Here is a 57671-nt window from a genome sequence, read left to right as displayed (position 1 = left end):
GTTATTTTTGCCTTTGGCCTAGCCTTGCTCATGAACGTGGGCAGTTACTGGTATTCTGACAAAATAGTGCTCTCCATGTACCGCGCGCGCGAGCTTGCGCCGGAAGAAGCCCCTTACCTGCACAAAATCGTGGACGAGCTTTCCCACAATGCGGGCATTCCCAAGCCGCGCATCTGCGTGGTGCCTGAAGAAGCTCCCAATGCTTTTGCCACGGGCCGCAACCCGGAGAATGCCGTTGTTGCCGTCACGGACGGCATCATGCGCCTGCTCTCGCCCGAAGAACTGCGCGGTGTGCTGGCGCACGAAATCGGGCACATTGTCAACCGCGACATTCTTATTCAGACCATTGCGGGCGTTATGGGTTCCGCCATTGTGACCCTTGCCAATATCTTTCAGTTTACGGCCATATTTGGCGGCAACCGGGACGAAGAAGGCGGCGGAACCAACCCCATTGCCGCCATTGCTCTGGCCCTGTTGGCGCCCATGGCTGCCGGGCTTATCCAGATGGCGATTTCACGCTCGCGCGAGTATCTGGCGGACGACACGGGCGCCGCGCTTTGCGGTCAGCCCCTGGCCCTTGCCGGTGCGCTGAACAAACTGGGCATGGCCAGCGGCCAGATCCCCATGCAGGAAGGCAACCCCAGCACGGAACAGATGTTCATTGTGACCCCCATGTACGCTCATGGCGGCATGGCAAGCCTCTTCAGCACCCATCCGCCCCTGGAAGAACGCATTCGCCGTCTGCGCGAAATGGCAGCTTCCGGGCGCTGAAAACCACAGCCCACGAGGTAGATGATGCACGCACGCCTTGTTTGCGCCGCCCTGCTGAGCCTTGCGCTGATAGCCTGTAACAAGACCCAGCCAACGCAGGACGCTACGCCCCTTCCTCCGGTCGAACCCTGCCCCTTTGTATACATCTACGCCCCTGGCAACTACATTGTAGATATTGCCAGCGGGTCACAGGTGATTCTTGACCCTGGCGTGCAGGAGTTCGACCTGTTCTGTTCGCCGGGCGAAGCACGGGCGGCTGTGAATGAAGCCGTGCGGCTCGGCGTCCTGACCGAGGGCGACTGGCGCATCTACCGCCTTGAAGGCTCCATGGAAGAGATTGGTCAGAGGCAGCGCAACAACCAGCATACCCTCACCCGCATGACCCAGATTGTGGACTGGGTTGCTGAAGGTTTCTAACTGCCGCATATGAATGAAATGCAAAAGCTCCGGACATGGAAAATGCCCGGAGCTTTTTTGCCTGCGCTGACAATATGGACTCAGTCTTTACGAAATACCATGGTCATCATATTGCCCCAGAATGGTGGCGAGGGCTCTTGTGGTTGCTGCCCCCTGTTTATGGCCTCCACAGCCCTGCTGACGGCCTGAATGTCGCAAGCGGGGTTTGCATATGGGGTTTCCTCATAAAAGAACGTCTGCCCCACTGTGCTGCACCCCAGCGCCGCGAACTCGCCTGCCAGCGACTGCGGCGTATAGCCCACGCAATCACATGGGGTCAAACTGAAGCGGAATCTGTTGCGGTACACCTGATGGCAAAATGCTTCCATGTTGGGTTGAGCGGTCACGTACACGTGGCCGCCAGATGCCAGCAGGGATGCCGCCTTGCTGAAAAAACTGCGCGGCGCATGCACATACTGCAATACGCCGCGAAAAATAATCAGGTCGAAACCGGGGGCTATGTCCAGATCCGGAAAATATCCCTCCTGAACAGGATACCGCTGCGCGGCCTTTAAAGCGGCTTCATGCCCAAATTCCACGCCGCTGCACTCGTGCCCGGCAGCCGCGAACCAGTCCAGAAACAGGCCATCTGCACAGCCCACATCTAGCACTTTGGCCCCTGGTTTCAGAAACTGCGCGATATACGCATAGTCCACTGCGTACATGCGCTGCCGCATGGCGCACTCCTCCTGCACTGCACTGTGTTCACGGTTTTGATAGTCCTGCCAGTAGGCCGACAAGCCCTCGGGGTTAAGGCGATGGTCGCAATAGTACCCGCCGCACGCGCACTTTTGCGCCATCACTCCCCCGCCAACCTCATAGACAGCCTGTCTCTGTCTGCTGCCACAGACAGGACAGGCGTCAACATTTTCCAGATAGCGCCGTTCAAAAAACTCTTCTTCCATAATTCCCTCCGCATAAACACTAAAACTCCTCTGCCATACCTGTCCAGCATGTCTGCATGAACTGGAGGCAGAAATTATAGTGTGCAGAAAGATCCTATCTGCATGCGCATGGAGGAAGTAATCGCATGGACATATTCTTACATGCCAGGCAAGTATCTGTGAAAAATGCAGGACGATACAGCAAAAGCCCCGCAACGCACAGGCAAAACCTGAAGCGTCGCGGGGCTTGATATGGTCAATGACAGTGAACAGTGAAGGGAAGCCCTAGGAACGGTAGTCAGAGTTCAGAGTCACATATTCATGACCAAGGTCGGAAGCCTGGAAATTGTAGAACCCTGAACCGCCGCCCAGATCGATCTCCACCTGCACGTCTTTGGCCTTGAGCAGTTCGGCCAGAGCGTCTTCCTTGTCTTCATTTACAGGGCAGCCCAGACGGAAGCGCTCAATGCCGCACAGTTTCATGCTCACCTTGGCGGGATCAAACGTTGCGCCGCTGTAGCCAACAGCCGTCACGATACGGCCCCAGTTGGCATCGCCGCCGTATATGGCTGTTTTCACGAGCTGCGAATGCCCCACGCTGCGCGCCACGGTGCGGGCATCGTCATCATTGGCGGCACCCGTCACGGTGATGTGGATAACCTTGCTGGCTCCTTCACCATCCATAACCAGCATATGCGACACCGTGCCCAGAATGTCGGTAAGCGCTTCTTCCAGCAGTGTCAGGTCAGCCGCACTTTCAGCGGCAACGCCAGACGCGCCGTTGGCAAGGCCCAGAATGGTGTCGTTGGTGGAGGTGTCGCCGTCAACGCTCACCCGGTTGAAGGTCTTTTCCACGGCACGGCCAAACATGGCCTGCCAGGGATCGCGCGCCACCTTGGCGTCTGTGAGTGCCACGCAGAGCATGGTTGCCATATTGGGGCAGATCATTCCCGCGCCCTTGGCCATCACGGTAAGGCGCACAGTGCCGCCTGCAAGCGTAACCTCGCGCATGGAAAATTTGGGAAAGGCATCCGTGGTCATGAAGGCACGTGTAAAGCCCTCCGCATCGCGGGTGCCGATATTCCTGGCCAGTTTGGGCACAGCCTCAAGCCACAGATCCATCTTGAGATGCGCGCCCACAACGCCAGTGGAAAGGGGCAAAATTTCATCGGCCTCAAGACCGGTAAGGCCAGCCACCATGGCCTGCGTGGCGCGGCAGTTGGCAAGGCCTTCGTCGCCGGTGCAGGCGTTGGCCTGACCGGAATTTGCCAGAACAGCACGCGCCGTGCCCCGGCTTGCCAGTATCTCCTGACACACCAGCACAGGAGCGGCCTTGAACAGATTCTGGGTGAACATGCCCGCCAGCACGGCGGTTTTGTCTGAAACAATAATGCCAAGGTCGTCCCGGCCAGCCTTTTTGAAATTGGCAGCCGCAGCCCCAGCCCTGAAACCCTTTGGCAGATCGTCCTGCATCACCTACTCCATCATATCGTTGACTGTGCCATGATGCCCCAGCAGAGTGCGAAGCCTCACGCAATATAGCAAATCCAAGTTTCCGTTACAGCAGAATGCCCTTTTCTGGCCCTGCCAACAACAGCAAATTTTAGTGCCCGCCACAAGCAAGGCGGGGGAGAAAGCACACCGCTTCCTCCCCCGCCGTATAAAGCCTTGAGCGGCTAGGCCGCCAGGCTCAGATTATGTGCGGCTCTTCTGGATTTCTTCGGCAATGGCCTGGGGCACGCGTTCGTAGTGATCGAACTGCATGGTGAAGGTGGCGCGGCCCTGAGTGCGCGAACGCAGGTCAGTGGCATAGCCGAACATGGCGGAAAGAGGCACCTGAGCGCGCACGCTCTGCGCGCCGCCAGCGCGGGCTTCCATGCTCTGCACGCGGCCACGGCGGCCATTGAGGTCGCCCATGACGTCGCCGAGGTATTCTTCAGGCGTCACCACTTCCACGTCCATGATGGGTTCGAGCAGCACAGGGGTAGCCTTGCGCATGCCGTCCTTGATGGCCATGGAGCCAGCCACGTAGAAGGCCTGTTCCGAGGAGTCGACTTCGTGGTACGAACCGAACACCAGGGTAACCTTCACGTCCACCACGGGGAAGCCAGCGAGCACGCCGGACTTCAGGGCATCATTGATACCCTTGTCCACAGCGGGGATGTATTCCTTGGGAATAACACCGCCGGTGATGGCGTTGACGAACTGGTAACCGTTGCCGGGGTTGGGCTCAACGTCAATGACAACGTGACCGTACTGACCGCGACCACCAGACTGCTTGGCGTACTTGAGGTCCGACTTGGCAGGCTTGGAGATGGTTTCACGGTAGGCAACCTGGGGCTTGCCGACGTTGGCGTTCACGCCGAATTCGCGGGTGAGGCGGTCAACGATGATTTCCAGATGCAGTTCGCCCATACCGGCGATCAGGGTCTGGTTGGTTTCGTCGTCGCCCTTCACGCGGAACGAGGGGTCTTCCTTGGCCAGCTTGTTCAGAGCGGCGGAAAGAGCGTCGCGGTCGGCCTTGGTCTTGGGCTCGATGGCAACTTCGATAACCGGATCAGGAATATTCAGCGATTCCAGAATGACTTCGCGCTTTTCATCGCACAGGGTGTCGCCGGTGGAGGCGTTTTTCAGACCCACCAGAGCCACGATGTCGCCAGCGCCAGCCCATTTCACGTCTTCACGCTTGTTGGCGTGCATCTTCAGGATGCGGCCAATGCGTTCGCGCTTCCCGGTGTTGGCGTTGTACACGGTCATGCCGGATTCAAGGAAACCGGAGTAAATACGGAAGAAGGACAAGTGCCCGATGAAGGGGTCGGAGAAAAGCTTGAACACCAGGCCAGCAAGGGGTTCCTTGTCGTCGCAATGGCATTCCACAATTTCTTCGGGCTTGCCGGCAATGTGGCCGGGCATGGGCGGGATGTCCACCGGAGAAGGCAGGTAGTCCACCACGGCGTCCAGCAGGGGCTGCACACCCATGTTGCGGAAGGCGGAGCCCAGCAGCACCGGCACGATGTTGCGGGCAATGGTGGCCTTGCGGATGCAGGTGATGATTTCTTCTTCGGTAAGGGTCTCGCCGCCGAGGTACTTTTCGAGCAGGGCTTCGTCTTCTTCGGCCACCGCTTCCAGCATCTCGTGATGCTTTTCTTCGTAAAGATCCTTCATGTCGGCAGGCACGTCTTCAACGCTGAATTCCGCGCCCTTGGAGCTCTTGTCAAAACGGATGGCATGCCCGCGCACCAGATCCACCACGCCTTCAAACTTGTCTTCGCTGCCGATGGGCAACTGCAGCGGCACGGCCTTGGCGCCAAGACGGTCGTGAATCATGTCCACGCAGCGGAAGAAGTTGGCGCCGATACGGTCCATCTTGTTCACAAAGCAGATGCGGGGAACATTGTAGCGGTCAGCCTGACGCCACACGGTTTCAGACTGGGGTTCCACGCCGGCAACGGCGTCGAACACGCACACGGCACCATCGAGCACGCGCAGCGAACGTTCCACTTCAATGGTGAAGTCAACGTGGCCGGGGGTGTCGATGATGTTAACGCGGCAGTCTTTCCAGAAGCAGGTGGTGGCGGCAGAAGTAATGGTGATGCCGCGTTCCTGTTCCTGCTCCATCCAGTCCATGGTGGAGGCGCCGTCGTGCGTTTCGCCGATCTTGTGGTTAACGCCGGTGTAGAAAAGAATGCGTTCGGTGGTGGTAGTCTTGCCTGCGTCAATATGGGCCATAATGCCGATATTGCGCTGTTTGTTTACAGCAACGGTGCGGGACACGGTGTTTCCTCCATACTGCGGATGCGGTGTGGTGCAAAGCCGACGCCGCTTCCTTGCGGACGCGGCGTCGGGCTGAATTCAGATAAAAAACGGAAGGCCCTCTTACCAGCGGTAGTGAGCGAAAGCCTTGTTCGCGTCGGCCATGCGGTGCGTGTCTTCACGCTTTTTCACCGCGCCGCCGCGACCGTTGAAAGCATCCAGCAGTTCGGCGGAAAGTTTGGCAGTCATGCCTTTTTCACCGCGCGAACGGGCATAGTTGATAAGCCAGCGGATCGACAGGGAAACCTGACGTTCCGGGCGCACTTCCATGGGCACCTGGTAGGTGGCGCCGCCGACGCGGCGGGCCTTGACTTCCATGTGGGGCTTCACGTTGTCCAGGGCCTTTTCAAAGGCGCGCATGGGTTCTTCGCCCGTCTTTTCAGCCAGGGTCTCAAGGGAGCTGTAGAAAATCTTTTCGGCTGCACCCTTCTTGCCGTCGAACATAAGCCTGTTCACAAACTTGGTGACAAGGCGGCTGGAGTACAACGGATCGGGCAGCACTTCCCTCTTGGGGATAGGACCTTTACGGGGCATGGGGTTTCTCCTTCATGCTTGTTTTGCGGCGGCACCAAACCCCGCGGCGACCGGCGCTCCCCAAGGGAAGCAGCCAGGCGGGCCGCATGGCACGCGCCGAAAGAATAAAACTACTTGGGACGCTTGGCGCCGTACTTGGAACGGCTCTTGCGACGATCGGCCACGCCGGACGTATCAAGGGTACCGCGCACGATGTGGTAACGGACACCGGGCAAGTCTTTTACACGACCGCCGCGGATGATGACCACGGAGTGTTCCTGAAGGTTGTGGCCTTCGCCGGGGATGTAGGCCGTAACTTCAATGCCGTTGGTCAGGCGCACACGGGCGACCTTACGCAGAGCCGAGTTAGGCTTTTTCGGGGTGGTGGTGTAAACGCGGGTGCAAACGCCACGGCGCTGCGGGCAAGCCTGCAGGGCGGGGGTCTTCTTGCGCTTCACCACGGCCTTCCGCTCGATGCGGATAAGCTGGTTAATCGTGGGCATTATTTCCCTCCATATGGGATATTGCGCTCAAAAATGAGCTTTTTGAACGACAGGACATAGCGTTTCCGCCGAAGCCTGTCAATAGGCTGTCCTCGGCGGGAACGCGCACAAAAAATTTATTTTTATACCAGAGCCTGTCAAAAAAACAAGCTGTTAGCGCACTGACGATCAACGCAACTTCATTTTAATGGGGCATGGAGCCTGAAAAAAAATGTATAACAAGTACGCCAAGCACTATCAGCGCGAGGCCGAGGCAGGCGGCAAGATCAAGCTTTTGTCCAAAAACCAGCAGCCCCAGAAGCGAAACCAGCACAATGCCAATGCCGCTCCAGATGCCGTATGATATGCCCATGGGCACCACATTGAGCACCTTGGAAAGCAGGTAGAATGAAATGCCATAGCCGAGCAGCGAAGCAAGGGTGGGCAAAAGGCGGCTCATGCCCTCTGAATGCTTGAGGCAGGCCGTGGCCCCCACCTCGACCAGAATGGCCGCTCCAAGCTGAACATATGCCATTGCGGCAGGAGTCATACCAACCTCTTTTGTATACCGGGGCAGCAAAGCCGCCCGCAGGAACGGCGGCGCGGACGACAGGCAACTGCCCGCCGTCCGCGCCGCGTATAAAAACAGCAACCCTGGAGGGTTACAGAAGATTACTCTTCGCTCAGGGCCTCGGCAAAGCGGGCGCGCAGGGCCTGCATTTTTTCCTTGGCGTCCAGCAGCTTTTCAGCGCGTTCGCGCTCGCGGGCCACCACATCCGCAGGGGCGCGGCTCACAAAGCTTTCGTTGCTCAGCTTCATGTTCACGCCCACCACGTCTTTTTCAAGCTTGGCGATTTCCTTGTCCAGGCGGGCAAGTTCGCCGTTGAGGTCCACAGCACCCTTGAGGGGCACAATAACCTGGCAGCCTTCCACCACCGCAGAGGCCGAAGCCTTGGGCGCGTGAACATCCGCACCAATGGTGAGGGTCTCAAGCCGCGCCAATGTGGTCATGCACTGGATGTTGGCCTGGAGCAGCTCGGCCTGGGCCGCGTCCACAGGGTGCAGCATGAGGCTGACCTTGTGGCTCGGGCTGATGCCAAGCTCGGCCTTGATGGTACGCACGGCCACGATGATGCCCTGAATCAGCTCCATGCGACCACCCTCGGCAGGCCGCAGGCAGGCCGGGCGCGCGGCGGGGTACAGCTCGCGGGCGATATCTGTGGCCTTTTCTCCAGCCGCCACGGGCAGCGCGGCCCATATTTCGGCGGTCACAAAGGGCACGATGGGGTGCAGCAAGACCAGCAGCTCGCGCAGGGCCAGCCACAGCACATACTGGGCCTCGGCCTTGCGTTTGGGGTCTTCAGACTGCATGTCGGGCTTGATAAGTTCAAGATACCAGTCGCAGAATTCATTCCACAGGAACTTGTAGCCCAACTGCGCCGCATCGTTGAAGCGGTAGTCGGCCAGGGCCTTGTCCATGTCCTGCTTGACCACTTCAAGCCGGTGCAGCAGCCACTGGTGGTGCAGACCGGGAACCGTCTCGGGAGCCACCGGAGCCGGGGCTTCTTCCGGCAGGTTCATGAGGGCGAAGCGGGCCGCGTTCCACAGCTTGTTCACAAAGTGGCGGTAGCCCTCGATGCGCTCCTCGGAAAGACGGATGTCGCGCCCCATGGCGGCAAAGGCCGTCAGGGTAAAGCGCAGGGCATCACAGCCGTATTTGTCGATCATTTCCAGCGGATCAATGACATTGCCCGTGGATTTGGACATCTTGCGGCCCGAGGCGTCGCGCACCAGGGCATGCAGGTACACGTCCTTGAACGGAACTTCGCCCATAAAGTGGATGCCCATCATCATCATGCGGGCCACCCAGAAGAACAGGATGTCAAAGCCCGTCACCAGCACCGAGGTGGGATACCAGCGGCGCAGATCCTTGGTGTCCTCAGGCCAGCCCATGGTGGAGAAGGGCCACAGCGCGGAGGAGAACCACGTGTCCAGCACGTCTTCTTCCTGCTTCAGCGCGCCGCCGCACTTGGGGCAGACTGCGGGGGCTTCTTCGGCCACCACCAGTTCGCCGCATGATTCGCAGTTCCACGCCGGAATGCGGTGCCCCCACCAGATCTGACGGCTGATGCACCAGTCGCGGATATTATCGAGCCAGTGGTAGTAGGTCTTGAGCCACGTTTCGGGAAAAATCTTGGTCATGCCGGGCACGGCATCGCGCGCGGCAGGGGCCATCTTGGTGGCTGCCACAAACCACTGCGTGGAAACGTGCGGTTCAACCACCGTATGGCAGCGGTAGCAATGGCCCACGGCGTGGTCGATTTCCTCAATGCCCTCAAGCTGCCCGGCGGCTTCGATATCGGCCACGATGCGGGTACGGCACTCTTCCTTGGAAAGGCCCGCATAGGCCCCGGCCTCGGCAGTCATGACGCCGTTTTCATCAATGGCCTTGAGAAAAACGAGGTCGTGCTTCTTGCCCAGCATCCAGTCGTTATGGTCGTGGCAGGGCGTCACCTTGAGCGCGCCTGTGCCGAATTCGCGGTCAACATAGGCATCGGCGATAATGGGGATCTCGCGCCCAAGCACGGGAACCACAGCCTTTTTGCCTATGAGGGCGGTGTAGCGCTCATCCTCGGGATGCACGCAAATGGCGGTGTCGCCGGGGATGGTCTCGGGCCGGGTGGTGGCAATGGTGATGTGCCCGCTGCCGTCGGCCAGCTGATAACGCACCTTCCACAACTTGCCCCGGCTCTGCTCGTGTTCCACTTCGTCATCGGCAAGAGCCGTGTGGCAGCGCGAGCACCAGTTGATGATGTAGTCGCCCTTGTAGATCAGCCCTTCATTGTAGAGCTGCACAAAAACCTTGCGCACGGCGGCGGAGAGGCCTTCATCCATGGTGAAGCGCAGACGCGTCCAGTCCACGGAATCGCCAAGGGCGCGCGCCTGATCGAGAATGCGGTGGCCGTATTCATCGCGCCATTCCCACACCCGGTCGATAAAGGCTTCGCGGCCCAGATCCTTGCGGCTCTTGCCTTCCTTGGCAAGGGCGCGTTCCACCACGTTCTGCGTGGCAATGCCCGCGTGGTCGGTGCCGGGCACCCAGAGCACGTTCTTGCCCTTCTGACGGGCGTGACGGCAGAGCACGTCAATAAGTGTATGGTTGAGCGCATGCCCTATGTGCAGCGCGCCCGTGACGTTGGGCGGCGGAATGACAATGGAATACGGCTCGCCGGGAGCGTCCGGATCGGGCGTAAAGGTTTTGTCATCTTCCCAGTGCTTGCGCCACCGGGCTTCAACGTCATGGGGCTCATAGCCCTTGGGTAGCGTATCCGCCATCTTGCTTTCTCCATGAAAGGCGGCGATAATGCGGTATATGTTTGCCGCACAGCCAATCTGCATTTTATGGGACGCGTCCCACATCTGGGGCCTCATGGCCTGGCGCGCTGTTCGCGCGCTGGGACTGCCCTGCCGCCTGGTTAAGGGACAAGAAATAGCCGAAGGCGCGTATTTAGGCAAGCCGGGGGGCGTCAGCCCCAATGACGGCCTGCATCAAGGCGGCGCGGGCGTAAGCCTGCTGCTGGTTCCCGGCGGCAACGCACGGCTCAAGGCCTCGGCCCTCGGCAAGAACGGGCGCGAGGCCGTTCGTCAGTGGGTGGAACGCGGCGGCAACTATCTGGGCTTTTGCGGCGGTTCCGGCCTAGCCCTGACCCACCCCAATCCCGACCACGGCCTGAATATCTGCCCATGGGCGCGGGCCGCCTATCCTGAGCGCCTGTACCATCTTATTTCCGGCCATGTGCGGGCGCACGTTGCCGCCGGGCATGAATTTTCGCCCCGCAGGCCTGCTGCGCGAACCAGCCCACCCGAGAACGGGCACAACGACACGGGCGCAACTGCCCCCCTTTGCCCCGGAGTTCGCCGCGCTGCCGCGCGGCAGCCCCAGAGCGGAGCATCGTCTGAAATATTTTCTCCCTCGCTGCCTGTCTGGTGGCCGGGGCGCTTTGCGCCTGAAAAGAACGACAACGTCACCGTACTGGCCTCCTACGGTTCGCCGGATGCGGATTTCTGGCTGGCGGACCTGCCCCTGCAAAGCCTGCCCGCCAAGGTTTTTTCTCACTGGCGCGACCTGTACGGTCTGAACCTCTCGGCAGATTTTCTCGAAGGTCAGCCCATGGCCGTGACTGGAGCTTACGGACAGGGGCGCTATGTGCTGAGCTACTCGCACCTTGAAACGCCGCACAGCCCCGATGCCAACGCGTGGCTGGCCCAGTTGCTGCGCAGCATGACAGGCCTTGAACCCGCGCGCGAGGATGTTCCCCTGTGGCAGTTGCGCCACCCATGCGCCGCCTGGCCCCAAGGCTCGGGCGGCCCCCTGCTGGACGCACTGCGCCACATGCGCGAGCTGCTTGACCTGGCTGTGGCCCACCATCTTTTTTTTGGGCGCACCCACTGGCTGTGGGGCTGGCGCACGGGCCTGCCCGGCGCCGCCTGCAACAACCTGCACGCGGCCCTGTGCACGGCGGCGAGCCTTGAACCGTCTGCGGCGGCGCTGGCCTACTGGCAGCAAGTGGCCCCGCGCTTTGCCAAGCTTGAAGGCCTGTTTGCCGCCGGAGCGGAAGATTATTTTCTGGCCTGCCGCCTTGCGGAAACCCTCTCCCCCACCATGCCGGACGCCATTGACAAGCGCGGCCTTGACCACCAACGCGAATCGCTGTTCGGGCACCCCATGAATGGCGGGGGCATTCTGTCCGAGCTGCTGGAAATGACCGAGGAGCTTGTTTACCTTTCCCAGACTTCCACGCCCTGCGATCTGGCCTGATTCCTCTGCGGCTGATCCGGCACGGCGGCATGCCCGCCGCTGCGCGCCGCAAACGCTGGACGCCGAGGCCGCAAGCCGTTATGAGGGCTTTTTTTGCCTCAACCTCCAATGCCCAAGGCTCACATGTACGCATTTGATCTCGGCTGCACCGCCTATCAGCAGGCCTTTGAAATACAAAAACATGCGCAGGCATACGTGCTTCAGGGCGGCGACGACATTCTGCTGCTTCTGGAGCATCCGCCCACCGTCACCCTTGGCAAAAACTCCGGTCAAGAAAATCTGCCTCCCAACCTCGCCAGCTTGTGGGGTTCGGCGGTGGATGTCGTGCACAGCACGCGCGGCGGCAATATTACCTGCCATTTTCCCGGTCAGCTGGTGGCCTACCCCATCATCAACCTGAAAAAACGCTCCGGCGGCGTCCGGGCCTATGTCAATGATGTTGAAGAAACCGCCATCCGCACGGTACGGCGCTTTGGCATTGAAGCGGCCCGCAAGTCGGGCTTTCCCGGCGTATGGGTGGGTGGCAGCAAGATTGCATCTCTGGGTATTGCCGTGCAGCGCCACGTGACCCTGCACGGTCTGGCCATGAATGTGGACAGGGATCTTTCCCTTTTCAACATCATCACCCCCTGCGGCCTTGACGGCGTGACCGCAACCTCGGTGCAGCGGGAGCAAGCTGGCGACCCGGCTGCTATGGACGCTGTGAAAGCCTGCTTTCTTGAAGCCTTTTGCGAAGTTTTCAGCCAACCGCTGCCGCCCCTGCAATCGGCGCAAGCCTGCGAAGCCCTGCTCGTGGGCCAACCGTAACGGGATGCAGGACGAATCAAATCACAAGCCCAACACCAGTTCTGGCCATTTGCGGATTCTGCCGCCGCAGGTGCCACAGCAAGGACGAAACAGATGACCCAACCCGATTCTTCCGACAATTCCGGTTCTGCCAGCGCCCCTCTGCGCAAGCCCGCATGGCTGCGCCGCCCGCTGGCCTCCGACAAACGCTTTTTCACCACTTCCGCCCTGCTGAACGAGCAGGGGCTTTCCACCGTCTGCAAGGAGGCCAACTGCCCCAACCGGCAGGAATGCTTTTCTTCCGGCACGGCCACATTTCTGATTTTGGGTGAAACCTGTACGCGTAACTGCCGCTTCTGCAATATCCACCCCGGCCAGACCAGCGCCCCCGACCCCACGGAACCGCAGCGCGTGGCTCAGGCCGCCGTGACGCTTGGGCTCAGGCATGTGGTTGTCACGTCTGTGACGCGCGACGACCTCGCGGATGGTGGCTCCGCCCAGTTTGCCTCAGTGATTACGGCGCTACGGCAAGCTCTCCCCGACAGCAGCGTTGAGGTGCTTATCCCCGATTTTCAGGGTAACGCCGATGCCCTGCGCACGGTCATGGACGCCAAACCGCATATCATCAACCACAATGTGGAAACGCACCCCGCGCTCTATGCGCAGGTGCGCCCACAGGCCGACTACGAACAAAGTCTGGAACTGCTGCGCCGCGTAAACGACTGCGGCATGACGGCCAAAAGCGGCCTCATGTTGGGGCTGGGGGAGACAGACGCGCAGGTGCTTGAGGTGATCAAGGATCTGCACACCGTGGGCTGCTCCATTGTGACCATCGGCCAGTATCTGCCGCCCACAAGCCAGCACCACAAGCTCGACCGCTATGTGACGCCGGAGCAGTTTGACGAGTACGCCGCCTACGGCAAATCACTGGGTTTGCGCCATGTGTTTTCCGGCCCGCTGGTGCGTAGCAGCTACCACGCAGCCAACTTTGCCTGATTGCGGGCCAGTGGCAGGTCAACTTTTATCTGCCGCAGCCGCACAACCATAAAAAAAGCGGGCTTTGCTCCCCGGATCACCGCCGGAGAACAAAGCCCGCTTTTCGTTCCTCAAATTTCAAGGCCCGGCTCAAACCATGCCCAAGATCTGAAAACCCCATACAAAACCTGTCAGGGTAAAAATGCTCAGTCCGTTGGCGACCACCGCCGTAAGGGCCGCTTCTTCCGGCACGGCGCTGTACACCTCGGCGATGACCGTCACTACCAGAGCCGTGGCCGTGGCGCTGATGATTACGCTGATTACGAGCCACAGGCCGGAAACCCCCAAGGCCGCCAGCATGACCCAGCACAGCAGCGGGTGCAGAACCAGCTTGCAGAGAATAAACCACGTTTGCCGCGCAAAGGCGTGTCCGTGCGCCTGCCGCGTCGCCACTACCAGCTTTTGCCGCAAATCCAGCCCCAGAGCCAACAGCATGCAGGGGGCCGCCGTGTAGCCCACAAGGCTCACCGCGCGGTCAAGGGGTGCCCACAGGCCAAGCCCGGAGGCAGAAAGCGCTATGCCAGCCAGTGTCGAAAGCAGAATGGGGTTGCCGAGGATGAAAACCTTCAGAAGCTTGCCTACAAACTTCAGGGGATTGCCGCCGTCCCAGGCCAGCGACCCGGCCAGCGCATCCAGACGGGACTGCCCGATTATCATGACCACATTGGGCGTGAGGGTACACAGACCGGCAATGAGCATGGCCGTGGCATTGCCGGGGAACAAATTGGACACGATGGGCAGGCCCACAAAGGCGGCATTGCAGGCGGAACAGGAAAGCCCGGCAATAACGCCCGGCCCCACGCCGCGCCGACAAAAAATCCTGTCGCCCACATAACCAAGGCAGTACACCACAAGCTGGGAGCCAAGAATGCCCCCCCAGAAAGCCCAGTGCCCAAGATCAGCCAGGCTGGCCCCGGCCAGCAGGTGCAGAATCAGCAACGGCAAAGCCAGCTTGAGTACATAAATGCCAAGAACAGGGCCAGCGTTTTCGGGCAAGACATCGCGACTGCGCAAAAGAACACCCGCGCCAATAATCAGAAATACGGGCATGACGGCAAACAGCGCTTGAAACATAATCAACCTTTTCCATTCGGATGCGTTTTTCACCCACCGGCATACCCGGCTGGCGACGGCGAAACTATGGCGCGGCTTGTCCACCTTGTCCAGTAAAAACTGTTTGGTCGTTCAAACAGTTTTTAAAATGTACAATTACAGAATATTACAAAAATCATATCATCTGCTTCAAACAATTGCCAACCCTTTGCCAAAGGTTCGACACCGCCAGTTTTTCAGCTCCCTCCTCTCAACCCCGCATGCAGACCATAAAAAAGCCCTCCGTCAATGACGAAGGGCTTTAGCAAACATTCAGCCGTCAAATACAGCCGAAAGAATCTGTCTTACTTCTTGGCCTTGGCAGCCTTGTCGTCCTTGGGCGTTTCGGCCTTGGGGGCGGCGGCTTCCGGAGCCTTTTCAGCTTCGGGCGTCACAGACTTGAAATCAAGCTTCTGCTTGTTCACAAGTTCCAGCACTTCATTGGTCACGTCGCTCTTGGAATCAAAAGCGGCGACAGCTTCACTGCTGATGATGACGGCATAGCCCTTTTCAGTGCGGTAGGTATTGATCACGCGCTGAATGGCATCATACAGCAGGTTTACAACATTCTGCTGTTCCACCTGCATGCGCTGCTGGGCAGACATGTATACGGCCTGCAGCTCTTTCTGCGCTTCAGCGTCCTTGGGGTTGGCTTCCAGGCGCTGCTGGATGTCGTTAAGCCTGGTCTGCATGTCGCCCTGAAGGCTTTCAAGGAACTTCACGCCGGCCTTGCCAGGTTCGCTATCGCGCATCACGCGCGCCATATCCACCACCGCCACCTTGGGCTGGGCGTTATTGTCGCCCTGTTGGCAGGCAAAAAGCATGAAGCTCAGCAGCAGAGCCAGCGGCATAAAAAAACGGATTCGCATGGTTGTGACCACTCCTCTAATAAATGCCGGGCATAGAGTTGGGGCTCGGCGTTGAAGAACATGTACGTTGTTTTTATAGGCACCACAACCATTTTTCGCTGAAATTCCCTCTTGGGCGGCGCTTTGCGCGCCCCCGATGCAAGGTAAATCCGCATCAGCGCAGCGAGGCGTACTGGGCCTTCATTCGCTGCACCCGGGCAACGTAGAAACGGGTTTCACGGGCAGGCAGGCGTGTGGCAAGATCCCTGTAAAAAGCGTCAACCGTCATGGCGTTTATGGTGTCCACGGCTTCTTCCACGGTTTTGCCGTAGAGCCGCAAAAAACGGTTCGGGCCCATATTGTAGGCGGCAATTGCGCAATATTCCCTTGCCAGAGGATTGTGCACCCCGGAAAAATACCGGGTGAACAGGATGTGCAGATAGGTGGTGCCATAGCGGATGTTGGTTTCGGGCACGCGCAGGTCTTCAAACCCCACATCGCCCATGCGCCCGTAAAGGTATTTGTGCACCTCGTCGTTGGCAGTATCCGGCACTACCTGCATGAGGCCCATGGCCGACTTGTTGCTGACCAGGGTTGGCGAAAAGTCGCTTTCGCTGTGAATGATGGCGTACACAAGCTCGGTGCTCAAATTGTAGCGACGCGAAAAATTCTCCACCAGGTTCTGATACCGGCGGGCTCTGGCCTGCAGTTTTTCCATGTCGTTATCGTCAATATCGCCCACAAAGTTATCAAAAACAGCACCGTGGCGCAGCACTTCAATGGCAGCCCTGCGCACCACGCGAGGCGAATAGCCCGCCATCATGGCCATGGGCGTCACCCAGCGCAGTGGGAGGCCCGCCGCATCAAGGGCGTCGCCGTAATCACGGGGCTGATTGCTGACCAGAAGCGGAATGGAAACGCCGTCCAGAGCCAGCAGCGGGGCAAAATCGCCCTGCGCATCGCCGGAAAAGGCCAATGAGGGTTCGCCAGTATCAAGGATGACGCCGTCCGGGCCAAAGGAAACAATGCGCCTGACCAAAGCCTGATCTGTAGCCTTACCCGTAGCAGGGTCCGTAGCAGAGGATGTCCCCTGCGTTTTGTCAGCACCGGATACCGGGCGGGCAGATGTGCTGGCATCGGCAGCCAGACGCGTCTGCGGTCTACCCCCGGATGTCTGTTCAGAATGCGGTTCCACCGCCCCGCGCACGGCCCACTGGCGTATGCCGTCGCCCTGCGCCTGAATGGGAACGGGCATGTCTTCCGGACGCAGGCGGGCCACCATACTGCTGGCGCGGCGGCGCAGTTCCGGGCCTTCGCTCTGCGGCACAAAACCGGCCAGCAGACCGAGCACCAGCAAGGCGGCGGCAAGGCCGAGCGATATGAGCAATAGTGTGTTACGTTGTTTCATGGGCATCCCCGTGGGCGTCGGCACGGCCTTGGGCCTGCCGCCGTCTGACGGTTGTAGGGCTGATCTCATGCACCCTGCCCGCAGGCAGAATATAGCGTCGGAAATCCGACAGCCGAGAATCTTCCGCAACACTTCTTGCAATTCCTTTGCCAATTCTCCACACGTCCCTGACAAACCACTTTACAAAATGTGTACTTTAATTCAGAACAGACGGCCCCTTTTATGAGCTACCGTTGACCAGACCTTTTTTCCCACCTATACTTATTTCTGTGAAAAAAGGCTTGCACGCCATGCGCGCGAGCGCCATCGCGCGGGCCTCAAAAGAGCGCCCAACGTGGTCATTTCTCTGGGAATCAGGCGGTTCAGCCCGGGCAACAACGTCTTAATACGCGCATAGCCGCGCCGGTTCCCCACACTGCCAGCCAACCAGGCACCCCGGGGAAATGGAGCAAACCGTGTCCCAGCATTCGCCAGAATACATTCGCGAAGAAATCAAGCGACTCCTCAAATATGCGCCGCCCGAAATGCGCGCCGCAGCCATTGCCCTGCTGCCCGCCGCCAAGCGCTCTCTCAACACCGGCTATCACCCCTGCCTGCGCGGGGTGCCCATGCGCAGCTGGCGCTGCCTGCTCATGTTGCTCACCTCCATATCTGCCATGCAGAACGATACCGAAATGCTGCTGCGCGTTTCCAACGATCTGCTTGCCATTGCCGACCGCATGGCCCCTCCCGGGGAAGTGCTGCGGCAAAGCGCTGAAATTCTTGTCCACGCCCTATACGCCGATATGTACGTGTGCCGCCTGCGCAATGCCAATGGCGAATGGGTGGCGCGCTCGGCCAATCAGGTGGACGGCGGCAGCATTCCCATCGTGGCCCCAATGCTGGAGGAAGGCCTGCGCGAACACCCCGTGATGCGCGCCATTCTTGAAGGTCACGCCCGCTATGTGGTGTCAAACAACCTTCAGGCCCTGGCCATGGGCGGCGAATCCTTTGACTGCATCATCTACAAGGAAGGCTACCGTTCGCGCCTGGCCTTTGTGCTGCGTGAGCGCAGCAACAAGCCTCCCTTCGGCCTGGTAATGTTGTATACCAAACGTGAGTATGGCTTTGAAAGCTTTGACGAACGTTTTCTTTCAAAATGTGCCAGCATTGTTTCGCTCACTGTGGGCCGCCGCGTGGCCGTTGCCCGCGACACGCTGGAAAAAGCCGCCGGAGCCATGGCCCACTATGGCAACAACGCCCTGAACGTCATGCGCAATCAGGCGGAATATTGCGGCGAACTGGTGGAAGATCTGGACGCCAATCAGGCGCGCAGTCTGCGCCTTGCGCGCGAGCTGCTGGCCGAGTTTCCTGAAAATTCGCGCGGGCGCATGCTGGGCATGGAGCTGGAACGCGCGCTCGCCCGCAACGATCTCACCGAACTGGCCGGGCATCTTGGCGGCGTGCTTGAAGGTACGCGCCGCATGACGCGCATTATCAATTCGCTTAAAAAATCCGCAGACCGGCCACGCCTGATGCACTACGCCCTTGGGCACGATGTGCTGCGCCTTGAGGACGATGTAACCCGCGAGGATTAGTCATGCGAGCCGCCCGGCTTTTTCCCTTTCTTGAGACCATCAGGAACTATTCCGCCCAGGATTTCAAGGCGGACATGACGGCGGCCCTTACCGTGACGCCTATGGCTGTGCCTCAGGCCATGGCCTACGCCATTATTGCCGGGGTTCACCCGCAGTACGGCATCTACGCCTGCATGCTGCCCGTGGTGCTGGCCGCCCTGTGGGGATCATCCCGATTTATGGCCGCTGGCCCCACCAACGCCATCTCCATGATTATTTTTTCCACCCTAGCAACCATCAGCGTGGGCGGAGAACTGATCAGTACCATGCCCGAAGAATCGCGCATGGCCTATATTTTCGGCATGGCGCTCCTGTGCGGTCTTATCCAGCTGGGCATGGGGCTGGCACGGCTGGGCGATCTGGTCAATTTCATCTCTCACTCGGTCATGGTGGCCTTTTCCACCGGCGCAGCGCTGCTCATTGCCGCAGGGCAACTCTTCATGGCTATGGGCCTCACCGGCCCCAAGCCCTCGGGCTTTTTCAACCAGATGTTCGGCGCGCTGCACGGCCTGCCCTTTATCAATTACTGGAGCCTCGGCATTGCCGTTGGTACCATTGTTCTGACCGTGGCATTCAAGCGCCTGTCGCCGCGCTTTCCCGCATCACTGGCCGCGCTCGGCGTGATTACGCTCTTTGCCGCCGTGTTCAGCGTGGACGAAAGGGGCGTTCCGCTGGTTGGGGCCATCCCAAGCGTTGTGCCTCCCTTTTCCCTGCCGCCCTCCTTTGATCTGGACGCGGTGCGCGACCTGTTCATGCCCGCGCTGGCCATTGCCCTGCTGGGTACCGTGGAATCACTGGCCATTGGCAAACAACTGGCAAACATCAAGGGCGATGCGTTTGACGGCAGCCAGGAACTTATCGGTCAGGGCCTCGGCAATATCGCCGCTGGCCTTACCTCGGGCATCCCCGGCTGCGGTTCCTTTACCCGTAGCGCCCTTGTGGTCACATCCGGCGGCAGAACGCGCATGGGCACGGTTTTTTCGGGCATTCTCGCCCTGCCGCTGCTGTTTGTGCTGGCTCCGCTCATAAGCTGGCTGCCGCTGCCCGCCCTGAGCGGCATACTGCTGCTCATTTCCTTCAAGATGATAGACATTGACGCCATCCGCCTCTGCGTTGTGGCGACCAGCGTGGACAGGGCCGTGCTGCTCATCACCTTTTTGTCCACACTGCTGTTTGATCTTGAAAAAGCCATCTTCATCGGCGTGATGCTTTCCCTCACGCTGTTTATTTACAAGACCGCCCACCCGCGTGTGAACAGGCTCCACAAGGGCGACCCGTTGCTGCGCGAAGGCCCCGCCGAACTGCCGCAGGGCGTCACCGTGTACATGATTGAAGGAACCCTGTTTTTCGGGGCCATCCACGAGCTTGAACGCCTGCTGTATGCCGAGGACAGCGAGCCAACCCGACTTGTGGTGTTGCATCTTTCGCGCGTGTTCTGGATTGATGCGTCAGGGGCGCATGCGCTTTCGCAATTTATTGAACGCTGTTATGCCCGTAGCCTGCCGGTCATTCTGGTGGTGGGCAGCCCCTCTGTGCGTACCATCTTGCGGCGCACAGGCCTTCTGGATTATCTCAGCAACGGCTTTGTGGCCGACACCACGGGCGAAGGCCTGCGGCTGGCGGCAGCCATGCTGAACCGCTTTGCTTGCAGCGATGCCCAGTGCGCGACCGTAGACGCAGATGCAACCGAGGCGCAGCCAGAGCAAACCGTGCAGGCAGCCCCGCCTGCTTCCGCCAGCCCTGGTCCGGAGTATATGGCGCAGTCTGCCCGCGTGGCGCTGGATCTCCAAGGCAACGTGTTGCCTGCCGAACAAACCGCCCCTGCGGAAAATTCCACCGAACCGCCGCGCGAGATCAAGGAGCGCCCGTGACCAAGGTTTTTCAACTGCCCACCTGCCCCGCAAACCCGGATTCCTTGGCCTTTGGCCCCGAGCACCCCTGGCTGGCCCCGCTGGCCGGGTACAGCGATCTGCCCTTTCGCCTGCTCTGCCGCGAATACGGAGCAGCCGTGTGTGTTACCGAAATGGTCAGCGCCAAGGGGCTTGTTTATGAAAGCCCCGGCACCAACGAGCTGCTCATGACCCTGCCCGAAGATCAGCCGCTGGTGGTGCAGCTTTTCGGCGCGGAGGCATCCTTTCTGGGGCGAGCGGTGGAGCTGTTGCGTCAGTCCGGCTTTGGCTGGTTTGACCTGAACATGGGATGTTCTGTTTCCAAGGTTTTGCGCCAGAGTGCAGGCGCGGCCATGCTGGGCGACACGGAGAACGTGCTTGCCGTGGCCCGCGCCATGATCGAGGCCGCAGGCCGTGGACGCGTGGGCTTCAAACTGCGCCTGGGGCTGGACGACACCCGCCCGGTGCTGCCCGATCTGGCCTTGCGTCTTGAGGATGCGGGCGCTGGCTGGTTGACCCTGCACCCCCGCACAGCCCGTCAGGGTTTTGGCGGCACCGCGCAATGGGAAGCCATTGCCATGCTGGCCCAGCGCCTGACAATCCCCCTGCTTGCCAGCGGTGATCTCTTTAGCGCGGAAGACGGCGTGAACTGCCTTAAAAGCACCGGGGCCAGCGGTGTCATGTACGCCCGTGGGGCCATGCACAATCCCGCCATCTTTGCCGACCACGCAGCCCTGCTGGCCGGAAACACCCCGGTTCAGGCCGATGCCCCCCGCTTGCGGGCCATGATTTCCCGGCATCTGGAGCTTGCCCGCGCCCACTGCCCCGGCAAGGCCGCCCTGTGGAAAATGCGCTCCGTGGTGCCGCGTTACGTGCGCACTCTGCCCGGCGCGAGGGCCTTGCGTCAGGAGCTGTGCCGCTGTAATGATTGGGAAGAGCTTGACCAGTTACTGGATATTTTTCTGGGAAGCCCCGGCTAGCAAGGAACAAAGGCGCATATGGTTACGTTTGCTGCGCTTCTGCAATACAGTATTACATACAGATAATTTTTTTTATTGGTGGGTGGGATCAGACGAGGGACAGTGCCAGCACGACCCCACCCCTGAAATCCCCCCTTGAAGGAGAGCCGTAATGGATGTTTACCGCGCCAAGACAGCGGGCTTTTGCATGGGCGTAAGCCTGGCCCTGCAAAAACTTAACACTGCGCTGGAGCGCAAGGGGGGCACCCCCGAGACGACCCGCATCTGTACCCTTGGCCCCATCATCCACAATCCGCAGGTTCTGGCGGAGTATGAGTCGCGCGGCGTGGTCTGCGTCAAGGAAGCCGCGCAACTGCACCCCGGCGATGTGGCGGTTATCCGCGCCCACGGCATCACCCGGCAGGTTGAGGAGCAGGTCAAACAAAGCGGGGCCGACATTGTGGACGCCACCTGCCCCAAGGTAAAAAAAGCCCAGCTTTCCATCGGGCGGGCCACCGCTGATGGTGCAACCCTGCTGCTCTTTGGCGAGGCGGATCACCCAGAGGTGCGCGGGCTGGTTTCTTACGCCTGCGGCCCGGCCCATGTGTTCGGCACGGCGGCAGAGCTTGAATCCCTGCACCTCGCCGAGAACAAGGCCTATGTACTGGCTTCGCAGACAACTCAGGATCGTCAGATATTTCAGGAAATTGTGGAAGATCTGCGCACGCGCATTGCTGACCTTGTGGTGCTTTCCACCATTTGTGACGCCACCCGCGAGCGGCAGGAGGAGGCACGCAACATTGCCTCCTGTGTGGATGTCATGGTAATCATAGGCGGAAGGCAGAGCGGAAACACCCGCAGACTGGCTGATGTGGCCGCTTTGAACGGCATCGACACCTACCTTGTGGAGCGTGTCGAAGAACTGGCCGCAGAAAAATTTTCGCAAAAAAATCGTGCAGGTCTAACGGCTGGCGCATCTACGCCGAAAAGTCTTATTGACGCGGCTCATTTGTGGCTGCAGTCGCTTTAATCCCGTTTGCTCCTGAAGCGGTACTTTTCTGGAGGCAGCATGGCCCAGACCAATATTCTGCTGGAAGCCGGCACCAACGAGCTGGAAGTGGTGGAATTCTATCTTGAAGAATTCACCCCTCCTTCTGCCGATGCGCCGCAGTTGGACGAAAATGGCGAACCCGTTCCCGCCAAGCCCTATCGCGGCTACTATGGCGTCAACGTGGCCAAGGTACTTGAAATTATCCGCATGCCCAAGGTGACGGCGCTGCCCGAAGTGCAGCACCCGAGCGTGCTCGGTGCTTTCAACCTGCGTTCGCGCATTATTCCGCTGGTGGATCTGGCCATGTGGCTGGGCAAAACCCATCCTGCGGAAGAAGAACAGCCCAAAACCATTGTGACGGAGTTCAACAACGTCACCACGGCCTTCATGGTTTCCGGCGTCAACCGCATCCACCGCATCAGCTGGGAGCAGGTTGAACCGCCGAACAAGTACGTTGCCGCCGTATCCAACAATACGGTCATCGGCGTGGTCAAACTTGAAGACCGCATCATCTTTCTGCTCGACCTTGAAAAGGTGGTCGCCAACCTCAATCCCAAGCTGGGCCTGCGCCTTGACGATCTGGGTGAAGACTGGACGAATGAAGGCTACCGCGCCCTTGTGGCCGACGACTCCGCCCTTATCCGCGAAATGCAGCGCGACCTGCTGGAAAAGGCGGGCTTTACCGTTGAAGTTGTTTCCAACGGACGCGCGGCTTGGGATCGTCTGCTGGATTTCAAAAAGAGCGCCGAAGAAGGCAACCGCCCCATCACAGACTTTGTGCATGTGGTGGTTTCAGACATCGAAATGCCGGTCATGGACGGCCTCAATCTCACCTTGCGCATCAAGGAAGACTCCGTGCTCAAAAAACTGCCGGTCCTGCTCTTTTCCTCACTCATTACTGAAAAGCTGCGCCACAAGGGCGTAAGCGTGGGTGCGGACGACCAGATTTCCAAACCGGAAGTGACCCAGCTGGCCCACAGGGCCATGACCCTCATCAAGGCCAGGGAACAGGGCGAAGCCTAAACGCCTCAATCCGTTTTTGCCATTTTCAAGGGGACTCCTTTACACAAGGGGTCCCCTTTACATTTCCGGGCGGTCGCTGTTTGCAAAGGCGCTTGCCAGAGTGTAAACTCGGCCCAAGACCACCAAGGAGCTTTTATGGCAGTAGTGCTAGGCACGGCAGGGCATATAGATCACGGCAAAACATCGCTGGTACGGGCGCTTACAGGCATTGACTGCGACCGCCTGCAAGAAGAAAAACGCCGGGGAATCACCATTGAACTTGGCTTTGCCTGGGTTGATCTTCCCGGTGGCGAGCGGCTGGGCATCGTGGATGTGCCGGGGCACGAACGCTTTGTCAAAAACATGGTGGCTGGCGCGGCAGGCGTGGACTTTGTCATGCTGGTCATTGCCGCAGACGAAGGCATCATGCCCCAGACGCGGGAACATCTTGAAATCTGCTCCCTGCTGGGCATACGCACCGGCCTTGTGGCCCTCACCAAGACAGACATGGTGGACGCCGACTGGCTCGAAATGGTGCAGGAAGAAGTACACGGATTCCTGCAAGGCACTTTTCTTGAGAGTGCGCCGATCTTCCCCGTCTCCGCAACCACTGGCGAGGGCGTGGACACGCTGCGCGACCACCTTGCGCGCATGGCTGCCGAGCTGCCCGCCCAACGGCGCAGTGATATTTTTCGCCTGCCGGTGGATCGCGTATTCAGCATGAAGGGGCATGGCACCGTTGTGACAGGCACTGTCATTTCCGGCGCGTGCAACCTTGGCGATGAACTGCGCTTCATGCCGCCCGATCTGCCCACCCGCGCGCGGGGGCTGCAACGTCATGGCAAGGCCGCCGAGTCGGTGCAGCCGGGCCAGCGCTGCGCCGTCAATGTGCAGGGGCTGGATGTGGAAGAAATCGAGCGCGGCTTTGTGCTGGCCCGCCCCGGTGAACTATTCCCCTCCAACCGCTGGCTGGTCCGGCTCACCTGCCTTTCTTCCGCCCCAAGGGCCATGCGCCAAAGGGTGGAAATCCACTTTCACCACGGTACGCGCGAATGTGCAGCGCGGGTGGTCTTTCGCGACAGGGACAAGCTGGCCCCCGGCGAAACTGCTCTGGCGGAACTGCGTTTCAAGGAACCCATGGTGGGCGTATTTGGCGACCACTGCGTGTTGCGGGCCTATTCGCCCCTGCGCACGGTTGCTGGCGGGCTGCTGGTCAGCCCTCTGCCGCCCGAACTGCGCGCCAAAGATCCGGAACTGGCCGACAAGATGCGGCTGTTGCAGGAACTGCCCGAGCTGCGCGATGCGGCAGAAACCATTGGCGGGGGCAAAGCTGAAGCCAAGGCGCGCGATGAGGCCAGAGCTGCGCTTGTACGCGGCGCACTGACCCTGCGCGGCATCGAAGGTGCTGACGAAGCGCGGCTGCGCGCCCTGACGGGCCTTGCCCGATCCGCTGTGGAGGCGGCGCTGCAACTGCTTTCCACCCGTGGTGATGCCATCTGCTGGGACAAGGAAAACCGCTGCTGGATCGGCAGAATTCCCTTTGAAAAGCTGCTGGCCGCCAGCCTTGAGCGCGGTGCTGACCTGCACCGCCGCGAGCCGCTCAAACCCGGATTCACCCGTGGAGCCATTTGCACGGGCTGGAGCCGCAACCTGCCCCCCAAGCTGGTGCAAAAAGTGCTGGATCAGGCCCTCAAGCAGGGCGATCTGGTCATCGAGGGCGAGGGGCTGCGTTTGCAATCGCATACGGTAAGCCTGGCCGCCGATCAGGCAGGCCTGCGCCAGAAGCTGCTGGACGCGCATGCCAGCGCAGGGCTGACCCCGCCCAACGCCAAGGACGTGCTTGAGGAGCTTGGCGTTTCCCCCAAGGAGGCCGCGCCGGTGCTGCGCCTGCTCTGCGAGGCTGGCGAACTGGTCAAGATCAAGGACGGCCTGTATTACCACGGACCGGCCCTGGCCGATATTCTTGAACGTGTGCGCGGCTGGTTCACCACCCATGACAATCTTGATGTGAGCGGCCTGAAAGAACTTCTGGGGCTTTCGCGCAAATATCTGATCGCCCTGCTGGAATATATGGATAATGAACGTATAACCGTGCGCGTGGGCGATCAGCGCCGCTTTCGCGGGCGTTAGGGGCTGTTTCTAAAAACAAGAATTGTCCTTGCATTCTTGCCTTGAATGCTCATATATCTCAGTAATGCTCATTTGCTCATAACTCTTCACTAAGGAGCCCGGATATGTCTGAAAAAATTCTGGTAGTTGGTGGTGTTGCCCTGGGGCCCAAGGCGGCTTGCCGCTGCAAGCGCCTCATGCCCGATGCGGAAGTGATGCTTGTGGACGAAAACGTCTTCATTTCCTACGGCGGTTGCGGCATCCCCTACTACGTGTCCGGTGAAATACAGAATCTCGACGATCTGCGCTCCACACCCTATCATACTGTGCGCGACACCGAATTTTTCCGCGATATGAAGGGCATCACCGTACGCACCCAGACGCGCGCCCTGGCCATTGACCGCGCAGCCAAAACCCTGCTCGTCAAGGACGTTGTTTCCGGCAAGGAAGAAAAACTGCCTTATGACAAGCTGGTGCTCGCTACCGGCGCAAGCCCGCGCGTTCCCCCCATTGACGGCAAGGATCTGAAAAACGTGCTTTCCCTGACCCGCCTTGAAGCCGCCGGTGCCATCCGTGCTGCTTGCCAGGAGGGCAAGGTGAGCGAGGCGGTCATTGTGGGCGGCGGCTTCATCGGCCTTGAGGCTGCCGTGGCCCTGGCCGACATGTGGGGCGTGAAAGTCAGCGTTGTGGAAATGATGGATCAGATTTTGCCCGGCGTGCTTTCCCAGCCTCTTTCGCTCATGGCCGCCAACGACTGCCTGACCCACAAGGTTGACGTGTTCACTTCTGAAAAAGTGCTGCGCCTTGAAGGCGAAAACGGCACCGTCACCAAGGTGGTCACGGACAAGCGCGAAATCCCCGCCCAACTGGTGATCTTTGCTGCGGGCTTTATCCCCAACGGGCAACTTGCCAAGGATGCCGGGCTGGAAGTGGCCCCCTTTGGCGCGGTGGTGGTGGACGAGCACATGCGCACCACCGACCCCTCCATCTATGCGGGCGGCGACTGCGTGGCCATCAAGAACATTATCACCGGCAAGGTCGGCTACCTGCCCCTGGGCAGCATGGCCAACCGTCAGGGCCGTATCATCGGCACCAACCTTGCTGGTGGCAATGCCAGATTCCCCGGCTTCGTGGGTTCCTGGGCCGTCAAACTCTTTGGTCTTTCCTTCTGCGGCGTGGGCCTTACGGTTGAACGTGCCCGCAAGGAAGGCTTTGACGCCATGAGCGTCAGCGTAGAGCAGCTCGACCACGCCCACTTCTACCCCGAAAAATCCATGATGAGCCTTGAGCTGGTGGTGGACAAGGCCACCTGCCGGGTGCTGGGCATTCAGGGCGCCTGCGCCGACCCGGATTCGCTCAAGGCCCGCATTGATGCGGTGGCTGCGGCCCTGCAATACTCCAAGCCCACGGTGGAAGACATCTCCAACCTTGAAATCGCTTACGCCCCGCCCTTTGCCTCGGCAATGGACGTGGTCAACGTGGTTGCCAACGTTGCCGACAACGCCCTCTCCGGGCGCTTCACCCCCGTGACCGCCGACCAGTTCATGGACTTGTGGAAGAAACGCAACGAAAATCATGTGTTCTTTATTGATTCCCGCCCTGCGGCGGCAGGTAAGGCTGTGCAGGAAAAGCATCCCGACTGGCACGCCATGCCGCTGGAAGAAATCGCCGCCAGAATCAGCGAAGTGCCCAAGGACCGCCCTGTTGCCATTATCTGCAATACGGGTCTGCGCGCCTATGACAGCCTGCTGGTGCTGGCCCGCAACGGCGTGACCAACGTGGTCAACTCCACAGGCGGCATGCAGGCGGTCATCAAGATGGGCCTCTCGCTGTAATATGCCCGTCAGAGATGAACGAACCTGAACGCTTTGGGGGGAGGAATCCTGCAAAAGGGTTCCTCCCCCGCTTCCAGCGGGCACTGGTTTTCTCCACCCTGCGGACGCTGCCAAAATCAGTTCCGACACTGCCGCAGGGCGATTAACGCTGGAGGCGCAGCTAGGGGTCAGCCCGCAATCACCCAAAATCTGTAACATTGAATCAGGGACAAGCCGCAGGTTTTCTGCCCTGAAACATTTGTAACATTTTTTTCATTTGCTCTGCGCATTCCAACGTGCTGTCATCATAGGTTTTCCCATCAGGCATGCCCCAAACCACCTTGCCAGATTTTACAATTCATCACTATTTTCCATATGTTGCGCCTGTCACATTTTTTTTTGTTGCGCCCACGATTAAACTGTTCAAACAAACAATTTTATGGTAAGCGCAAAAACGCGCATTCCGTCGGGGCAGACGAGGGTGTGCAGCAAGGCTCCAAAACAAGTGATACCAAGCTTTTTTGGTGGACGCGAAAAGGCGGATTGGGTAGGGTTTTTCTACCACGATTCCACTCCCAGCCTCAATTTTGTGTTCACTTCACGGCACTAGCCGTTGCCCGTCCCTGCCAAGTGCGGGGCCTTATCTCAGGGGCCGATCCGACCCACGCTGATTTTGTAAAAACATTGCGCGCCTGTGGGCGCCAAGGAGGAACAGATGGCTCATATGAAAACTATGGACGGCAACAACGCCACCGCGCACATTGCCTACGCTCTGTCGGAAACGGCAGCCATTTACCCCATCACCCCCTCGTCCGTCATGGGCGAAGTCATGGACCAGTTGGCCGCCAAGGGCACAAAAAACCTGCTCGGCCAGATCGTGAATGTGCGCGAAATGCAGTCCGAAGCCGGCGCCGCTGGCGCTGTGCACGGCATGCTTTCCGCCGGCGCCCTCACCTCCACCTACACGGCTTCCCAGGGTCTGCTGCTCATGATCCCCAACATGTACAAAATCGCCGGTGAACTGCTTCCCGGCGTTTTCCATGTTTCGGCTCGCGCCCTGGCCTCCCATGCCCTGTCCATCTTTGGCGACCACCAGGACGTGATGGCCGCCCGTCAGACGGGCTTCTGCTTCCTGGCTTCCTCTTCCGTGCAGGAATGCATGGACCTGGCCCTCGTTGCGCACCTTTCCGCCATCGATTCCAGCCTGCCCTTCTGCCACTTCTTTGACGGTTTCCGTACCTCCCACGAAGTGCAGAAGATCGAAACCATTGACTACGAAGATATCCGCCCCCTGGTGAACTGGGAAAAGGTGGCCGAATTCCGCGCCACCGCCATGAACCCCGAGCATCCGCACATTCGCGGCACCGCCCAGAACCCCGATATTTACTTCCAGAACCGCGAAGCTTCCAATCTCTACTACGACGCCGTGCCCGGCATCGTGCTTGAGAACATGAAGAAGGTCGAGTCCATCACTGGCCGCAAATACCGCCTCTTTGACTACGTGGGCCACCCCGAAGCCGACCGCGTGATCGTTTCCATGGGTTCTTCCTGTGAAGTCATTGAAGAAACCGTGAAGTACCTCAACGCACAGGGCCAGCGCGTGGGCCTCGTGAAGGTGCACCTGTTCCGCCCCTTCTCCACCGAGCATCTGCTGCGCGCCCTGCCTTCCAGCGTTACCTGCATCACCGTGCTTGACCGCACCAAGGAAAGCGGCGCTCTTGGCGATCCGCTGTATCAGGACGTGTGCACCGCCTTCCTCGAAAAGGGCGAAGCTCCCACCCTGGTGGGCGGCCGCTACGGTCTGGGTTCCAAGGACTTCACCCCCGGCATGGCCAAGGCCGTGTACGACAACATGTTGGCCCTTCAGCCCAAGAACCACTTCACCGTGGGCATCAACGACGACGTCACCTACACGTCGCTTGACGTGGAAGAAGAAATCGATACCGTGCCCGCTGGCACCGTGCAGTGCAAGTTCTTCGGCCTCGGCGCTGACGGCACCGTGGGCGCCAACAAGCAGGCCATCAAGATCATCGGCGACAACACCGATCTCTACGCTCAGGCCTACTTTGCTTACGACTCCAAGAAGTCCGGCGGCTTCACCGTGTCGCACCTGCGCTTCGGCAAGGAACAGATCACCTCTTCCTACCTGATCACCAAGGCCGACTACGTTGCCTGTCACAAAGCCGCCTACGTGACCCAGTACGACATTCTTGAAGGCATCAAGGAAGGCGGCACCTTCGTACTGAACTCCAACTGGTCGCTTGCCGACATGGAAAAGCACCTGCCCGCCTCCATGAAGCGCGTCATCGCCCGCAAGAAGCTGAAGTTCTACAACGTGGACGCCGTCAAGGTTGCCCAGGAAGTGGGCCTCGGCGGCCGCATCAACATGATCATGCAGACCGCCTTCTTCAAGCTTGCCAACGTACTTGACTTTGAAAAGGCCGTGGGCCTGCTCAAGGAATCCATCAAGAAAACCTACGGCAGCAAGGGCGACAAGATCGTCAACATGAACATTGCCGCCGTGGACAAGGGCATGGACGCTCTGGAAGAAGTGAAATACCCCGCTTCCTGGGCCACTGCCACCGAAGGCGCCGCTGCCTGCCACTGCGATGACGACGAATACATCAGCGCCGTTGTGCGTCCCATTCTGGCCCAGCAGGGCGACAAGCTGCCCGTCTCCGCCATGGATCCGGCTGGCTTCATGCCCCTCGGCACCGCCGCTTGCGAAAAGCGCGGCTGCGCCATCGACGTGCCCGAATGGCAGGTTGAAAACTGCATCCAGTGCTGCCAGTGCTCCTTTGTGTGCCCCCACGCCGCCATCCGCCCGGTGCTCGCCACCGAGGAAGAACTGGCCGGCGCGCCCGCGTCCTTTGTGACCAAGGACGCCATTGGCAAAGAACTGAAGGGCATGAAGTTCCGCATCCAGGTGTACACCGAAGACTGCCTGGGCTGCGGCTCCTGCGCCGAAGTGTGCCCCGCCAAGGTCAAGGCCCTCGTCATGAAGCCCCTTGACACCCAGATGCCCACCCAGAAGGAAAATCTGGCCTTCGCCGAAGCCAACATCACGCTCAAGGACGAGCTCATGGCTCGCGACACCGTCAAGGGTTCGCAGCTCCAGCAGCCCCTGCACGAGTTCTCCGGCGCCTGCGCCGGTTGCGGCGAAACGCCTTACGTCAAGGTGCTCACCCAGATGTTCGGCGAACGCATGATCGTGGCCAACGCCACGGGCTGCTCGTCCATCTGGGGCGCTTCTTCGCCCACCACGCCTTACTGCACCAACAAGGACGGCTTTGGCCCGGCCTGGGGCAACTCCCTGTTTGAAGACGCCGCCGAATACGGCTGCGGCATGGGTATTGCCTACGAACAGCGCCGTGGTCTGCTGGCCATGAAGGTTCAGGAAGCCCTGAAGGAAGAATCCGCATCTCCCGAACTGAAGGCCGCCCTCCAGGGTTGGCTGGACAGCAAGGACGATGCCGAAGGCTCCCGCAAGTACGGCGAAATGATCATGGCCAACCTGGAAGGCTTTGACAGCCCCCTGGCCCATGAACTGTGGCACATGGACGACCTCTTCACCAAGAAGAGCGTGTGGATCTTCGGCGGCGACGGCTGGGGCTACGACATCGGTTACGGCGGCCTTGACCACGTCCTCGCCAGCGGCGACGACATCAACGTGCTGCTGATGGATACCGAAGTGTACTCCAACACCGGCGGCCAGTCCTCCAAGGCCACCCCGCTTGGCGCCGTGGCCCAGTTTGCCGCCGCAGGCAAGCGCACCGGCAAGAAAGACCTTGGCCGCATGGCCATGACCTACGGCTATGTGTACGTTGCCTCCGTGTCCATGGGCGCGGACAAGCAGCAGGTGCTCAAGGCCTTCCGCGAAGCCGAAGCCTACAAGGGACCCTCGCTCATCATCGCTTACGCTCCCTGCATCAACCAGGGCCTGCGCAAGGGCATGGGCAAGAGCCAGGAAGAAGCCAAGATGGCCGTTCTTTCCGGCTACTGGCCCCTGTACCGCTACAACCCCGAACTGGCCAAGGAAAAGAAGAATCCCTTCCAGCTCGACAGCAAGGCTCCTTCTGCTGACATTCAGGAATTCCTGGGCGGCGAAACCCGTTTTGCCTCTCTGGAAAAGATGGCTCCCGAAGTCTCCAAGAAGCTGCGCGCCGAACTGGCCGAAGCCTATACTGAACGCTACGCCATGCTCAAGCAGCTGGCTGATCTGCCCTATCCCGGCACCAGCGCCGAGTAGAGAGGTCTGACGCTATGACTACCCGCGCCCGCCAGCATCTGGCTCCTCTCCGGGGGGCAGCCCGTTGCTGCGGGCGCGGGCTACGTCACACGCTTGGGATCAAAGGTTAAAGGCCTGGGCGCGAGGAATGCCCTCGCGCCCTTTTCGCGTTAATACCGCCAGCCTGCCGGCACAGCAGGGGAGGCACTATGCACAACGGTCTATACATCACCGCCACCGGGCCCATGACGGGCAAGAGCGCCATTGCCCTTGGGGCCATGCAGCTGCTCACCCGCAGCATGCGCAAGGTGGCTTTTTTCCGTCCCATCATCAACGAACCTCTGTGGGACGACCGCGACCCCGACATCCATTTGATGCTTGAATACTTCAAGCTCAAGATGGACTACGCCGACACTTTCGCCTACACCCAGCGCGAAGCTCGCCAGATCATCAATCAGGGTTCGCGCAACCTGCTCATCGAAAACATCATCCAGAAGTACAAAAAGCTGCTGGAAACCTATGATTTCGTTGTGTGCGTGGGCACCGACTTTCTTGCCAAAGACCCGGTTTTCGAATTTGAACTCAATGCCGAAATCGCTGCCAACCTTGGCTGCCCGGTCCTCTTGGTCACCAGCGGCTACAATGTGAGCGCCGAAGATATTCGTGATTCGCTCCAGATCACCATGGACAGCCTTGAACCCTATGCGCTGGACGTGGTTGCCACCATTGTGAACCGCCGCAATCTCACGCAGACAGAACTGGACGAACTGCGCGCCCATTTCAGCACGCAGGAAAGCCCAGCCCTGATTTTCTCCGTTCCCAACGACCCCACCATCGGTCAGCCCACCATGGCTGACGTGAAAAAGGGCCTGGACGCGGAAGTGCTGTTTGGCGAAAAGCGCCTGGACGCGCTGGTGGGCGACTACCTTATCGCCGCCATGCATGTGGACAATGTGCTCAACTACATTGCCAAAGACCAGCTCATCGTCACCCCTGGCGACCGCGCCGACGTGCTCCTGGCAGCCATTGCCTCGCGCCTGTCGTCTTCTACTCCCGACATTGCGGGCGTGCTGCTGACCGGGGGCATCCGTCCCTCCGAAAACGTCTGCAAATTCATTGAAGGCTGGACAGGCTCGCCCCTGCCCATCCTGCTGACGCCGCACCACACCTACAAGGCCTTTATGGCCCTGCAAAGCATCATCGCCCCCATTGAACCGGGCGATCTGCGCAAGATCAACAGCGTGCTGGGCCTGTTTGAACAGTACGTCAACGGCAAGGAAATCGAAAACCGCATCGGCGGCGAGCGCAGCAGCCGCATCACGCCCATGATGTTTGAATTCGAGCTGATCCAGCGCGCCAAGGCCAACAAGATGCGCATCGTGCTGGCCGAAGGCACCGAGGAGCGCATCCTGCGCGCCACGGATATCCTTTTGCGCCGCGATGTGGCCGAAATCATCCTGCTGGGCGATGTGGAAGAAATCCGCTCCAAGGCTAGCGCCTTTGGTCTGGACATTGCCAGGGCCCGCCTCATCGACCCGGTGAAATCCGAGCTGTTTGACGACTACGCCAATACCTACTACGAACTGCGCAAAAAGAAGGGCATCACCCCTGAACAGGCGCGCGACACCATGACCGACGCCACCTACTTTGCCACCATGATGGTCAAGAAGGACGATGCCGACGGCATGGTTTCCGGTTCGGTCAACACCACTGCCCACACCATCCGCCCGGCCTTTGAATTTGTGAAGACCAAGCCCGGATTCACTGTGGTTTCCTCGGTCTTCCTCATGTGCCTCAAGGATCGCGTGCTGGCCTTTGGCGACTGCGCCGTGAACCCCAATCCCTCCGCGCAGCAACTGGCAGAAATCGCCATTGCCTCGGCCCACACGGCCAAGGTATTTGGCATTGAGCCGCGTGTTGCCATGCTTTCCTACTCCACCGGTACTTCCGGCAAGGGTGCGGACGTGGACGTTGTGGTGGAAGCCACCAAAATCGCGCAGGAAATGGCCCCCGAGCTCGCACTGGAAGGCCCCTTGCAGTACGACGCGGCCATCGACCCCTCGGTTGCCAAAACCAAGATGCCCGACAGCAAGGTTGCCGGTAAGGCCACGGTGTTCATCTTCCCCGACCTCAACACCGGCAACAATACCTACAAGGCCGTGCAGCGCGCTGCTGGCGCGGTGGCCATCGGCCCCGTGCTCCAGGGCCTGAACAAGCCTGTCAACGATCTCTCGCGCGGTTGCACCGTGCCCGACATCGTCAACACCGTGGCCATCACTGCGGTGCAGGCCGCTGCCGAAAAGGCCGCGCAGCAGTAGTCACAGAAAATCAGCCCCGGCTGACATGAGCTTTCGGCGGTTTGCCTGAGAGGGCAAGCCGCCGTGCAAAGCCTGCCGCCGCAAAAAAATTACTGACGCAAGGCATGCGCCACAGACTGCCGGCCCGCGATCAGAATAAACAAGTTCAAGAAAGGAAGAGTTATGAAAATTCTGGTGATTAACGCGGGTTCTTCGTCCTGCAAGTATCAGTTGCTGGAAATGGACACGCGCAGCGTGCTCTGCTCCGGTCTTGCCGAACGTATCGGCCAGGAAGGCGGACGCCTCACCCACAAAATCGCCCCCGATACGGACAAGGAAGAAAAGCTTGTTCGCGAGGCCTTCTTCCCCACCCATGTGGAAGCCATGGAACTGGTCATCGCTCTGCTGACCGACGCTGACAAGGGCGTTATCAAGGACAAGAGCGAAATCTACGCCATCGGCCACCGCGTGCTGCACGGCGGCGAAGCCGTGAGCGATCCTGTGCTGGTGAACGAGCGCGTGAAGCAGATTGTGGAAGAATGCGCCGTGCTTGGCCCCTTGCACAACCCCGCCAACCTCATGGGCATTGAAGTGGCTGAAAAGCTCTTCCCCGGCGTTCCCAACGTGGCCGTATTCGATACCGAATTCGGCATGGGCATGCCCAAGGAAGCCTTCATGTACGCTCTGCCCTATGAGCTGTACGAAGAACTGCGCATCCGCCGCTACGGCTTCCACGGCACCTCGCACAAGTACATTGCCAACGCCACTGCCGAGTTCCTTGGCAAGCCCCTTTCCGAGCTGCGCTCCATCACCATGCACCTCGGCAACGGCTCTTCCATGAGCTGCGTGAAAAACGGCAAGTGCTTTGACACCAGCATGGGCCTCACCCCGCTGGAAGGCCTTGTGATGGGCACCCGCTGCGGCACCATTGACCCGGCCATTGTGCCCTTTGTCATGGAAAAGAAGGGCCTCAGCCCCTCCGAAGCCGACACCCTGATGAACAAAAAGTCCGGCCTGCTTGGCCTTTGCGGCTACACCGACATGCGCGATGTGCATGCCCAGGTGGACAAAGGCAACGAACGCGCAGAGCTGGCCCTCAAGCTGCTCGTGCGCAGCATCAAAAAGACCCTTGGTTCCTACTTCTTCCTGCTTGAAGGTAACGTGGACGCCCTGGTGTTCACCGCCGGCATCGGCGAAAACGACGACATCGTCCGCGCCATGGTCTGCGAAGGCCTTGAAGCCTTCGGCATCAAGCTGAACAAGGAAGAAAACAGCACCCGCAAGCCCGGCGCGCGCATCATTACCACGCCGGACAGCAAGATCCCCGTGATCATCATCCCCACCAACGAAGAACTCCAGATCGCTCTTGCTACGGTGGAAGTGCTGAAAAAGTAAGCTCCCTTACTTTTTCATTATTGCATGTCAAAGGCCGCCTCCTTTCGGAGGCGGCCTTTTGTTTTGTCGTGTGTTGCGCGCAGGAGTGCGCACCGCGCGTGGCTTCACCGCAAGCTAACCCCTGACGTAATGTGTCAGGATGTAAAGCCTCACCGCAAAAATCCAATTCTCCAGCCTCTAACGTATGGACTTATACCCGTCATACGTTTTGAGCTTGCCCGTAAGCTTGGGAGCGTCATTGATCAGCACGGGTACAGTGGTGCCGCTTTCGAGCTTTTTCAACCAGCCCTCGGCCTTGCTGCTGAGCAGTTCAGGCTTGTCCTTGCCCAGTTGCTGCACTTCGGGCCGGGGCCACAAATATCCGCCGTTTTCATTACGTCCTTGCAGGAGGTAACGGGTATTGCCCTGCTGCACAGCCTTGGCCACGGTGAGCTTTTTCTGATTCTGGTACAGGGCCACGGCCGCAAGAATACCGGCATCGTCCTTGCGGGCGCGGTTGAGCGCAAGGCCCACGGCGGTGTCGGCGTATTCGCTCACAAAATTGAAATCACCCTGAGAGTCAAAGGCCACAAAAACGGGGCCACGCCCACGGTACAGGGGGGCAATGAGCTTTGAAATACTCAATGTTTTGCCCTTGCCCTGGGTCTGCGCGTGAAAATCATCATCATAGGCATTGATGTACTTGCCGTTCTGTTCCTTGTTGGTCATGGCAAGTACGCCGTCCACGCCTTCTATGCCAAAAACTTCGGGACTGACTGCGGCTGAGATGACATCAATAAACGAGGCAGAGCAAACCCAGGCGTCAAAGCCATTGACTTCAAGCGCGTGAAACAGCTCCTGAATCTCGGGCGATACCGTTATGCCCTGCTTGTATGATACCGCGACCTGCCCGGCCTTGCTGCCCTTGTAGGCTGCAGGGCTCTGCCACTTGCGCTTTTGCCAGAAGGCAGGGTCGGCGCTGGCCTTGCGGTACTGCACAAAGGCCTCGTGCGCCATGGCGTAGACCTGCTGGGGCGTCATGCCCGTAAACCAGTAGGTAATCCAGGGATAGGAAACAGAAACATCCATGGTGTCACCAATGGCGTCATAAAGCCAGCGCGCCTTGGTGGCAAACTCCTTCCAGTCGTCACTGGCCTGCATCTTCAGCATTTTTTCGCCGTAAACTCCGGCGGGGGAAACATAGCCCTGCGCATACAGCCGTTTGTATGCGGCAGCGGCATCTGCGGCAACCTTGGCGACCGTGAGGTTGTTAAATTCCTTGCCCAGATCCATGTTGATATCCGGCACGCCGGTGGTCAGCACTGCATACATTTGCTCAGGCTTGACGGCAAAGCGCATGTGCTCAAGCTGATAGATTGCAAGCTGCTCTTCCACATCCAGAATGGAAACCGTATTGTCAAAATCAAAAACAGCGTAAGGCCGGATGGAAGGATTATAGTTGGGGCTGCCCTTGCCATAGAGCACAAACATTTCATTGAGGCTCTGTCTGACGGTGGGATCCCACCCCTCGCGCTGCAACATGACAGTATCCGCCGCGCCGGCGGCGGAAGCCATGAACATCGCCGCAGTAACCAAAAAACAGCACACCCATAATCTGCATTTTTGCATATCGCACACTCCTGCAATCATTTTTGTTCCCAGCACTGCCATGTCAGGGGGATAGCCCCAAGCTGTAGCTCAACATTTGAATCTTCACAGCTTGAGTAAACTTGTAAGTGACAAGAATATTGCAGTTTACATGCCATCAATAAATCTTCAATACTCTGTATTAATTAATAAAACATACAAGGACATCATAAAATGGCATAGTATTGATACAATTCCGCAAACATGACTTGCGAGCAAGACAAAATTGTAATTTTATGTACTTGTGGAATTATATGCTTTTCATATAAAAAAGGCCGCCTTGTGGACGACCCATCATGACGGCGCAAATGCTTACCGACAAATTTAAGAACAGTACATTATGCAGGAGGCTGCGGCATGGCCTCAAGCATGGCTTGCTCAAACTGCTGAATATAGCTGTCCTGTTTCTTTTTCCGGTTGTAGTCGTTGGAGCTTTTCATGTACAGGCCGCCGCCTGCGGCTACCACCAGAGCGGCAATACCGCCGAACTTGGCGCTCATATACAGGGCCTCGGGCAGACGGCGCACAAGCTCATCCATGCTTTCCGTAAACAGGTGCATGAGAAAGCTGAAACAGACCAGCCCCACCAGAAAGACAATGACGCTGACCTTGCAGACCTTTTTCAGAGGGTAGGATTCCAGGTCATATTCGGTAACGCGGTTCACGCCGCAACGTTTCATCAAGGCTGCTGCGTCCACAAAATCATGCTTCCAGCCCGATGTTTGGTTGCTCACCGCATAGACTTCCAGAGCCGTGCCATCGCCGCCCTCTGCGACGCAGGCCGGGCCAAGGCAACCGAGCTTCAGGCAGTCGCCGAGCGCAACAGGACAGGAATCCGGAAGGGGCAACTGCACCTCGCAGCCATTTTCAAGCCGAACCACAGCGCACTGCCAATGCTTCCGGCCACGGGGCATACGCAGAGTTGCGCCTCCGCCCAAAGCTATGTCCTGATCCGGGGCAGATGCCTGCCAGGAGGCAACTGCCAGCACATGGGCATCAATGGCGCGTGCCCGAAAAACTTTGCCTTCAACTGTAAAATCCATGAAAACCTCTCTCCCTAATGCGCCCGTGGGGCTTGCTTCCCTTTACCGGGGCAGCAGTGTTTCCTCAAGGGCAAGATCTACGGGAACCTCGCGCGAGGGCAGCGACTTGTCGATGCGCACCGTGCCCGCAGGGGCGTTGCGCATGGGTTTGACGTGACGCACCTCTGCATACTGTATGCGTGCCCGGGCGGCGTCGCGCTGCCAGCTTTTGCAGGCGGCCAGCGCCCCGGCCTCGTCAAGGGTGCGCGGCGGCACTTCCTGCCCGCCGTGGGCGCGGCGGATAATCACGTGCGAACCGGGGCCGTTTTCCGCATGCAGCCAGATATCGTGCGGGGCAGCAAGCTTGCGCGCGGCCAGATTGCCCTTGGAATCGCGCCCGCGCAGCAGCACAAACCCATCTGAACTTATGAACATCTGCACATTCTTGGGCAGGGTGGCGGCCATGCCGGCACCAGCCGCGCGCCCGGCGGAAGCCGCCTCATCGGCAGCGCCCGCAGTGGCGCCCAACAGGCTGCCAGGCCAGCTGCCGGGTCGGGCCTGACGCAAGGAGGCCATCTCGTCTTCCAGCGCCGCACGCCGCACAGCCAGATGCTCCATGCCACGTTGCCCGCGCCGGGCCGAATGGAAAAGGCGGGCCATCTGCTCGCGCACAGAGTAGCGCAGATCCAGCGGTATTTCCCGCGCCGGACCGTGCGGGCCTTCTTCCACCGTGACGGCAACCGCACGAAAATCCGCAGGCCAACGCCACAATTCGGCCTGAAGCGCCAGAGCGTCTGCCTGACAAGCCATCATCCTGCCAAGGCGGTTTTCTTCCTCGCGCAGTTTTTCCAGCAGCTTTGCGAGCTTGCGCGCCCGCCTGTCCAGAGGCTGGGCCGCCTCCCGCGCCTGATCCAGAGCCAGACGGGCAAGCACCATGTCCTGCCCTGCCAGTTCGGTCAGATTCAGGACATCCGGCCCGCAAAATTCAGCAATGGATGATGCCTCCGCATTCTTGCCCTGCAAGGCCCTTTGCTGTTCCAGGGGCAGAGGCCAAGCGCTTATGGCGAGCACTGGACGCAGCATGGCCGTTGCAGATGCATTGTCGGAGGCAGGCGCGCAGGGGCCGTAGCAGAACACATCACCGCCGCCAGCCCGCAGGTCTTCCAGCAAGGCCCACTGTTCCGGTTCTTCGAGGCAAGCAAGGGTGCGGCGCAGGGCGGGGGTAAGCACAGGCCACTGCCGCCAGTTGCTCAGGGCATCTGCCAGTTGCGCAGGCTCCGGCCAGACGGCCTGCTCGTCTTCCGGCGATTCATTCTCAGCCAGAAAGCGGAGCGAAGGCCCTTCGCGCAGATCAAGCAGCAGCCAGGTCAGACGCGGAGATTGCTCCGTGCCTGCCTCACCCTGCCCCTGTTGGGACAATGGCGGCAGTTGGAGAGCCTCTGCGCCGCCGCCAAGCAGCAGCCACAAGCAGCGCTCGCTCCAACGGGCCACGCAGGCAACAATACGCCGACCAGCGGCATACTTGCGCAGTCGCATGATGGGGGCTGAAGGCGCACGGCCAACGCTGATGCGCTGTGAGGTAATAAAGCAGAACGGTTCCTTGCGCCCAAAACGCAGACAAAGCTGCCGTTTGCGCCCACCGCTGTAAACCATGAGAGCCAGCAGGCCATCAGCAGGTTCCTGAATTTTTTCCACCCTTGCGCCAATGAGCAAGGGGGTCAGGTCTTCACAAAAACGGCGGAAAAGATGGGCATCCATAGAAAAAACCGGCTTAGGGGCAAGGTGAATGGCTGGGGAGTAAACAGGGGCAAGGCGGCAAAGCGCGGCAGGGGCTCGGCAGGGAAGACCTTGCCCTGTTGAAGACAAGGCCGCACAACGTCCCCAGCGCATGCGCAGATGCAGCGGCAAACGCAGTTCCAGGCGCAACCGATGGCAGACCGCAGGCTGGCATAATTGCGCAGACGGTTTGAGTAACAGCCTCGCCAGCTCTTTCCATTGGCATGGTACGACCGTTGCGAACAGGCCGGAAGTCTTGCAGACCCAGTTCGCCAGCCCCCCGCTGCAAAGCAGAACCACCGGGAGCCTGCCCGAAGCATGCATGCCGTCAGGCGCAAGCGGGAGTGCGCGAGCGCAGCGCCCGCCTGGCCGAAAGCAACAAAAACAGTGCCTTTAAGGCAAAGAAATGACGTTAATCGCCGCGAAGGTGTTCGTCTTCTTCCTGTTTAGCTTTGCAGTTGATGCACAAACGCGTCACAGGCCGGGCCTTGAGACGGGGAACGCTGATGTCGTCGCCGCAGTCTTCGCAAATCCCGTAGGTGCCATCGTCAATGCGGGTAAGGGCTGCCTGGATCTTGCGGATCAGGCGGCGCTCACGGTCACGGATGCGCAGGGTAAAGGCCCTGTCGGATTCTGCAGTGGCGCGGTCAGCCGGGTCGGCAAACACTTCGTTGCTATCCGTCAGTTCTTCCAGGGTGCTGTCACCCTTCTGCTTCGCTTCTTCAAGCATGTCGGAAAGAAGCTTGCGAAAGTATTCCAAATCCTTGTGATCCATTTAAATCCTCCGGCGGACGCCGCTGGGGGGCGCATGAACGGTCTACTCATAGGCCTTGCAGGAACATGCATGGCGCAAGCAATTCGCACCGCATATCCTACGTTGGCCAGCCATGCGGCGGCATGGCCCGCTCAGAGCACCTCTCAATGAAAATGCTCTTTTGATGCAATGGACTCATATAGCTACATGCGCAATCTTTGTAAAGCTGTGCCCTCAAGATTACGCAAAGCATGCACTTTGGCGACTGGCACAAACAGAAACCCCGGTGAAACCGGGGCCTAAGGTGTCATAAAAGCACAACAATAAGAAGTTATGGTGAACGTTGCGTGGCAATCAGGCACCAGTTGGATCGTCTTCCCGTCCGGCTTCAAGTCGCTCGGCCTCGTAGCGGGCTTCGCGTGCTGCAGCCTTGGCGGCATCCTGTGCGGCCTGCCGTTCGCGCGCTTCAGCGCGGATAACGCCCTTTATCTCGTCCCAGGCGGGTTCGTTCCACAGATCCTCGCAACGCTGCGTGGGAACGGATATGTCTGTGAATTCCTCGCCACGGCGGGCGCGCACAAACACATCCCCCCCAGTGGCCACGGCCTTGGGCGCGTAGGAGGCTGTCATCTGACAGGCGGTGCGCAGCACGTCCTCGGGCCACAAGGCCCCATTGCGGGCCAGTGCCAGTGGCCCCGGCATATCGCGCATGCGCAGGATCAGGTCGTCCGGCCCTGCGGCGGCGGCCAGCAGGTCGTTGTCCGCGCTGTTGCGGCCAACGCACAGCCAGTAGTGGTTCTGTCCCTCGCTGTGCCAGAACTGACGCCCAAGATTGGCAAGGGTAAAATCATTGGCGCTTGGCTCCGGCAAGCGCGTAAGCACCAGCCAGTAGCGGCGGGCGTTCTCGCGCTCGGTCAGACGGCAGCCGCCCCCCGGAGTGGGGATTTCCTTGATGCCGTATTCCTTGGCAAGGTTCAGCTGCTCGGTGCGGCCCCTGCCCCAGATACCCAGCAGGCGCGAGCGGTCCACAAGCCCGCTTTCTTCCACAGGGGTCGGCGGCAGATGCTTGGCGCACAGGGGGCGCAGCAGGATGTCAGCCACGGCGGCGTCGCGCATGATGACGTTCAGCGTGTCGCGCCGCTGCGACATGGGCCGCTGGCCCAGCACCTCGCCCGAAGCCAGAGCCTTGGCGCCCACGCTTTCCATATATTTGCGGGCCTCGCGCAGCAGCAGTATCTTGCAGTCAACGCAGGGGTTGAGCACCTTGCCAAAGCCGTGTTCCGGCCTTTGGCGCAGCATGGCGGCAAACTGGGGGCCGACATCCTGAGTAACAATATCAAGATCGTAAGTCTTGCGCCAACGTGCCGCCACAGCTTCGCCGCCAAAGAAGGGCGAATAAAAATGCAGGCAACGCACGGCGAGACCCTGACGTTCAAGCAGTTTTGCTGTGAGCAGGCTGTCGAGCCCGCCGGAAAATAGTACGATGATTTGGGGAGAATCGCTCATGCCCGCGCTTGTACGACAGCAATCGCCCGTGCGCAAGAGGAGCATACTGACCTTGCGCGGCTTTTGCCTGCTTGCAATTATCATTATCAGGAATTATACTCAATTATTAACGACACAAGCGCAGGCCCTCCGCCAATCTGGCATTTGCCTTGCCCGCCTTGGTCTGCTACACTGACGCGCTTGAAGATATTTTTACCCGGAGCAATGAGCTATGGCGAAGAAACCGGCCATGAGTCAGGAAAACGCGCGCGCCGAAGCCTTGGGCACCGCACTTGCCACCATTGAGCGCAAGTACGGCAAGGGCGCTGTGATGAAGCTTTCCGACGATGCCCACGTCAATATCCCCGTGATCCCCACAGGTTCCATCGGCCTTGATCTGGCCCTTGGCGTGGGGGGCATTCCGCGCGGGCGCATCAGCGAAATTTTTGGCCCGGAATCTTCGGGCAAAACCACGCTGACCCTGCACATCATCGCAGAATGCCAAAAAATGGGCGGCACCTGCGCCTTTGTGGACGCAGAACATGCCCTTGACGTTTCTTACGCCAAGCGACTCGGCGTCAACACTGACGAACTGCTCATCTCGCAGCCCGACTACGGCGAACAGGCGCTGGACATTGCCGACATGCTCGTGCGTTCCGGCGCGGTTGACCTTGTGGTGGTCGACTCCGTGGCCGCGCTTATTCCGCAGGCCGAACTGGAAGGCGACATGGGCGAATCGCAGGTAGGCGGTCACGCCCGCCTCATGTCGCATGCCATGCGCCGCCTCACTGGCACCATCCACAAATCGCGCACGTCCGTCATCTTCATCAACCAGATCCGCATGAAGATCGGCGTCACCGGCTACGGCAGCCCCGAAACCACCACTGGCGGCAACGCGCTCAAGTTCTATTCTTCCGTGCGGCTGGACATCCGCCGCATCCAGACCCTCAAGGACAAGGAAGAATCCTTCGGCTCGCGCACAAGGGTCAAGGTGGTCAAAAACAAGGTTGCCCCGCCCTTCCGCAGCGCCATTTTTGATATTCTGTACGGTCAGGGCATTTCGCGCTCCGGCGAACTGCTTGACCTCGGCATTGAAGCCAAGATCATCGACCAGAGCGGCTCGTGGTTTGCATTTGGCAGCGAGAAGCTCGGCCAGGGGCGCGAAAAAGTACGCGCGCTGCTGGACGAAAACCTTGATCTGCGCAACCAGATTGAAGCCAAGGTTGTGGAATTTCTGGGTTTGAACCCCAAGGAATTCACGCCCACCGCAGAAGACCTGGACGAAGGGGAAGCCCCCGCGCCCACTTACGAATAAAGGCCATTTTTTACCTGCGACCGCGCGCCTTGGTGGTGCGCGGTCGTTGTTCGCGCAGACCCCATTACGGAGCCAGTAAATGCTCACCGCCAAAGAAATCCGCAGCCGCTACCTCGAATTTTTCAAACGCCACCAGCATGAAATTGTCGAATCCGGCCCCATCATTCCGCCCAACGACCCCACCCTGCTGTTCACCAATGCTGGCATGGTGCAATTCAAAAAGCTGTTTCTTGGCGAGGAAAAGCGTGCATACAGCCGCGCCACCACCTGCCAGAAATGTCTGCGCGTTTCGGGCAAGCACAACGACCTTGAAAACGTGGGCCGCACAGCGCGCCACCACACGTTTTTTGAAATGCTGGGCAACTTTTCTTTCGGCGACTATTTCAAGCGCGAAGCCATCACCTGGGCCTGGGAATTTGTAACCAAGGAGCTTGAACTGCCCAAGGAAAAGCTCTGGGTCACAGTGTTCCGCGAAGATGACGAAGCTGCGGCCATTTGGGCCGAAGTTGCCGGGCTGCCCGCCGACCGCATCGTGCGCATGGGCGAAAAAGACAACTTCTGGACCATGGGCGATACCGGCCCCTGCGGCCCCTGTTCCGAAATTTATGTGGATCAGGGCGAAGACATGTCTTGCGGGCCGGACTGCGGCATCGGCAAGTGCGACTGCGACCGGTTCCTTGAAATCTGGAACCTCGTGTTCACCCAGTTTGACCAGTCTGCCGACGGCACCCGCGTGGCTCTTGCCAATCCCAACATTGATACGGGCATGGGGCTTGAACGCATGGCCGCCGTTGCGCAGGGCAAGCGCTCCAACTTTGACTGCGACCTGTTTCAGGAAATCATCCAGTACGCCGCATCGCTTGCCAATGTGAGCTACAGCTTCAGCGCGCCCGACACCAACGATGTGGATACGGCCCTGCGCGTCATTGCCGACCACAGCCGCTCGGCGGCCTTCCTTGTGGCTGGCGGCGTGCTGCCCTCCAACGAGGGCCGGGGCTATGTGCTGCGTCGTTTGATTCGCCGCGCCCTGCGCTTTGCCACGCTCATTGGCGTGAACGAACCCTTCATGTACAAGGTGGCCCGCAAGGTTACGGAAGTGATGGGCGACGCCTATCCCGAACTGACCGAACATGCCGACTTTATCGCCCGCGCCGTGCACGAGGAAGAACAGCGTTTCTCCCTCACCCTGCAAAAGGGTCTGGAGCTTCTGGATGAAGAACTGGCGACCCTCAAAGCCGCCGGGCAGATGCAGATTCCTGGTGAGTTCTGCTTCAAGCTGTACGACACCTATGGCTTCCCGCTCGATATCGTGACTGACGTTGCCGAAAAGCGCGGCTTCACCGCTGACGCCAAGGGCTTTGAAAAGCACATGGGCGAACAGCGCAAGCGCGCCCGAGAACATCAGAAAAAAGGCGGCCTACTGGGCCAGGCTGACGGCGCAAACGTGTTCAAGCCCCTGCTGGACGCTGGCGTAACCAGTACCTTTGTGGGTTATGAACGCCTGACCGAAACCAGCCCCCTGACCCTGCTGCTCAATGCCGCTGGTGAAGAAGTGGCCGACCTCGGCGAAGGCGACACCGGCTACGCCATTACCGCTGCCACGCCTTTTTACGGCGAGGGCGGCGGCCAGGCTGGCGACATGGGCACGCTGGCAAGCACCTCCGGCGAGGCGCGGGTGCTGACCACCCACAAGCCTGCCCCCACCCTGCTGGTGCATGAAATTGAAGTGACCAAGGGTGAGCTGCACAAGGGCGGCGAGGCCACCCTCAAGGTGGACGCCGACCAGCGCAAATCCACTGCCCGCAACCACACCTGCACCCACCTGCTCCACGCCGCCCTGCGCCGCGCGCTGGGCACCCATGTGAAGCAGGCCGGTTCTCTGGTTGACCCGCACCGCCTGCGTTTTGACTTTTCACACATTGCGGCCCTCACGCCCGAAGAACTGGCGGCGGTGGAGCGCGACGTGAACCGCGCCATCATGGCCGACCTGCCTGTGGCCGCCAGGGAAATGCCCGTGGCCGAAGCCATGGCAACCGGAGCAATGGCCCTGTTTGGCGAAAAATATGGCGATATTGTGCGCGTGCTCACAGTTTCCGGCGCGGAAAAAGGCGAACCTGAATCTGTGGAACTGTGCGGCGGCACACACCTTGAACGCACCGGCGAGGCCGGGGCCTTCATGATCGTTTCTGAAAGCGGCGTGGCCGCCGGCACGCGGCGCATAGAGGCCGTAACCGGCTGGAATGCCTATGCCCAGGCTGTTGAACAGCGCGCGGAACTTGCCGCGCTTTCGGGCATACTCAAGGCGCGCCCCGGCCAGTTGGCCGAGCGCGTGACCGCCCTGCAAGGCGATGTGAAAAAGCTGCGCAAGGCCTCGGAAAAGGCCGCTGCCGCTCCTGCCACCGGGGCCGATCTGGCCGCCCGCGCGCAGGACGTCAACGGAGTGCGCATGCTGGCCGCCAAACTTGACAATGTTCCTGTGAAAGCCCTGCGCGAAGTCATGGACGATGTGCGCTCGCGCCTTGCCGACAATGCCGTTGTCTGCCTGGCAACAGCCGAAGACGGCAAGGTGGGGCTTTTGCTTTACGTTTCCAAAGACCTGCACGGAAAATTCACTGCTCCCGCGCTTATCAAGGACGTAGCCGCTCCCTGCGGCGGCTCCGGCGGCGGCAGACCCGACCTGGCCCAGGCGGGCGGCACAAAGGCCGATGGCATTGACGAGGCCTTTGCCGTGCTGAAACAACGCATCGAACAATAAGGACAAGGCCATGATAGGCATTTCCAAGCTGTATTGCGGACAGGTCGAGCCTTCCGACGCCCTGCGTTACGGACGCGAATCGGGCAAGCTGCCCTCGCACCTGCTGCAGTTCTCCAAAGATAAGAAGCCCGTTGTGGTCTGGAACATGACCCAGCGTTGCAACCTCAAATGTGTGCATTGCTACGCCCACGCCATTGAAGTTGACGGCTCGGACGATATCAATACCGAGCAGGCCAAGACCATGATCAATGATCTGGCGGCCTACGGCGCGCCGGTCATGTTGTTCTCCGGCGGCGAACCGCTGGTGCGCAAGGATCTGGTGGAGCTTGCCAGCCATGCCACCTCCAAGGGCATGCGCGCGGTTATTTCCACCAACGGCACGCTTATCACCAAGGAAAAGGCCCGCGAACTCAAGGAAGTGGGGCTTTCCTACGTTGGTATTTCGCTGGACGGCATGGAAGCCGTGCACGATAAGTTTCGCGGCGTGCCCGGTGCTTTCAAAAAAGCGCTCGAAGGCATTGCCAACTGTCAGGCCGAAGGCCTCAAGGTGGGCCTGCGCTTTACCATCAACAAGCGCAACGTGTCTGAAATTCCCGGTATCTTCCGCCTGCTCAAGGATCTGGAAGTGCCCCGCGCCTGCTTCTACCACCTGGTGTACTCTGGCCGTGGTTCCGAACTGATCAAGGAAGATCTGGATCACGCCGAAACCCGCCACGTGCTTGATCTTATCATGGACGAAACCCGCGCCCTTTTCGACGCTGGCAAGCCCAAGGAAATCCTCACTGTCGATAACCACGCCGACGGCCCCTACGTGTGGATGCGCATGAAGCGCGAAGATCCCAAGCGTGCCGAAGAAGTTTTTGAGCTTTTGCAGTACAACGAGGGCAACAGCTCTGGTCGCGGTATCGGCTGTATTTCGTGGGACGGCAAGGTTCACGCCGACCAGTTCTGGCGCGACCACACTTTTGGCAACGTGCTGGAACGCCCCTTCTCGCAGATTTGGGACGACCCGCAGATCGAACTGCTGCACAAGCTCAAGGACAAGAAAGCCCACGTCAAGGGCCGTTGCGCCAAGTGCCAGTTCCTGAACATTTGCGGCGGCAACTTCCGCGCCCGCGCCGAAGCCTATTACGGCGACGAATGGGCTCAGGATCCTGCCTGCTATCTGACGGATGAGGAAATCGGCATCAAGTAGCGCTCCGGCGCAGCCCTTTTTCCGCTGAATGTGCAAGCATGGCGGCGCGCCTCGGTCGTAGCCCGCTACGTTCCGCCCAGGCGCGCCGCTTGTTTTTTATACGAACACAAGGGCATACTGATACTGCACAAAGCACCCGGCAGCCGCTGTGCAAACAACAGTCGCGCCAGCCGCGTATTTGCCATGCAGAATAACGACTGCATCACCGGCAGCATTGCCGCACAGGCTGGCCAAGCACCGACCTGCAACTCGCAGAATAAAGGACAACAGCCATGACCACATTCCATAGAGGCCGCCGCCTTCGCGCCACTCCGGAACTGCGCTCCCTAGTACGCGAAACCCCGCCCCTTCTGGTTGAAGACTGCATCATGCCCTACTTCGTTGTGGAAACTGACGACAAGGGCTTTCGCAAAGAAATAGGCTCCATGCCCGGTCAGTTCCAACTCAGCCTTGCCGAACTGGAAAAACAGGTGGAAAAGGCCGTGGATACAGGCCTGAAATCCGTCATTCTTTTCGGCATTCCCGAACTCAAGGACGAATACGCCTCCGGCGCTTACGCCGAGGACGGCATCGTGCAGGAGGCCGTGCGTCTGCTCAAGCACCGCTGGCCCAAGCTTTACGTCATCACTGACGTCTGCCTGTGCGAATACATGAGTCACGGGCATTGCGGCGTACTCATGCCCTCTGGCGAAGTGAACAACGACGCCACCCTGCCCCTGCTTGCCAAAACAGCGGTGAGCCATGCGGCGGCAGGCGCGGACATGGTCGCCCCCTCCGACATGATGGATGGTCGGGTAGCCGCCATCCGCGAGGCGCTGGACGAAGGCGACCTTACGGCAACGCCTATCATGTCTTATGCCGTCAAATACGCCTCGGCCTACTACGGCCCCTTCCGCGAAGCGGCGGAAAGCGCTCCGGCCTGCGGCGACCGTAAATCCTATCAGATGGACCCGGCCAACGCCCGAGAAGCCCTGCTTGAGGCCTTTGCCGACCTAGAAGAAGGCGCGGACGCCCTGATTGTGAAGCCCGCCGGGCCCTACAGCGACATCATTCGCACCGTGCGCGACAATACCAGCGTACCCCTGTGCGCCTATCAGGTGAGCGGCGAATACTCCATGATCCGCGCGGCTGGCCTCAACGGCTGGATTGACGAACGCGCCGTCATGCTGGAATCCCTCACGGGCCTGAAACGCGCCGGGGCGGACATGATCATCACCTACTTTACAGAAACCATCCTGCGCGAAGGACTGGCACGATAATGAGCAATCATCCTCACACCATGGGACACCCGGGCGGGCATCCCGCTGGTCATCCGGGCGGACACCCCGCAGGCGCTGCGGGCCACCCTTCCGCCGGGCATCCCGACGACATATCAGCCCCCCTGCGCACCCTTGAAGACGGCAGCCCCGCCTGTCGCCTCATCGCCTGGGAAGTGACCCGCTCCTGCAACCTGGCCTGCAAGCACTGCCGCGCCGAGGCCCACACGGAACCGTACCCCGGCGAGCTTTCTACAGAGGAAGCCAAGGCGCTCATCGATACCTTTCCGCAGGTGGGCAAACCCATCATCATCTTTACAGGCGGCGACCCCATGATGCGGGCCGACGTGTACGAGCTGGTGGCCTATGCCCACAGCAAGGGGCTGCCCTGCGCCTTTTCGCCCAACGGCACCCTCATTACCCCCGAGAACGCGCAAAAAATCAAGGATGCCGGGGTCAACCGCTGCTCCATTTCCATTGACGGGCCGGACGCCGCCAGCCACGATAGCTTCCGGGGCGTACCCGGCGCGTTTGAAGCTTCGCTGCGCGGCATCGAATACCTCAAATCCGTGGGCGTGCCCTTTCAGATCAACACCACGGTCACGCGCAACAATCTGAGCAGCTTCAAAAAGATTTTTGAGCTGTGCGAGCGCATCGGCGCTGCCGCATGGCACATCTTTTTGCTGGTGCCCATGGGCCGCGCCTCCGGACTGGCCGATCAGGTCATCACCGCGCAGGAATACGAAGACGTGCTGCACTGGCTGTATGATTTCCGCAAAAGCACCAGCATGCACCTCAAGGCCACCTGCGCGCCGCACTACTACCGCATCATGCGCCAGCGCGCCAAGGAAGAAGGCATCAGCGTTACGCCCGAAACCTTCGGAATGGACGCCCTCACACGCGGCTGCCTTGGCGGCACGGGCTTCTGCTTTATCAGCCACGTGGGGCAGGTACAGCCCTGCGGCTACCTCGAACTGAACTGCGGCAACGTGCGCGAAACGCCCTTCCCGCAGATTTGGCGCGAGAGCAAATACTTTTTGCAGTTCCGCGACCAGTCCTGCTACACGGGCAAGTGCGGCGTGTGCGAATACCACAAGGTCTGCGGCGGCTGCCGCGCCCGCGCCCACAGCATGGACGGCGACCACATGGGTGAAGAACCCCTGTGCACCTACATTCCGGCCAAACTGCGCCGCAAGGAAAACCCCTGAGCCACATGAGGAACGCCATGACGCAGCCCACGGCCCACGCGGCCACCTCCGCCACCACAGAAACGCTGATGGACAGCGTTGACCGCCAGCTGCTGGATATCATCCAGACAGGCTTTCCCCTCACCCCGCGCCCCTATGCAGATTTGGGTCAGATGCTTGGCATCGGTGAGGAAGAAGCGCTCGAACGTGTGCGCGGCCTCAAGGCCCGCAAGATCATCCGCCGTCTGGGGGCCAACTTCCAGTCGGCCAAGCTGGGCTTTGTATCCACCCTGTGCGCCGCCAAGGTACCAGACGAAAAGATGGACGACTTTGTGGCCCGGGTAAACGCCTGCCCCGGCGTGACGCATAACTATCTGCGCGAGCATGTCTACAATATCTGGTTCACGCTTATCAGCCCCTCGCGTGAAGAAAGCCAGGCCACGCTTGATGCCCTCACCGAGGCCACCGGCATTGCCATTCTTAACCTGCCTGCCACCAAACTGTATAAAATCCGTGTGGATTTTCGCATGGATAATTGAAACAGTTCGTGATCCACGCCTGATTGTCGGGCGCATCTGTCCACTACGGATTCTTTCAGCCTAACACAGCTCCACCCAGGGTTCGCTACATGAGCGCACCCTGGGTGGAAATCTCTTGTGCCCCCTGTCATTAAAATTGAATGTTGATTTCAATTTAACATCTAAACTATTATCCTGCCCGCTCCGATAAGTTTTCAAGACAAGAACCAGCATAGGGGGAAGAATGAATATTTCTGTTAAATTCAAGGCACTGCTGCTTGTCAGCACAATGATGCTGGTATCGCTTGGCGGGTATATTCTGCTGCTGCTCAATATGACGACCATGGAGCAGGAATATAACGAGCAGACCAAAACAGCGGTTGAACAGAGCATCCGCACCGAGGCAGAAAAAATTAACACATATATGGCGCTGGTGCAGGAAGGCGCAGCCGCCATTGCCATCGCCGGACAAAATCTGCGTCATGTCCAGCAGGGGCACGAAGCGGATCTCAGCGATGACGTTGCAGCCATGCTCAAGGCGAACCTCACCCGCTACCCCGAGGCTTCGGGATGCGGCCTCTGGTTTGAGCCGGGGGCATTCCGGGCAGGTCAGCGCTATTACGGCCCCTATGCCTACTGGGACAAAGGCAAGATTGAAATGACCATGGAATACAGCACGCCTGAGTACGATTACCCCAGGCAGCCATGGTATACCCAGGCCATTCCCGAGCAATGGGACAGAAGCAAAAAACGTCAGGACAGCGTCTACTGGTCTGCCCCGTATCTGGACGAAACCTCTCACAAGCTCATGATAACCGTGGCTGGCATCATGCATGACCGCCAAGAGCGTATTGTCGGCGTGTCCACTCTCGACGTGAGCCTGGAAAACCTCCGCAAGACTGTGGATGGTATAAAAATCACTCCCAATTCCCGCGCTTTTGCCGTTGATTGCAGAAGCGGACTCATCGCCGCATTCCCCGCTGACAACGCCCTGCTCTTGCAGCCGGTGACAAAGCTGCCCTTCAACGGGGCAAAAAACGAGCTTACCACTACCGCGCCCGGCAGCCTTGCACAGTACGCCATTATGGTTAACGGCCAGCCCACCACGGTTTTTTACAGCGTATCGCCCACGGGCATGGGGCTTGGCATAGCTATCCCTGATGCCGAACTTTTTGCAGAGGCCCGGCAACTGGCTGAGAACAACAGCTGTACAGCTATTGGTGCTGTGGGCATACTTCTTGTGTTGGCCTGCGTAGTTATCCTCGTGCTGAACAGAACCATCATCAGCCCTATTCTTTCCCTGGCCTCATTCTCCCGCTCTGTTGCGGCTGGCAATCTTGAAACACCCATTTCATCCGCCTACCAGAGCGAATTTTCCGTTTTGCGCAACGCAATGGTATCCATGTTGGAATCACTGAAAGAAAAAATGCGCGAGGCTGATAACCGCACCGCCGAGGCCCGCGTAAGCGCAGAAAATGCCGAGCAGGCCCAGCATGCAGCAGAAGAAGCCACCCGCAAGGCCGAAAGCGCCAGAACAGAAGGCATGCGTGATGCCGCCCAGCGCCTGAGCCAGGTTGTGGCGGCCCTCACCGCAGCCCTTGGCAGTTTGGCTGCCCGTGTGGATGAGACATCGGAAGGTGTGGAAACGCAAACACACAGGATTACGGAAACAGCTTCTGCCGTGGAAGAACTCAGCGCATCCGTGCTCGAAATAGCCAAGAACGCGGAAACCACCGCAAATCTGTCAGAAGACTCCCGCCATGCCGCCGAGCAGGGCTCGCAGCAGTTTGCAACAGTGCTGCAGGACGTAAGCGCCATTCACAAGGATTTCCAGACTGCCTGCGACTCGGTGGACGACCTGAGCAACAAGGCCGATGCCATCGGGGCCATTGCCCAGACTATTGAAGATATTGCCGACCAGACAAACCTGCTGGCCCTCAATGCGGCCATTGAGGCAGCCCGGGCGGGCGAGGCAGGACGCGGCTTTGCCGTAGTGGCCGATGAAGTACGCAAATTGGCGGAAAAAACCATGACCGCCACGCGCGAGGTGGGGCACTCCATTGATTCCATCCAACAGGCCGTGCGCGGAACCCTCGGCAGCATGGGCAGCACCAAGGAAGTGCTTGAAAAATCCATGCAGGAGGTCAACAAGGCAGAAAGCCTGCTTGGAAGTATTGTCAGCCTCGCCATGGAATCTTCTGATCAGGTGCGCGCCATCGCCACGGCTTCCGAGCAGCAGTCTGCCGCCACAGGCGAGATCAATGCCTCCGTATCTGCCGTGAGCAGCATTGCAGAGGGCACCGCAACTGCAATGCAGGAGGCCGCCAAGGCAGTTGAGGCCCTTAAGCGCCAGTCTTCTGCCCTGACCGAACTTATAGCAGAGCTGGAAAAAGCCTAGGCCCAAACAAAACTCAATCACGCATAACCGCCATGCCCCGTTCTTTCATGGATTCGAGGCATGGCGGTTTTTGCGCTTTTTCGGGAGCGATATCTTTGGGGATGCCTTTCGCGAAGGCAGCCTTGCCTACCGCGCCATGAGCGCAAACACTCCCCAGCCAAGATACTCGCGCGTATACATGGTGTAACGCATTGGCTCACTGGTCAACTGGCTGCGAATTTCTTGGGCAAAGTCGTCATCCGGATTGGCCTCAAGCCAGCGTCGCATGGTCAGCCACTTGGCCGCTTCGTACCTGTCCCAGCCATCCTGATTTGCCAGAACCATTTCCACAACATCATAGCCAAGGTTGCCAAAGGATTCGATGAGCTTCGGCAAGGTGAGGAAGTCGGCAATGGCGGTTGCGCCGCAGCCTCTGGCAACGTCTTCCGTGGGCGGCATGCACAGCCAGTACGGTTCGCCGATGAGGATTGTCCCGCCGGGTCGAAGGCTTTGCGTCAAAAGCTCAATGGTGCCCGCGAGGCCGCCGCCTATCCATGTGGCCCCAACGCAAGCGGCTAGATCAACCTTTTCAGCCGCAACGTAACCTGCCGCGTCGGCATGGACAAATTCTACCATGCCTGCAACGCCCAGCTCTTGCGCGCGGAGCCGTGCCTGCCCGCAAAACAGCGGGCTCATGTCTACGCCAATGCCTGTGATGCCGTAATCCCGCGCCCATGTGCAGAGCATTTCGCCGGAGCCGCTGCCAAGGTCGATCATGCGGGTTCCGGGTTTGAGCCGCAATGCAGCGCCGAGGGTAGCAAGCTTTTCTGACGTATACGGATTATGGATGCGGTGTTCGCTTTCCGTGATGGTGAAAATGCGGGGAATGTCCAACACTGTAGCCTCCTTGTCATATTTCATGTCATTAGGATATTACGTGCGATACGCCATTCAATAGACAATTTGCATATTACAAAAAATCAAAGATACTTCATTCCATTTTTTACTGCCACGACAGGTGCATATTCATCCATTGCACGCTCTCCATACACAGGCATATTATGCAATATCTATCATAAAATCATTCCACTTCTCATTTCAGAAATGAATAATCGCAAACCTGCAATTGTTCATCGATTAGTCAAAAATCACCAGACTAAATAATGAATCGCTTGCCCCTCGATATGGCCGGCAATGGAGTGGACGTAAGAGGCACCCTAACGGACCAACGCTACATCGCGCAAAAATCGCGCAAAGTAGCAAAGCACTGCCCGCTTGCCATAACTGCCCATCTTTAGTACACAAGCATTGCGTTGTTCCATTTAGCAAATCTCTAAACTTTTTCTCATGGCTTTCCTCAACACACACGCCCGCGACCCCACGGCCCAGCCGTTGCAGCCGCGTAGCGCAGCGCACTTGAGGCTTGACGTCCAGCCAACGCATAAGGACTGTGCATGACCAGCACCCGTCGTTTTTGCCTGCCGCTCCGCACGCTCTTTGCTATCGCCGCCCTGCTTTGTGCAGCTCTTCTGTCACACCCCGGCGCTGCTGTTTCGGCCCCGGCCGTTCCGCCGCAAAGTTCCCTTGGCGTATGCTCCGCCATTTTATACGACCTTGACCGCGACGCCATACTGTTTGAGCAAAATGCTGACCAGCGCATTCCTCCGGCCTCGCTGACCAAGATCATGTCCATGTTTCTTGCCATGGATCAGATTAATTCCGGCCTGACCCGCAGCGACAATACCACTACGATCAGCCGCAATGCGGCCCGCACCGGCGGCTCGCGCATGGGCCTCAACGAGAATGAGCAAGTTACGATCGAGCAGCTCCTCACGGGCATGGCTGTTTCTTCCGGCAACGATGCCAGCACGGCCATGGCCGAGTATGTGGGCGGCTCCGTGCCCGCGTTCATTAACATGATGAATGCCAAGGCTCGCGATCTGGGCATGCGCGACAGTTACTTTGTTAATCCGCATGGCCTCCCGGCCAAGGGGCAGTACACCACCGCTCGCGATATGCTGACCCTTGCCCGCGCCTATCTGCATGCCTACCCCGATGCGCTGCGCTTCCATAACACCCATGTTCTGAACTACCGGGGCCGTGTCACCTGGAACAAAAACCCCCTTCTTGGGCAGTACCCTGGCGCGGACGGCCTTAAAACCGGCTGGATCAACGCCTCGGGCTACAATCTGGTCTTCACGGCGCTGAAGGGCGACAAACGCCTGCTGGCCGTCATCATGGGCGCGCCCGATTCGCAGATTCGCAGCATTGAGGCCTTCCGCCTGCTGGATGCCGGTTTTGAGGTATGCAACAACGAGGCCCCCACAGTGCTGGCCGCTCTGGACACTCTGCCGCGCGAAAAGTATCACCCCGACATCCGCAAGAATGCCCGAGAGGCATACCATCAGTTTGCCGGAAACGACCGGGGCGAGGGTACCCAGACCGTGCACCGCGCCAAGGCCACCAACCACAGCAAGCAGGCCAAGGCGACCAAGACGGCCAAGAACAAAAAGAAGAACGTGGAAAAAGTCGCCCGCCAGCGCAGCAATGACAATGACGGGCAGGCCGCCCGCCGCGTTGCCAACAACGCCAGCTAAAGTGTCAGCAAAAATTTATTGCAAAAGCGCCCGTGAGTATAAAAGCCCACGGGCGCTTTTGCATGCAGCAATATCCCAGAGATTCGTATTCTAGCCCCTGTCCAGCACACGGAGCGACACGGCTTCGGCCAGATGCCGCGTGGCGATGCTGGCGGCATCATCCAGATCGGCAATGGTGCGGGCCATGCGCAGCACTCTGGCGCATGCCCGCGCGGAAAGGGAAAGACGGTTGACCGCAGCCTCCATCAAGGCATGCCCTTCGGCATCCAGCGCGCAATGCTGATCAAGCAACGCGCCGGAAAGTTCCGCATTGCAGCGCGGCCCGTTGGTGCCGTAGCGCGCCCTCTGGGTTGCCCGGGCCTTGAGCACCCGTTCGCGCATCTGGGCTGATGAAGCACCGCTGCCGGAACCGCGAAAATCTGCATAGGCCACGGCCGGGACTTCCACATGCACGTCAATACGGTCCAGCATTGGGCCGGAAAGGCGCGACTGATAGCGCACCCGTTGTTCCTCGCGGCAAGTGCATTGGTGCGTGGGGTCGCCGTAATAGCCGCAGGGGCAGGGATTCATGGCTGCCACCAGCATGCAGGCCGCAGGAAAGCTCACACTGTGCGCGGCGCGCGCAATGGCCGCCACGCCACCTTCCAGAGGCTGGCGCAAGGCTTCAAGGGCTGTCTTGCGAAATTCGGGCAGTTCGTCCAGAAACAACACCCCTCGGTGGGCAAGACTCACCTCGCCGGGGCGCGGATAGCCCCCGCCGCCCACCAGGGCCACGTCGGATATGGTATGGTGCGGCGCGCGAAAGGGGCGCACACGCATGAGCCCCGCCTCGGGCGGCAGCTTGCCTGAAACGCTGTAAATCTTGGTGACTTCCAGGGATTCTTCAAAGTCCAGCGGCGGCAGAATGGTGGGCAGGCGCTGGGCCAACATGGTTTTACCGCTGCCGGGCGGGCCGATGAGCAACACGTTATGGCCGCCAGCCGCAGCCACTTCCAGCGCGCGCTTGGCGGCCTCCTGCCCTTTGACCTCGGCATAATCCTGCCTGTAGGCCGGCGCCTCAAGCATATCGGCCACGGGTTCGCACAGCGGCTCCAGCGGTTCAGCGCCAGCCAGAAAGGATGCGCAGCGGCCAAGGCCCTCGGGCGCAAACACCTTGAGCCCACGCACCACCGCAGCTTCCGCGCCGTTGCCTGGGGGCACCACCAAGCCTGCGGCCCCCTGCTGGCGCGCCAGAAGAGCCAGAGGCAACACGCCGCTCACTGGCCGCAGCGCGCCATTGAGCGAAAGTTCGCCCGCAAGATACATGCCCTGTAATGGTTCCGCAGGGATAATGCCCGCAGCGGCCAGCAGCCCAACGGCCAGCGGCAGGTCATAACTAGCGCCGCTCTTGCGCCGCCATGCAGGGGCAAGGTTTACTGTAATCCGCGCCGGGGGCAGCTTGAAGCCGCAGGCCCGCAAGGCTGCAAAGACCCTGTCCTTGGCCTCGCGCACCGCTGTTTCCGCCAGCCCCACCATGGTGAAGCCGGGCAGGCCCTGCCGCACGAAGTCCACTTCCAGTTCCACGGGGTAGGCATCCACACCCTCAACCCCGCCGCTGTTCAAACGGACAACCATGCGTTCTCCTTGACCCTGCAAATGATAAGCGGCGCGGATGGTTGCATCTATCCGCGCCGCAAAAGTCTTGCCGTCAGGCGCACCGGGCAACCCCTGCCCGCACCCGCAAGCAGAATGTACCGCCAGATGCTATTGCACGGCCTTGCCGATGCGGTCCCAGCGGATATCGCCCAAACCGCCCCAAGACCAATAGATGCGCCAGGCTTTGGCACGTATGGCGCTGCGGTCCACAAGGCCCCAGAAGCGCGAATCCATAGAGTTGTCGCGGTTGTCGCCCATAACAAAATACTTGCCTTCAGGCACGGTAATCGGACCGAAATTGTCGCGCACCGGCTGGATGCGGTCAGGCTCGGTAAAACGGATGTAGGATTCCTTTACCGGCTCGCCGTTGCGGAACAGCTGCTTGTTGCGCACCTCAATGGTGTCGCCGGGCGTCCCGATGATGCGCTTGATGTAGTCCACGCTGGGATCATTGGGGTATTCAAAAATGATGATGTCGCCCTTGACCGGATCGCTCCCCTTGTAAATATAGGAGTGGGTAAAGGGAATCTTGATGCCGTAGGAAAACTTGCTTGCCAGCAGGTGATCGCCCACAAGCAGGGTTTTGACCATGGATTCCGAAGGAATCTTGAATGCCTGCACCACAAAGGTGCGGATGACCAGAGCCAAAATAAGCGCGACGAACAGAGCTTCGCCGTATTCCCGCCACAGGGGTTTGGGGGGGCGCTGTGATTGCAGAAGCATTGCCATGTGCGAATATTCCTCATGTGCCCTTAGGGCTGGTGAGCGTTACATTTTCGGTCGCAAAGTATGCCCTGATGCGAAAGTAAAGGCAAGGAGCAGTGCTTCTTCTCCCTGCGGTTCAGCAATCAGCACCGCCCCTTCAAGGGGCGGTTTGATTAGGCCCTATAAGGGCCTGTTACTCGA

Annotated in this window: 41 protein-coding genes (1 of these 41 running past the window's edge); 23 read left to right on the top strand and 18 right to left on the bottom strand. The window is 59.5% G+C overall.

The window, feature by feature from the left end; genetic code table 11:
• Positions 1–771: the 3' portion of a zinc metalloprotease HtpX gene (locus JMF94_RS12305; protein ID WP_240825418.1), read on the top strand. 90 nt of this gene lie to the left of the window's left edge; 771 of the gene's 861 nt are visible here — the last part of the coding sequence; its start codon lies off the left edge, out of view; it ends in the stop codon at positions 769–771.
• Between the two features lie 21 nt (positions 772–792).
• Complete coding sequence (locus tag JMF94_RS12300; protein ID WP_240825416.1) at positions 793–1188, top strand: DVU_2496 family lipoprotein; 396 nt, start codon at positions 793–795, stop codon at positions 1186–1188.
• A gap of 80 nt (positions 1189–1268) precedes the next feature.
• Here JMF94_RS12300 and JMF94_RS12295 read toward each other — a convergent pair whose 3' ends face one another.
• The 7 genes from JMF94_RS12295 to JMF94_RS12265 form a co-directional block, all read right to left on the bottom strand.
• Positions 1269–2132: a class I SAM-dependent methyltransferase gene (locus JMF94_RS12295; protein ID WP_240825413.1), complete on the bottom strand. Its 864-nt coding sequence runs from the start codon at positions 2130–2132 to the stop codon at positions 1269–1271.
• 264 nt (positions 2133–2396) lie between these two features.
• On the bottom strand, positions 2397–3584 hold the full coding sequence (gene argJ / locus JMF94_RS12290) for a bifunctional glutamate N-acetyltransferase/amino-acid acetyltransferase ArgJ (RefSeq protein WP_240825412.1): 1188 nt from the start codon (positions 3582–3584) through the stop codon (positions 2397–2399).
• A gap of 222 nt (positions 3585–3806) precedes the next feature.
• Positions 3807–5885: an elongation factor G gene (gene fusA / locus JMF94_RS12285; protein WP_240825411.1), complete on the bottom strand. Its 2079-nt coding sequence runs from the start codon at positions 5883–5885 to the stop codon at positions 3807–3809.
• A 102-nt stretch (positions 5886–5987) separates the two neighbouring features.
• Positions 5988–6458: a 30S ribosomal protein S7 gene (gene rpsG, locus JMF94_RS12280; protein WP_192112713.1), complete on the bottom strand. Its 471-nt coding sequence runs from the start codon at positions 6456–6458 to the stop codon at positions 5988–5990.
• 110 nt (positions 6459–6568) lie between these two features.
• Complete coding sequence (rpsL, locus tag JMF94_RS12275) at positions 6569–6940, bottom strand: 30S ribosomal protein S12 (RefSeq protein WP_008683436.1); 372 nt, start codon at positions 6938–6940, stop codon at positions 6569–6571.
• Positions 6941–7124: 184 nt separating this feature from the next.
• Positions 7125–7454 carry an SMR family transporter gene (locus JMF94_RS12270; RefSeq protein ID WP_240825410.1) on the bottom strand — a complete coding sequence of 110 codons (330 nt, stop codon included), beginning with the start codon at positions 7452–7454 and terminating at the stop codon, positions 7125–7127.
• A 137-nt stretch (positions 7455–7591) separates the two neighbouring features.
• On the bottom strand, positions 7592–10255 hold the full coding sequence (locus JMF94_RS12265) for a valine--tRNA ligase (RefSeq protein ID WP_240825409.1): 2664 nt from the start codon (positions 10253–10255) through the stop codon (positions 7592–7594).
• Positions 10256–10283: 28 nt separating this feature from the next.
• On the opposite strand from JMF94_RS12265, the gene JMF94_RS12260 reads away from it, so the two are divergent.
• The 3 genes from JMF94_RS12260 (at position 10284) to lipA (ending at position 13520) form a co-directional block, all read left to right on the top strand.
• Complete coding sequence (locus JMF94_RS12260) at positions 10284–11738, top strand: BPL-N domain-containing protein (protein ID WP_346770024.1); 1455 nt, start codon at positions 10284–10286, stop codon at positions 11736–11738.
• Between the two features lie 123 nt (positions 11739–11861).
• Complete coding sequence (lipB, locus tag JMF94_RS12255) at positions 11862–12545, top strand: lipoyl(octanoyl) transferase LipB (RefSeq protein ID WP_240825408.1); 684 nt, start codon at positions 11862–11864, stop codon at positions 12543–12545.
• Positions 12546–12638: 93 nt separating this feature from the next.
• Positions 12639–13520 (top strand): lipoyl synthase, encoded by an 882-nt coding sequence (gene lipA / locus JMF94_RS12250; RefSeq protein WP_240825407.1) that lies wholly within the window; start codon positions 12639–12641, stop codon positions 13518–13520.
• 129 nt (positions 13521–13649) lie between these two features.
• On the opposite strand, the gene JMF94_RS12245 is transcribed toward lipA, so the two are convergent.
• The 3 genes from JMF94_RS12245 to JMF94_RS12235 form a co-directional block, all read right to left on the bottom strand.
• Complete coding sequence (locus JMF94_RS12245; protein ID WP_240825406.1) at positions 13650–14609, bottom strand: AEC family transporter; 960 nt, start codon at positions 14607–14609, stop codon at positions 13650–13652.
• Positions 14610–14956: 347 nt separating this feature from the next.
• On the bottom strand, positions 14957–15520 hold the full coding sequence (locus tag JMF94_RS12240; RefSeq protein WP_240825405.1) for an OmpH family outer membrane protein: 564 nt from the start codon (positions 15518–15520) through the stop codon (positions 14957–14959).
• 154 nt (positions 15521–15674) lie between these two features.
• Positions 15675–16907, bottom strand: coding sequence for a transglycosylase SLT domain-containing protein (locus tag JMF94_RS12235; protein ID WP_240825404.1), 1233 nt, complete (start codon positions 16905–16907; stop codon positions 15675–15677).
• Positions 16908–17362: 455 nt separating this feature from the next.
• Here JMF94_RS12235 and JMF94_RS12230 point away from each other — a divergent pair, with 455 nt between their 5' ends.
• From JMF94_RS12230 to JMF94_RS12185, 10 genes are all read left to right on the top strand, one after another.
• Positions 17363–18484: a hypothetical protein gene (locus JMF94_RS12230; RefSeq protein ID WP_240825402.1), complete on the top strand. Its 1122-nt coding sequence runs from the start codon at positions 17363–17365 to the stop codon at positions 18482–18484.
• A 2-nt stretch (positions 18485–18486) separates the two neighbouring features.
• Positions 18487–20394: a SulP family inorganic anion transporter gene (locus JMF94_RS12225; protein ID WP_240825400.1), complete on the top strand. Its 1908-nt coding sequence runs from the start codon at positions 18487–18489 to the stop codon at positions 20392–20394.
• Positions 20391–21392, top strand: a complete 1002-nt coding sequence (locus tag JMF94_RS12220) for a tRNA-dihydrouridine synthase family protein (protein ID WP_240825399.1) — start codon at positions 20391–20393, stop codon at positions 21390–21392. Before JMF94_RS12225 ends, JMF94_RS12220 begins: the two co-directional genes overlap by 4 nt.
• A gap of 151 nt (positions 21393–21543) precedes the next feature.
• The gene (gene ispH, locus JMF94_RS12215) at positions 21544–22401 is read left to right on the top strand and encodes a 4-hydroxy-3-methylbut-2-enyl diphosphate reductase (RefSeq protein WP_240825398.1); all 858 of its coding nucleotides are present in this window, start codon (positions 21544–21546) and stop codon (positions 22399–22401) included.
• Positions 22402–22440: 39 nt separating this feature from the next.
• On the top strand, positions 22441–23445 hold the full coding sequence (locus tag JMF94_RS12210; protein WP_240825397.1) for a chemotaxis protein: 1005 nt from the start codon (positions 22441–22443) through the stop codon (positions 23443–23445).
• A gap of 135 nt (positions 23446–23580) precedes the next feature.
• A complete protein-coding gene (gene selB / locus JMF94_RS12205) occupies positions 23581–25554 on the top strand; it encodes a selenocysteine-specific translation elongation factor (RefSeq protein WP_240825396.1) in 1974 nt (657 codons plus the stop codon).
• 104 nt (positions 25555–25658) lie between these two features.
• Positions 25659–27368, top strand: coding sequence for an FAD-dependent oxidoreductase (locus JMF94_RS12200; protein WP_240825395.1), 1710 nt, complete (start codon positions 25659–25661; stop codon positions 27366–27368).
• 694 nt (positions 27369–28062) lie between these two features.
• On the top strand, positions 28063–31596 hold the full coding sequence (gene nifJ, locus JMF94_RS12195) for a pyruvate:ferredoxin (flavodoxin) oxidoreductase (protein WP_240825394.1): 3534 nt from the start codon (positions 28063–28065) through the stop codon (positions 31594–31596).
• Between the two features lie 188 nt (positions 31597–31784).
• Positions 31785–33893 (top strand): phosphate acetyltransferase, encoded by a 2109-nt coding sequence (pta, locus tag JMF94_RS12190; RefSeq protein ID WP_240825393.1) that lies wholly within the window; start codon positions 31785–31787, stop codon positions 33891–33893.
• Between the two features lie 162 nt (positions 33894–34055).
• Positions 34056–35267 carry an acetate kinase gene (locus JMF94_RS12185; protein WP_192112697.1) on the top strand — a complete coding sequence of 404 codons (1212 nt, stop codon included), beginning with the start codon at positions 34056–34058 and terminating at the stop codon, positions 35265–35267.
• 177 nt (positions 35268–35444) lie between these two features.
• Here JMF94_RS12185 and JMF94_RS12180 read toward each other — a convergent pair whose 3' ends face one another.
• The 5 genes from JMF94_RS12180 to JMF94_RS12160 form a co-directional block, all read right to left on the bottom strand.
• A complete protein-coding gene (locus JMF94_RS12180; protein WP_240825392.1) occupies positions 35445–36821 on the bottom strand; it encodes a hypothetical protein in 1377 nt (458 codons plus the stop codon).
• 410 nt (positions 36822–37231) lie between these two features.
• Positions 37232–37936 carry a hypothetical protein gene (locus JMF94_RS12175; protein ID WP_240825391.1) on the bottom strand — a complete coding sequence of 235 codons (705 nt, stop codon included), beginning with the start codon at positions 37934–37936 and terminating at the stop codon, positions 37232–37234.
• A 42-nt stretch (positions 37937–37978) separates the two neighbouring features.
• Positions 37979–39673 carry an NFACT RNA binding domain-containing protein gene (locus JMF94_RS12170; protein ID WP_240825390.1) on the bottom strand — a complete coding sequence of 565 codons (1695 nt, stop codon included), beginning with the start codon at positions 39671–39673 and terminating at the stop codon, positions 37979–37981.
• A gap of 430 nt (positions 39674–40103) precedes the next feature.
• Positions 40104–40466, bottom strand: coding sequence for an RNA polymerase-binding protein DksA (gene dksA / locus JMF94_RS12165; protein ID WP_022659715.1), 363 nt, complete (start codon positions 40464–40466; stop codon positions 40104–40106).
• A 333-nt stretch (positions 40467–40799) separates the two neighbouring features.
• On the bottom strand, positions 40800–41951 hold the full coding sequence (locus JMF94_RS12160) for a tRNA(5-methylaminomethyl-2-thiouridylate) methyltransferase (protein ID WP_240825389.1): 1152 nt from the start codon (positions 41949–41951) through the stop codon (positions 40800–40802).
• 211 nt (positions 41952–42162) lie between these two features.
• Between JMF94_RS12160 and recA the strand changes: the two genes are divergently transcribed.
• The 7 genes from recA (at position 42163) to JMF94_RS12125 (ending at position 52554) form a co-directional block, all read left to right on the top strand.
• The gene (recA, locus tag JMF94_RS12155) at positions 42163–43245 is read left to right on the top strand and encodes a recombinase RecA (RefSeq protein ID WP_240825388.1); all 1083 of its coding nucleotides are present in this window, start codon (positions 42163–42165) and stop codon (positions 43243–43245) included.
• Between the two features lie 79 nt (positions 43246–43324).
• Positions 43325–46000 carry an alanine--tRNA ligase gene (gene alaS / locus JMF94_RS12150; protein ID WP_240825387.1) on the top strand — a complete coding sequence of 892 codons (2676 nt, stop codon included), beginning with the start codon at positions 43325–43327 and terminating at the stop codon, positions 45998–46000.
• A gap of 10 nt (positions 46001–46010) precedes the next feature.
• The gene (ahbC, locus tag JMF94_RS12145) at positions 46011–47195 is read left to right on the top strand and encodes a 12,18-didecarboxysiroheme deacetylase (RefSeq protein WP_240825386.1); all 1185 of its coding nucleotides are present in this window, start codon (positions 46011–46013) and stop codon (positions 47193–47195) included.
• 272 nt (positions 47196–47467) lie between these two features.
• Positions 47468–48454: a porphobilinogen synthase gene (gene hemB / locus JMF94_RS12140; RefSeq protein ID WP_240825384.1), complete on the top strand. Its 987-nt coding sequence runs from the start codon at positions 47468–47470 to the stop codon at positions 48452–48454.
• Entirely contained in the window at positions 48454–49659 is a 1206-nt protein-coding gene (gene ahbD / locus JMF94_RS12135) for a heme b synthase (RefSeq protein ID WP_240825382.1), read from the top strand. The genes hemB and ahbD overlap by 1 nt, the downstream gene beginning before the upstream one ends.
• 17 nt (positions 49660–49676) lie before the next feature.
• Positions 49677–50177 carry an AsnC family transcriptional regulator gene (locus JMF94_RS12130; RefSeq protein WP_346770023.1) on the top strand — a complete coding sequence of 167 codons (501 nt, stop codon included), beginning with the start codon at positions 49677–49679 and terminating at the stop codon, positions 50175–50177.
• 223 nt (positions 50178–50400) lie between these two features.
• Positions 50401–52554, top strand: a complete 2154-nt coding sequence (locus JMF94_RS12125) for a methyl-accepting chemotaxis protein (protein WP_240825381.1) — start codon at positions 50401–50403, stop codon at positions 52552–52554.
• 126 nt (positions 52555–52680) lie between these two features.
• Here the strand turns inward: JMF94_RS12125 and JMF94_RS12120 are convergent, their stop codons facing one another.
• Positions 52681–53427, bottom strand: a complete 747-nt coding sequence (locus tag JMF94_RS12120) for a class I SAM-dependent methyltransferase (RefSeq protein WP_240825531.1) — start codon at positions 53425–53427, stop codon at positions 52681–52683.
• A gap of 560 nt (positions 53428–53987) precedes the next feature.
• Between JMF94_RS12120 and JMF94_RS12115 the strand changes: the two genes are divergently transcribed.
• Entirely contained in the window at positions 53988–55130 is a 1143-nt protein-coding gene (locus JMF94_RS12115; protein WP_240825380.1) for a D-alanyl-D-alanine carboxypeptidase family protein, read from the top strand.
• Between the two features lie 90 nt (positions 55131–55220).
• On the opposite strand, the gene JMF94_RS12110 is transcribed toward JMF94_RS12115, so the two are convergent.
• On the bottom strand, positions 55221–56744 hold the full coding sequence (locus JMF94_RS12110) for a YifB family Mg chelatase-like AAA ATPase (protein ID WP_240825379.1): 1524 nt from the start codon (positions 56742–56744) through the stop codon (positions 55221–55223).
• Positions 56745–56873: 129 nt separating this feature from the next.
• Positions 56874–57494, bottom strand: a complete 621-nt coding sequence (gene lepB / locus JMF94_RS12105) for a signal peptidase I (protein ID WP_240825378.1) — start codon at positions 57492–57494, stop codon at positions 56874–56876.
• Between the last annotated feature and the right edge of the window lie 177 nt (positions 57495–57671).

The sequence above is a fragment of the Desulfovibrio sp. UIB00 genome (assembly GCF_022508225.1).
Classification (GTDB): Bacteria; Desulfobacterota; Desulfovibrionia; order Desulfovibrionales; family Desulfovibrionaceae; genus Desulfovibrio.
This window is presented reverse-complemented; position numbering and strand designations above follow the sequence as displayed.

Excerpts from the sequence above, each read along its gene's own strand:
- JMF94_RS12300 (WP_240825416.1), top strand. The coding sequence starts at position 793 with ATGATGCACGCACGCCTTGTTTGCGCCGCCCTGCTGAGCCTTGCGCTG.
- JMF94_RS12295 (WP_240825413.1), bottom strand. The coding sequence starts at position 2,132 with ATGGAAGAAGAGTTTTTTGAACGGCGCTATCTGGAAAATGTTGACGCC.
- argJ (WP_240825412.1), bottom strand. The coding sequence starts at position 3,584 with ATGCAGGACGATCTGCCAAAGGGTTTCAGGGCTGGGGCTGCGGCTGCC.
- rpsG (WP_192112713.1), bottom strand. The coding sequence starts at position 6,458 with ATGCCCCGTAAAGGTCCTATCCCCAAGAGGGAAGTGCTGCCCGATCCG.
- rpsL (WP_008683436.1), bottom strand. The coding sequence starts at position 6,940 with ATGCCCACGATTAACCAGCTTATCCGCATCGAGCGGAAGGCCGTGGTG.
- JMF94_RS12270 (WP_240825410.1), bottom strand. The coding sequence starts at position 7,454 with ATGGCATATGTTCAGCTTGGAGCGGCCATTCTGGTCGAGGTGGGGGCC.
- JMF94_RS12265 (WP_240825409.1), bottom strand. The coding sequence starts at position 10,255 with ATGGCGGATACGCTACCCAAGGGCTATGAGCCCCATGACGTTGAAGCC.
- JMF94_RS12260 (WP_346770024.1), top strand. The coding sequence starts at position 10,284 with ATGCGGTATATGTTTGCCGCACAGCCAATCTGCATTTTATGGGACGCG.
- lipB (WP_240825408.1), top strand. The coding sequence starts at position 11,862 with ATGTACGCATTTGATCTCGGCTGCACCGCCTATCAGCAGGCCTTTGAA.
- lipA (WP_240825407.1), top strand. The coding sequence starts at position 12,639 with ATGACCCAACCCGATTCTTCCGACAATTCCGGTTCTGCCAGCGCCCCT.
- JMF94_RS12245 (WP_240825406.1), bottom strand. The coding sequence starts at position 14,609 with ATGCCCGTATTTCTGATTATTGGCGCGGGTGTTCTTTTGCGCAGTCGC.
- JMF94_RS12240 (WP_240825405.1), bottom strand. The coding sequence starts at position 15,520 with ATGCGAATCCGTTTTTTTATGCCGCTGGCTCTGCTGCTGAGCTTCATG.
- JMF94_RS12235 (WP_240825404.1), bottom strand. The coding sequence starts at position 16,907 with ATGAAACAACGTAACACACTATTGCTCATATCGCTCGGCCTTGCCGCC.
- JMF94_RS12225 (WP_240825400.1), top strand. The coding sequence starts at position 18,487 with ATGCGAGCCGCCCGGCTTTTTCCCTTTCTTGAGACCATCAGGAACTAT.
- ispH (WP_240825398.1), top strand. The coding sequence starts at position 21,544 with ATGGATGTTTACCGCGCCAAGACAGCGGGCTTTTGCATGGGCGTAAGC.
- JMF94_RS12210 (WP_240825397.1), top strand. The coding sequence starts at position 22,441 with ATGGCCCAGACCAATATTCTGCTGGAAGCCGGCACCAACGAGCTGGAA.
- selB (WP_240825396.1), top strand. The coding sequence starts at position 23,581 with ATGGCAGTAGTGCTAGGCACGGCAGGGCATATAGATCACGGCAAAACA.
- JMF94_RS12200 (WP_240825395.1), top strand. The coding sequence starts at position 25,659 with ATGTCTGAAAAAATTCTGGTAGTTGGTGGTGTTGCCCTGGGGCCCAAG.
- nifJ (WP_240825394.1), top strand. The coding sequence starts at position 28,063 with ATGGCTCATATGAAAACTATGGACGGCAACAACGCCACCGCGCACATT.
- pta (WP_240825393.1), top strand. The coding sequence starts at position 31,785 with ATGCACAACGGTCTATACATCACCGCCACCGGGCCCATGACGGGCAAG.
- JMF94_RS12185 (WP_192112697.1), top strand. The coding sequence starts at position 34,056 with ATGAAAATTCTGGTGATTAACGCGGGTTCTTCGTCCTGCAAGTATCAG.
- JMF94_RS12180 (WP_240825392.1), bottom strand. The coding sequence starts at position 36,821 with ATGGCTTCCGCCGCCGGCGCGGCGGATACTGTCATGTTGCAGCGCGAG.
- JMF94_RS12175 (WP_240825391.1), bottom strand. The coding sequence starts at position 37,936 with ATGGATTTTACAGTTGAAGGCAAAGTTTTTCGGGCACGCGCCATTGAT.
- JMF94_RS12170 (WP_240825390.1), bottom strand. The coding sequence starts at position 39,673 with ATGGATGCCCATCTTTTCCGCCGTTTTTGTGAAGACCTGACCCCCTTG.
- dksA (WP_022659715.1), bottom strand. The coding sequence starts at position 40,466 with ATGGATCACAAGGATTTGGAATACTTTCGCAAGCTTCTTTCCGACATG.
- JMF94_RS12160 (WP_240825389.1), bottom strand. The coding sequence starts at position 41,951 with ATGAGCGATTCTCCCCAAATCATCGTACTATTTTCCGGCGGGCTCGAC.
- recA (WP_240825388.1), top strand. The coding sequence starts at position 42,163 with ATGGCGAAGAAACCGGCCATGAGTCAGGAAAACGCGCGCGCCGAAGCC.
- alaS (WP_240825387.1), top strand. The coding sequence starts at position 43,325 with ATGCTCACCGCCAAAGAAATCCGCAGCCGCTACCTCGAATTTTTCAAA.
- ahbC (WP_240825386.1), top strand. The coding sequence starts at position 46,011 with ATGATAGGCATTTCCAAGCTGTATTGCGGACAGGTCGAGCCTTCCGAC.
- hemB (WP_240825384.1), top strand. The coding sequence starts at position 47,468 with ATGACCACATTCCATAGAGGCCGCCGCCTTCGCGCCACTCCGGAACTG.
- ahbD (WP_240825382.1), top strand. The coding sequence starts at position 48,454 with ATGAGCAATCATCCTCACACCATGGGACACCCGGGCGGGCATCCCGCT.
- JMF94_RS12130 (WP_346770023.1), top strand. The coding sequence starts at position 49,677 with ATGACGCAGCCCACGGCCCACGCGGCCACCTCCGCCACCACAGAAACG.
- JMF94_RS12125 (WP_240825381.1), top strand. The coding sequence starts at position 50,401 with ATGAATATTTCTGTTAAATTCAAGGCACTGCTGCTTGTCAGCACAATG.
- JMF94_RS12115 (WP_240825380.1), top strand. The coding sequence starts at position 53,988 with ATGACCAGCACCCGTCGTTTTTGCCTGCCGCTCCGCACGCTCTTTGCT.
- JMF94_RS12110 (WP_240825379.1), bottom strand. The coding sequence starts at position 56,744 with ATGGTTGTCCGTTTGAACAGCGGCGGGGTTGAGGGTGTGGATGCCTAC.
- lepB (WP_240825378.1), bottom strand. The coding sequence starts at position 57,494 with ATGGCAATGCTTCTGCAATCACAGCGCCCCCCCAAACCCCTGTGGCGG.